General features: G+C 71.7%; 54 protein-coding genes, 1 tRNA gene and 1 riboswitch (2 of these 56 cut by a window edge). Of the genes, 26 read left to right on the top strand and 29 right to left on the bottom strand.

Translation table 11 applies throughout. The annotated features are described in order from the left end of the window. The 3 genes in view from cobA to cobC are tightly spaced (at most 47 nt apart) and all read right to left on the bottom strand, a layout consistent with a single transcriptional unit that may run on beyond the window. Positions 1-1,078: the 5' portion of a uroporphyrinogen-III C-methyltransferase gene (gene cobA, locus AB0M08_RS17045; protein WP_364493560.1), read on the bottom strand. 131 nt of this gene lie to the left of the window's left edge; the window shows 1,078 of its 1,209 coding nt (coding positions 1-1,078); it begins with the start codon at positions 1,076-1,078; its stop codon lies off the left edge, out of view. Positions 1,079-1,118: 40 nt separating this feature from the next. Continuing rightward, a complete protein-coding gene (gene cobT / locus AB0M08_RS17050; RefSeq protein WP_364493732.1) occupies positions 1,119-2,120 on the bottom strand; it encodes a nicotinate-nucleotide--dimethylbenzimidazole phosphoribosyltransferase in 1,002 nt (333 codons plus the stop codon). Between the two features lie 47 nt (positions 2,121-2,167). Next, positions 2,168-3,277, bottom strand: coding sequence for an Rv2231c family pyridoxal phosphate-dependent protein CobC (gene cobC / locus AB0M08_RS17055; RefSeq protein WP_364493562.1), 1,110 nt, complete (start codon positions 3,275-3,277; stop codon positions 2,168-2,170). A gap of 26 nt (positions 3,278-3,303) precedes the next feature. Between cobC and AB0M08_RS17060 the strand changes: the two genes are divergently transcribed. Further along, a complete protein-coding gene (locus AB0M08_RS17060) occupies positions 3,304-5,448 on the top strand; it encodes a transglycosylase domain-containing protein (protein WP_364493564.1) in 2,145 nt (714 codons plus the stop codon). Between the two features lie 67 nt (positions 5,449-5,515). Here the strand turns inward: AB0M08_RS17060 and AB0M08_RS17065 are convergent, their stop codons facing one another. Continuing rightward, on the bottom strand, positions 5,516-7,687 hold the full coding sequence (locus AB0M08_RS17065; protein WP_364493566.1) for a cobyrinate a,c-diamide synthase: 2,172 nt from the start codon (positions 7,685-7,687) through the stop codon (positions 5,516-5,518). A gap of 133 nt (positions 7,688-7,820) precedes the next feature. On the opposite strand from AB0M08_RS17065, the gene AB0M08_RS17070 reads away from it, so the two are divergent. Both AB0M08_RS17070 and AB0M08_RS17075 read left to right on the top strand, forming a co-directional pair. Then, on the top strand, positions 7,821-8,828 hold the full coding sequence (locus AB0M08_RS17070; RefSeq protein ID WP_364493568.1) for an SURF1 family protein: 1,008 nt from the start codon (positions 7,821-7,823) through the stop codon (positions 8,826-8,828). Positions 8,829-8,887: 59 nt separating this feature from the next. After that, positions 8,888-9,313, top strand: a complete 426-nt coding sequence (locus AB0M08_RS17075) for a hypothetical protein (protein ID WP_364493570.1) — start codon at positions 8,888-8,890, stop codon at positions 9,311-9,313. Here AB0M08_RS17075 and AB0M08_RS17080 read toward each other — a convergent pair. From AB0M08_RS17080 to AB0M08_RS17120, 9 genes are all read right to left on the bottom strand, one after another. Further along, the gene (locus AB0M08_RS17080; protein WP_364493572.1) at positions 9,310-10,884 is read right to left on the bottom strand and encodes an ATP-dependent DNA ligase; all 1,575 of its coding nucleotides are present in this window, start codon (positions 10,882-10,884) and stop codon (positions 9,310-9,312) included. The two genes, AB0M08_RS17075 and AB0M08_RS17080, sit on opposite strands and share 4 nt — an antisense overlap. A 147-nt stretch (positions 10,885-11,031) precedes the next feature. After that, on the bottom strand, positions 11,032-11,325 hold the full coding sequence (locus AB0M08_RS17085) for a hypothetical protein (RefSeq protein WP_364493752.1): 294 nt from the start codon (positions 11,323-11,325) through the stop codon (positions 11,032-11,034). A 227-nt stretch (positions 11,326-11,552) separates the two neighbouring features. Then, positions 11,553-13,028, bottom strand: a complete 1,476-nt coding sequence (locus AB0M08_RS17090; protein ID WP_364493574.1) for an FAD-dependent monooxygenase — start codon at positions 13,026-13,028, stop codon at positions 11,553-11,555. A gap of 14 nt (positions 13,029-13,042) precedes the next feature. Beyond that, on the bottom strand, positions 13,043-14,395 hold the full coding sequence (locus AB0M08_RS17095) for a dipeptidase (RefSeq protein WP_364493576.1): 1,353 nt from the start codon (positions 14,393-14,395) through the stop codon (positions 13,043-13,045). 13 nt (positions 14,396-14,408) lie between these two features. Then, positions 14,409-15,473 carry a M48 family metallopeptidase gene (locus AB0M08_RS17100; protein ID WP_364493578.1) on the bottom strand — a complete coding sequence of 355 codons (1,065 nt, stop codon included), beginning with the start codon at positions 15,471-15,473 and terminating at the stop codon, positions 14,409-14,411. A gap of 180 nt (positions 15,474-15,653) precedes the next feature. Beyond that, positions 15,654-17,180, bottom strand: coding sequence for a cobyric acid synthase (locus tag AB0M08_RS17105; protein ID WP_364493580.1), 1,527 nt, complete (start codon positions 17,178-17,180; stop codon positions 15,654-15,656). Beyond that, on the bottom strand, positions 17,177-18,172 hold the full coding sequence (locus tag AB0M08_RS17110; protein ID WP_364493582.1) for a cobalamin biosynthesis protein: 996 nt from the start codon (positions 18,170-18,172) through the stop codon (positions 17,177-17,179). The genes AB0M08_RS17105 and AB0M08_RS17110 overlap by 4 nt, the downstream gene beginning before the upstream one ends. Positions 18,173-18,185: 13 nt before the next feature. Then, positions 18,186-18,647: a hypothetical protein gene (locus tag AB0M08_RS17115; protein ID WP_364493584.1), complete on the bottom strand. Its 462-nt coding sequence runs from the start codon at positions 18,645-18,647 to the stop codon at positions 18,186-18,188. Positions 18,648-18,956: 309 nt separating this feature from the next. Continuing rightward, on the bottom strand, positions 18,957-19,619 hold the full coding sequence (locus tag AB0M08_RS17120; protein ID WP_364493586.1) for a single-stranded DNA-binding protein: 663 nt from the start codon (positions 19,617-19,619) through the stop codon (positions 18,957-18,959). A gap of 184 nt (positions 19,620-19,803) precedes the next feature. Between AB0M08_RS17120 and AB0M08_RS17125 the strand changes: the two genes are divergently transcribed. Then, on the top strand, positions 19,804-20,883 hold the full coding sequence (locus AB0M08_RS17125; protein WP_364493588.1) for an alpha/beta hydrolase: 1,080 nt from the start codon (positions 19,804-19,806) through the stop codon (positions 20,881-20,883). 14 nt (positions 20,884-20,897) lie between these two features. Then, positions 20,898-20,973: transfer RNA gene (locus AB0M08_RS17130), tRNA-Arg, on the top strand. A 691-nt stretch (positions 20,974-21,664) separates the two neighbouring features. Here the strand turns inward: AB0M08_RS17130 and AB0M08_RS17135 are convergent. From AB0M08_RS17135 to AB0M08_RS17155, 5 genes are all read right to left on the bottom strand, one after another. Further along, positions 21,665-22,720: a hypothetical protein gene (locus AB0M08_RS17135; protein WP_364493590.1), complete on the bottom strand. Its 1,056-nt coding sequence runs from the start codon at positions 22,718-22,720 to the stop codon at positions 21,665-21,667. A 95-nt stretch (positions 22,721-22,815) separates the two neighbouring features. Further along, a complete protein-coding gene (locus AB0M08_RS17140; protein ID WP_364493592.1) occupies positions 22,816-24,036 on the bottom strand; it encodes an ABC transporter permease in 1,221 nt (406 codons plus the stop codon). Beyond that, complete coding sequence (locus tag AB0M08_RS17145) at positions 24,037-24,687, bottom strand: ABC transporter ATP-binding protein (protein WP_364493735.1); 651 nt, start codon at positions 24,685-24,687, stop codon at positions 24,037-24,039. It abuts the gene before it with no gap. A gap of 5 nt (positions 24,688-24,692) precedes the next feature. Continuing rightward, a complete protein-coding gene (locus tag AB0M08_RS17150) occupies positions 24,693-25,751 on the bottom strand; it encodes a peptidoglycan-binding protein (protein ID WP_364493594.1) in 1,059 nt (352 codons plus the stop codon). After that, complete coding sequence (locus AB0M08_RS17155) at positions 25,748-26,317, bottom strand: hypothetical protein (protein ID WP_364493596.1); 570 nt, start codon at positions 26,315-26,317, stop codon at positions 25,748-25,750. The genes AB0M08_RS17150 and AB0M08_RS17155 overlap by 4 nt, the downstream gene beginning before the upstream one ends. A 124-nt stretch (positions 26,318-26,441) precedes the next feature. On the opposite strand from AB0M08_RS17155, the gene AB0M08_RS17160 reads away from it, so the two are divergent. The 4 genes from AB0M08_RS17160 (at position 26,442) to serA (ending at position 30,682) form a co-directional block, all read left to right on the top strand. Then, positions 26,442-27,098, top strand: coding sequence for a response regulator transcription factor (locus AB0M08_RS17160; protein ID WP_364493598.1), 657 nt, complete (start codon positions 26,442-26,444; stop codon positions 27,096-27,098). Beyond that, positions 27,095-28,228 carry an ATP-binding protein gene (locus AB0M08_RS17165; RefSeq protein WP_364493600.1) on the top strand — a complete coding sequence of 378 codons (1,134 nt, stop codon included), beginning with the start codon at positions 27,095-27,097 and terminating at the stop codon, positions 28,226-28,228. The genes AB0M08_RS17160 and AB0M08_RS17165 overlap by 4 nt, the downstream gene beginning before the upstream one ends. Before the next feature lie 116 nt (positions 28,229-28,344). Then, entirely contained in the window at positions 28,345-29,280 is a 936-nt protein-coding gene (locus AB0M08_RS17170) for a phosphotransferase (protein WP_364493602.1), read from the top strand. A gap of 172 nt (positions 29,281-29,452) precedes the next feature. Next, entirely contained in the window at positions 29,453-30,682 is a 1,230-nt protein-coding gene (gene serA, locus AB0M08_RS17175) for a phosphoglycerate dehydrogenase (RefSeq protein ID WP_364493738.1), read from the top strand. 51 nt (positions 30,683-30,733) lie between these two features. Here serA and AB0M08_RS17180 read toward each other — a convergent pair whose 3' ends face one another. Beyond that, positions 30,734-31,888, bottom strand: a complete 1,155-nt coding sequence (locus tag AB0M08_RS17180) for a hypothetical protein (RefSeq protein ID WP_364493604.1) — start codon at positions 31,886-31,888, stop codon at positions 30,734-30,736. On the opposite strand from AB0M08_RS17180, the gene AB0M08_RS17185 reads away from it, so the two are divergent. Then, a complete protein-coding gene (locus tag AB0M08_RS17185; protein WP_364493606.1) occupies positions 31,875-32,051 on the top strand; it encodes a hypothetical protein in 177 nt (58 codons plus the stop codon). The two genes, AB0M08_RS17180 and AB0M08_RS17185, sit on opposite strands and share 14 nt — an antisense overlap. A 188-nt stretch (positions 32,052-32,239) precedes the next feature. Here the strand turns inward: AB0M08_RS17185 and AB0M08_RS17190 are convergent, their stop codons facing one another. Next, on the bottom strand, positions 32,240-32,896 hold the full coding sequence (locus AB0M08_RS17190; protein ID WP_364493608.1) for a response regulator transcription factor: 657 nt from the start codon (positions 32,894-32,896) through the stop codon (positions 32,240-32,242). Positions 32,897-33,127: 231 nt separating this feature from the next. Between AB0M08_RS17190 and AB0M08_RS17195 the strand changes: the two genes are divergently transcribed. The 5 genes from AB0M08_RS17195 to AB0M08_RS17215 all read left to right on the top strand — a co-directional run bounded on the left by AB0M08_RS17195 (position 33,128) and on the right by AB0M08_RS17215 (position 37,005). Continuing rightward, entirely contained in the window at positions 33,128-33,619 is a 492-nt protein-coding gene (locus AB0M08_RS17195; protein WP_364493610.1) for a hypothetical protein, read from the top strand. A 26-nt stretch (positions 33,620-33,645) separates the two neighbouring features. Continuing rightward, a complete protein-coding gene (locus AB0M08_RS17200) occupies positions 33,646-34,239 on the top strand; it encodes a 50S ribosomal protein L11 methyltransferase (protein ID WP_364493612.1) in 594 nt (197 codons plus the stop codon). A gap of 146 nt (positions 34,240-34,385) precedes the next feature. Further along, positions 34,386-34,784, top strand: coding sequence for a MarR family transcriptional regulator (locus AB0M08_RS17205; RefSeq protein WP_364493614.1), 399 nt, complete (start codon positions 34,386-34,388; stop codon positions 34,782-34,784). After that, the gene (locus AB0M08_RS17210) at positions 34,781-36,523 is read left to right on the top strand and encodes an MDR family MFS transporter (RefSeq protein WP_364493616.1); all 1,743 of its coding nucleotides are present in this window, start codon (positions 34,781-34,783) and stop codon (positions 36,521-36,523) included. Before AB0M08_RS17205 ends, AB0M08_RS17210 begins: the two co-directional genes overlap by 4 nt. A 173-nt stretch (positions 36,524-36,696) precedes the next feature. Beyond that, the gene (locus tag AB0M08_RS17215) at positions 36,697-37,005 is read left to right on the top strand and encodes an antibiotic biosynthesis monooxygenase (protein WP_364493618.1); all 309 of its coding nucleotides are present in this window, start codon (positions 36,697-36,699) and stop codon (positions 37,003-37,005) included. A gap of 97 nt (positions 37,006-37,102) precedes the next feature. Here AB0M08_RS17215 and AB0M08_RS17220 read toward each other — a convergent pair whose 3' ends face one another. Then, complete coding sequence (locus AB0M08_RS17220) at positions 37,103-37,939, bottom strand: GAF and ANTAR domain-containing protein (RefSeq protein WP_364493620.1); 837 nt, start codon at positions 37,937-37,939, stop codon at positions 37,103-37,105. 359 nt (positions 37,940-38,298) lie between these two features. Continuing rightward, positions 38,299-38,532, bottom strand: coding sequence for a DUF6158 family protein (locus tag AB0M08_RS17225; RefSeq protein ID WP_364493622.1), 234 nt, complete (start codon positions 38,530-38,532; stop codon positions 38,299-38,301). Between the two features lie 88 nt (positions 38,533-38,620). Here AB0M08_RS17225 and AB0M08_RS17230 point away from each other — a divergent pair, with 88 nt between their 5' ends. From AB0M08_RS17230 to AB0M08_RS17240, 3 genes are all read left to right on the top strand, one after another. Continuing rightward, positions 38,621-39,067: a hypothetical protein gene (locus AB0M08_RS17230; RefSeq protein ID WP_364493624.1), complete on the top strand. Its 447-nt coding sequence runs from the start codon at positions 38,621-38,623 to the stop codon at positions 39,065-39,067. Positions 39,068-39,082: 15 nt separating this feature from the next. Continuing rightward, positions 39,083-39,406: a DUF3817 domain-containing protein gene (locus AB0M08_RS17235; RefSeq protein WP_364493626.1), complete on the top strand. Its 324-nt coding sequence runs from the start codon at positions 39,083-39,085 to the stop codon at positions 39,404-39,406. A 178-nt stretch (positions 39,407-39,584) separates the two neighbouring features. After that, a riboswitch (cyclic di-AMP (ydaO/yuaA leader) is annotated at positions 39,585-39,780 on the top strand. 47 nt (positions 39,781-39,827) lie between these two features. Next, positions 39,828-40,757, top strand: coding sequence for an NlpC/P60 family protein (locus tag AB0M08_RS17240; protein ID WP_364493628.1), 930 nt, complete (start codon positions 39,828-39,830; stop codon positions 40,755-40,757). 76 nt (positions 40,758-40,833) lie between these two features. On the opposite strand, the gene AB0M08_RS17245 is transcribed toward AB0M08_RS17240, so the two are convergent. Together AB0M08_RS17245 and AB0M08_RS17250 are read right to left on the bottom strand one after the other, a co-directional pair. Continuing rightward, complete coding sequence (locus AB0M08_RS17245) at positions 40,834-41,835, bottom strand: sigma-70 family RNA polymerase sigma factor (RefSeq protein ID WP_364493630.1); 1,002 nt, start codon at positions 41,833-41,835, stop codon at positions 40,834-40,836. A 546-nt stretch (positions 41,836-42,381) separates the two neighbouring features. Then, positions 42,382-43,122, bottom strand: a complete 741-nt coding sequence (locus tag AB0M08_RS17250; protein WP_364493632.1) for an AAA family ATPase — start codon at positions 43,120-43,122, stop codon at positions 42,382-42,384. A gap of 140 nt (positions 43,123-43,262) precedes the next feature. Between AB0M08_RS17250 and AB0M08_RS17255 the strand changes: the two genes are divergently transcribed. From AB0M08_RS17255 to AB0M08_RS17285, 7 genes are all read left to right on the top strand, one after another. Continuing rightward, positions 43,263-43,853 carry a nucleotidyltransferase gene (locus AB0M08_RS17255; RefSeq protein ID WP_364493634.1) on the top strand — a complete coding sequence of 197 codons (591 nt, stop codon included), beginning with the start codon at positions 43,263-43,265 and terminating at the stop codon, positions 43,851-43,853. Continuing rightward, positions 43,850-44,098, top strand: a complete 249-nt coding sequence (locus AB0M08_RS17260; RefSeq protein WP_364493636.1) for a hypothetical protein — start codon at positions 43,850-43,852, stop codon at positions 44,096-44,098. The genes AB0M08_RS17255 and AB0M08_RS17260 overlap by 4 nt, the downstream gene beginning before the upstream one ends. Next, on the top strand, positions 44,095-44,838 hold the full coding sequence (locus AB0M08_RS17265) for a metallophosphoesterase (RefSeq protein ID WP_364493638.1): 744 nt from the start codon (positions 44,095-44,097) through the stop codon (positions 44,836-44,838). Before AB0M08_RS17260 ends, AB0M08_RS17265 begins: the two co-directional genes overlap by 4 nt. Positions 44,839-44,884: 46 nt before the next feature. Then, positions 44,885-45,028 carry a GPGG-motif small membrane protein gene (locus tag AB0M08_RS17270; protein ID WP_014688232.1) on the top strand — a complete coding sequence of 48 codons (144 nt, stop codon included), beginning with the start codon at positions 44,885-44,887 and terminating at the stop codon, positions 45,026-45,028. A 173-nt stretch (positions 45,029-45,201) separates the two neighbouring features. Further along, complete coding sequence (locus AB0M08_RS17275) at positions 45,202-46,320, top strand: MHYT domain-containing protein (RefSeq protein ID WP_364493640.1); 1,119 nt, start codon at positions 45,202-45,204, stop codon at positions 46,318-46,320. A gap of 42 nt (positions 46,321-46,362) precedes the next feature. Continuing rightward, complete coding sequence (locus AB0M08_RS17280; protein WP_364493642.1) at positions 46,363-47,082, top strand: HD domain-containing protein; 720 nt, start codon at positions 46,363-46,365, stop codon at positions 47,080-47,082. A 27-nt stretch (positions 47,083-47,109) separates the two neighbouring features. Further along, positions 47,110-48,738: a glycoside hydrolase family 13 protein gene (locus AB0M08_RS17285; RefSeq protein ID WP_364493644.1), complete on the top strand. Its 1,629-nt coding sequence runs from the start codon at positions 47,110-47,112 to the stop codon at positions 48,736-48,738. Here AB0M08_RS17285 and AB0M08_RS17290 read toward each other — a convergent pair. Both AB0M08_RS17290 and AB0M08_RS17295 read right to left on the bottom strand, forming a co-directional pair. Next, entirely contained in the window at positions 48,652-50,118 is a 1,467-nt protein-coding gene (locus AB0M08_RS17290) for an MFS transporter (protein WP_364493741.1), read from the bottom strand. The two genes, AB0M08_RS17285 and AB0M08_RS17290, sit on opposite strands and share 87 nt — an antisense overlap. Positions 50,119-50,166: 48 nt before the next feature. After that, on the bottom strand, positions 50,167-50,484 hold the full coding sequence (locus AB0M08_RS17295) for a helix-turn-helix transcriptional regulator (RefSeq protein ID WP_364493744.1): 318 nt from the start codon (positions 50,482-50,484) through the stop codon (positions 50,167-50,169). Between the two features lie 150 nt (positions 50,485-50,634). Between AB0M08_RS17295 and AB0M08_RS17300 the strand changes: the two genes are divergently transcribed. Continuing rightward, on the top strand, positions 50,635-51,756 hold the full coding sequence (locus AB0M08_RS17300) for a glycosyltransferase (protein ID WP_364493646.1): 1,122 nt from the start codon (positions 50,635-50,637) through the stop codon (positions 51,754-51,756). Between the two features lie 67 nt (positions 51,757-51,823). Here the strand turns inward: AB0M08_RS17300 and AB0M08_RS17305 are convergent, their stop codons facing one another. The 3 genes from AB0M08_RS17305 to xylA all read right to left on the bottom strand — a co-directional run. After that, on the bottom strand, positions 51,824-54,205 hold the full coding sequence (locus AB0M08_RS17305; protein WP_364493648.1) for a pectinesterase family protein: 2,382 nt from the start codon (positions 54,203-54,205) through the stop codon (positions 51,824-51,826). Between the two features lie 178 nt (positions 54,206-54,383). Continuing rightward, positions 54,384-55,784, bottom strand: a complete 1,401-nt coding sequence (gene xylB, locus AB0M08_RS17310) for a xylulokinase (protein WP_364493650.1) — start codon at positions 55,782-55,784, stop codon at positions 54,384-54,386. 2 nt (positions 55,785-55,786) lie between these two features. Next, positions 55,787-56,628: the 3' portion of a xylose isomerase gene (gene xylA, locus AB0M08_RS17315; RefSeq protein WP_364493652.1), read on the bottom strand. Its footprint extends 343 nt past the window's final position; only the last 842 of its 1,185 coding nucleotides appear in the window; its start codon lies beyond the right edge, outside the window — the gene reads right to left on this strand; its stop codon occupies positions 55,787-55,789.

Below are 56,628 nucleotides of genomic sequence, written 5' to 3' on the forward strand. Positions count from 1 at the left end.
GGTGTGCGGTGGAGCCCTCCTGGATCACCGCGACCGGGGTCTCCGGCGCGCGGCCCTCGGCGATCAGTCGCTCCGCGATCCGCGGCAGGTTCTTCAGGCCCATCAGCACCACCAGGGTGCCGCGGAGCCGGGCCAGCGACGGCCAGTCCACCAGCGAGTCCGCGTGGTCCGGCGGGATGTGCCCGGAGACCACGGTGAACTCGTGCGCCACCCCGCGGTGGGTGACCGGGATGCCGGCCAGCGCGGGCGCCGCGATCGAGCTGGTCACCCCGGGCACCACCAGCACCGGGACACCGGCCGCGGCACAGGCCAGGGCCTCCTCGCCGCCCCGGCCGAAGACGAAGTTGTCGCCACCCTTGAGCCGGACCACGAACCTCCCCTGGGTGGCCCGGTCCACCAGGATCCGGTTGATCTCCTCCTGGGCGGCCGACGGCCCGTACGGGATCTTGGCGGCGTCGATCAGCTCGACCTCGGGGCGCAGCTCGCCCAGGAGCATGCCGGGTACCAGCCGGTCGGCGACCACCACGTCGGCGGCAGCGAGCAGGCGGCGGCCCTTGACCGTGATCAGCTCCGGGTCGCCGGGGCCCGCGCCGACCAGCGCGACGCCCTTGAACTCCGGGGAGGCCGGCGGGGCGGCCTCCAGCGCATGCGCGACCAGGTCACGGACGGCCATCGCGCGACGGCGATCGCCACCGTCGGTCACCGCGACGGTCACCTGGCCATGGCGGGTGACGGCCGGGGTCCACGCGGTGGCGGCGTCCCGGTCGTCCGCGCGTACGCAGAAGACCCGGGCCTGCTCGGCGGCGAGGGTGACCTGCGCGGCGGCCTCCGGATCGTCGATCGCGACGTGCACCAGCCAGGCGCCCTCGACGTCGCCCGGCTCGAAGCGGCGCGGCGTCCAGGTCGCCCGGCTCGCGTCCACGTGCGCCCGCAGGGCCGGGGTCAGCTCCGGCGCGACGATCTCGACCAGCGCGCCCGCCGCGATCAGCGCGGGCACCCGGCGGGTCGCCACCGTGCCACCGCCGACCACCAGCACGCGGCGGCCCTCCAGGCGCAGGGCCAGGGGATACAGGCTCATTTCTCCGACACTCCCGCGCTCGTCTCCCGGGCTTCCACGCTCATTTCTCCGACACTCCCGCCGCGTCGAACGTCGTGACCTCGTGCAGCACGCGCACCGCGGCCGCCGCGATCGGCAGGGCCAGCACCGCACCGCTGCCCTCGCCCAGCCGCATGCCCAGGTCGAGAAGCGGCGTAAGGCCCAGGTGGGCGAGCGCGACCGCGGCGCCCGGCTCGGCCGAGCGGTGCCCGGCGACCATCGCGGAGACCGCGTCCGGGGCGAACGCGGCGGCGGCGAGCGCGGCCGAGACGGCGATCACCCCGTCCACGATCACCGGCACCCGGTGCGCGGCCGCGCCCAGGATGAACCCGGTCAGCGCGGCGTGCTCCAGGCCGCCGACCGCGGCGAGCACGCCGAGCGGATCGGCCGGGTCCGGGGTGTGCCGGGCCAGCGCCGCGGCGATCACGTCGGTCTTGCGGGCGAGCGTCGCGTCGTCGATGCCGGTGCCGCGCCCGGTCACGGCGTCCGGGGCGGCGCCGGTGAAGACCGCGGTCAGCGCCGCCGCCGGGGTCGTGTTAGCGATCCCCATGTCGCCGGTGAGCAGGCACTTCGCGCCCGCCGCGACGAGCTGGGCGGCGACCGCGGCGCCGAGCTCGACCGCGGCGAGGGCCTCCTCGCGGGTCAGCGCCGGCTCCTGGGTCATGTCCCGGGTGCCGCGCCGGATGTTGGCGTCCAGCAGGTTCGGGCCGCCGTGCAGCGGGATCTTGACCCCGGCGTCGACCACCATCACGTCCGCGCCGGCCTGCCGGGCGAATGCGTTGACCACCGCGCCGCCGGCCACGAAGTTCGCGACCATCTGCGCGGTGACCTCCTGCGGCCACGGCGAGACGCCCTGGGCGTGCACACCGTGGTCACCGGCGAACACGACGACGGTGGCGGGCTCGGGCATCGGTGGCGGGCAGTCGCCGGCCAGCCCGGCCAGGCGTACCGAAAGCTCCTCCAGATGGCCCAGCGAACCGGCCGGCTTGGTCAGCCGCGCCTGCAGCTCGCGGGCGGCGGTCATCGCCTGCTCGTCGGCCGGGCGGATGGCCGCCAGGGTGGTCTCCAGGGTCACAGGCGCTCCTCGATCACGTCACGCAGAGTCTGTACGAATCGGTCCGTGGTGGCAGTGTCGCGCACCGCAATCCGGAGCCAGTCGGGGCCCAGCCCTGGGAAGGTATCGCCGCGGCGCACCGCGTAGCCACGTTTTCGCAGCTCAAGGCGGACCAGAGGGGCTTCGGGGAGGCGGATGGAGACGAACGCGGAGGCCGGATCGCCGGCAACCGTGATGCTTGGCACGTCGAGTAACCGATCCACCAGGTGGGCACGCTCGGCCGCGAGCGCCGCCGCGATCTCCCGCTCGGCGGCCACCGCCCGTGGCGAGGCGCACGCCCGCGCGGCGGCGAGCGCCGGGGTGGAGACCGCCCAGAGCGGCTGCGCGACGGCGAGCCGGCGCAGCAGGGCGGCCGGGCCGAGGGCGTACCCGATCCGCAGTCCGGCCAGCCCCCAGGTCTTGGTCAGGCTGCGGAGCACCACCAGGCCGGGCAGGTCACGGCGCCCGGCCAGCGACTCCGGCTCGTGCGGCACCCCCGGGCGGTACGTGGTGTCCGCGAACGCCTCGTCCACCACCAGCACCCGCCCCGGCCGGGCCAGCTTCGCCACGTCGGCCGCCGGGTGCAGCACCGACGTGGGATTGGTCGGGTTGCCCACGAGGACCAGGTCGGCGTCGTCCGGTACCAGCCCGGGATCGAGCCGGAAGCCGTCCTCCTCACGCAGCAGCACCCGGTCCACCCGGTGACCGGCATTGATCAGCGCAGCCTCGGGCTCGGTGAACTGGGGATGCACCACCACCGGACGGTGCGCCCCGCGCAGCGCCTGGGCCAGCAGCACGAAGGCCTGCGCGGCGCCCGCGGTGAGCAGCACCTCCTCCGGGTCCCGGCCGTGCCGGGCGGCGACCGCGGCGGTGGCTGCGGTCGCGTCCGGGTAGGCGGAGAGCCCCCCGAGCGACGCGGCGATCGGGGCGGCCAGCCACCCGGGCATGGCCTGGTGCCGCACGTTCACCGCGAGATCCACCAGACCCGCCCCCACCTCGGCGTCGCCGTGATGATCGAGGTCGAACGTCATGCGCCCAGCATGCCGCACGATCACCGGTGCCTCACTTCGGCTGTTTAGGGATAACATGAACCGTTTTGTCTTACCGTCATAGAGTGACCGACCGAAGCCCCACCGTAGCCGGAAGAATCGCCCTGCTGATCCGCGCCGGTCTCATCGCGGGACTGGTCATCGCCGGGCTCTCCTACCCGCTGGCCGCCCTCGGTGGGATGGGTGTCAAGGTCGGCACCGACGCGCTGCAGAAGATGCCCGAGCAGCTCGACGAGGTGCCCGCGGCGCAGACCACGTACGTCTACGCCAACGACGGCAAGACGCTGCTGACCATGTTCTACGAGGAGTACCGGCGGCAGGTACCGCTCGCCCGGATGTCGCCGTACATCACCCAGGCCATCGTGGCCAGCGAGGACACCCGGTTCTACGAGCACAACGGGGTGGACGCCAAGGGGGTGGCCCGCGCGTTCGTGGCGAACCAGAAGGCGGGCGGCGTCTCCCAGGGCGCGTCCACGCTGACCATGCAGTACGTCCGGATGGCGCTGCGGGACAGCGCGCGTACGCCGAAGGAGGCCCTGGAGGCGACCGAGCAGACCGCCACCCGCAAGTTGCGGGAGATGCGGCTCGCCATCGAGGTCGAACACCGGCTGACCAAGCAGCAGATCCTGGAGCGCTACCTGAACGCGGCGTACTTCGGCCACCGGGCGTACGGGATCTACGCGGCCAGCACGGTCTTCTTCTCCAAGCAGCCCAAGGACCTCGACCTGAACGAGGCGGCGCTGCTCGCCGGGCTGGTCAAGGCGCCCTCGGCGTACGACCCGGCGACGAGGAACCAGAACGCGGCGCTGCTGCGGCGCAACTACGTGATCGACCAGATGCTGAAGATGGGGTCGATCACCCCGAGCCAGGCCGCCGACGCCAAGAAGGCCAAGATCAAGCTGCACCTGAGCTCGCCGCGCAACGACTGCGTCTCGGTGCCCCGGGCCATCAACGATTTGGGCTTCTTCTGCGACTACTTCAAGAGTTGGTGGCGCGAGCAGCCGGCGTTCGGGGCGAACCCGCAGGAGCGCGAGGAGAACCTGCGCCGCGGCGGGTACCGCGTGGTCACCTCGATCAGCCCGAAGGTCCAGCGGATCGCGATGAAGCAGGTCCTCTCCCGGGAACGGCGGAGCAGCCCGTTCGCGCACGGCGAGGTGGTGATCCAGCCCGGGACCGGGCGGGTGGTCTCGATGGCGGTGAACCGGCGCTACTCGCTCGACCAGGAGCACAACGGCCGGCACAGCGACTGGTCCCAGCGCCGCGACGTCCGGGGCAACTACCCGAACACGGTCAACCCGCTGCTCGGCGGCGGCGACATGGCCGGCTACCAGGCCGGGTCGACCTTCAAGATCTTCACCATGCTCGCCGCGCTGGACGAGGGGATACCGCTCGGCACGTCGTTCTACGCCCCCGAGCGGTACGTATCGAAATACATCACCGCGCCCGGCCCGGCCACCTGCGGTGTCAACTGGTGCCCGAAGAACTCCAGCAAGTCGATGACCGGCACGCAGACCATGTGGAGCGGGTTCGGCAAGTCGGTGAACACGTACTTCGTGCAGCTGGAACAGAAGGTCGGCGCGGAGAAGGCGGTCGCCATGGCCGAGAAGCTGGGCCTGCGCTGGCGCACCGCCGTCGACCGGAAGCTCGCCAAGCCGTCGCACGCCTCCGGGTGGGGCGCGTTCACGCTCGGGGTCAGCGACGCCACCCCCGTGGAGATCGCCAACGTCTTCGCCACGGTCGCCGCGGAGGGCTCGTACTGCGAACCGCTCCCGGTCGTCTCGATCCGCAACCCGGACGGGAGCAACGCGACGTACCAGCACAAACTCGTCGCGTCCCCGCGCTGCCGCCGGGTCTTCAGCCCGAACGTCGCCCGCGCCGCCACCGACGCCGCCTCCTGCGTGACCGGTTACGGCGCCCACCGCGGCAGCTGCGGCGGCTGGGGAACCTCCGAGATGGTCTACGGCATCATGGGCCGCCCGGTCGCCGGCAAGAGCGGCACCACCGACAACAACAAGACGGCGTGGTTCAGCGGGTTCACGCCGCAGCTGGCGGCCTCCGCCTTCGTCGCCGACCCGGACAACCCCGAGCACCTGGTCGGCACGGGCCGCTCCCTGATGTCCAAGTACACCGTCGCCGAGACGCTACGGGACGCGCTGAAGGGCCAGCCCCGCCTGAAGTTCACACCACCGTCCGACAAGCTCGTCTGGTGACACCCGCCCCCGACAGCGACCCCTCAGGGCTGCACAGCGGGATCGGATTCACACGCCGGGCCGAGCGTCAGTTACGCGGGAAGGCCTCGGCGTGCGGGGTGATGTCGGCGGTGGGGCGGTTCTCCGGGGGCACGCTGTTCGGGTGCGGTATGCCCTGATGGGGGTCGTTCGGGTACGGGCCGGCGTGGATCGGCCCGCCCGGAACCTGACCACCGTTCGGATAGGCACCGTTCGGGTGCGCCCCGTTCGGGTGCGCCCCGTTCTGATGCGGGATGTTCATACCGGGCGGCAAACCCTGCGAACCGGGACCCAGCGGCCCACCCGGACCGGAGACACCGCCCGGAACGGACATCCCGCCAGGGCCGAGTGGCCCACCCGGACCGGAGACGCCGCCGGGACCCAGCGGGCCGCCGGGACCGGAGACGCCGCCCGGGCCGAAGGAACCCCCGGGGCCGGCCGATCCGGGGATGGGCTGGGCCAGCGGCATGGCCTGCGCGACCGGGGTGGGGTGGGCGGTCGGCATCGGGTGGGCGGTCGGCGCGGACTGCGCGACCGGCATCGGGTGAGCGGTCGGCATGGAGTGGACGGCCGGCTGGGGCATCGGCGCGAACTGCCCGCCCGACGCCGGCTGCGGGATCAGGATCGGCGAACCGGCCGGTTGCTGAGGCTGCGGCATCTGCTGCGGAATCAACAGCGGCTGAGGCTGATGCTGAGGAACCGGCAACGGCTGAGGAACCTGCTGAGGCTGCACCGGGGACATCGGCGCCGGCTGCGGGACGTGCTGCTCCGGCGAGGGCTGCGGGGCCGGGGGCAGGTGCTGGGCCGGGGGCATGTGCTGTGTGGGCGGCAGGTGCGAGGCGGGCGACATCGGCTGGGTCGGCGGAAGGTGCGGGGACGAGCCCGCCGGACCGGCCACGGCCGCCTGGACCAGGCGGTTGGCGATCTCCGGGGCGGCGGCCCAGTGCAGGCCCAGCTGGGAGGCGTGCACCTGGCGCCAGACGAAGCCCTCCGGGTTGCCGCCGGACCAGGTCCAGGCCGGGGAGGAACCGGCGCGGGGCGTGACGATCGTGCGGTGCTGCTTGTACCCGGTGATCCGGGCGCCGGCCGGGGCCAGCACCGAGGTGCCCGGCGCGGTGGCCTCGCGGTACCCGGCGACGGTCTGGTCGGCGGTGAGCGCCGTGGCGTCCAGCACCCCGCACATCGGGCGTCCGTCCAGCTCGTGGCCGAGCCAGGGCAGCGCGATGCCCTCGGCCACCACCGGCCAGCCCTCACGGGCGAACTGGGCGACGGCCGCGGAGAGGCGGCGGTTGGCGGAGAGCTCCTCGGCGTACCCCTCGGGAAGCCCGGACCCGACGATCAGCGCGCGCGTGCCGGCCGGCAGCGCCTCGTCCCGCAGCGGATCCACGACCACCACGTCGGCACCCGCCGCGGCCAGGAGCTCGGCGGTCTCGACGTACGTGAAGGGCGCACCCGGACCACCCGCGAGGGCGACCACCGGGCGCTGGAGCTGCTCGATCGGCTCGCCGGCGGCCTCGGCCGGCGACCAGAGCGGGCCGGGCAGCGGCTGGGCGGACGCGGCGAGCGCCATCAACCGGTCCAGGTCGAGCAGGCCGGCCACCGCCTCGCCCAGGCGCCGGACCGCGCGGCTGGCCTCGACGGTCCGGTGCGCGACCGGGACCGGGCCGTTCCCGCGGGCGGGCAGCACGTTCGGCAGGTCGCCGCGGCGCAGCGCGCCCAGCACCGGCATGCCGATGTCGTCGAGGGCGCTGCGCAGCATCTGCTCGTGCCGGGACGACGCCACCCGGTTCAGGATCACGCCGCCGAGGTGGACCATCTCGTCGAACATCCGGAAGCCGTGCACCAGCGCGGCGAGCGAGTGACCCATCGCGGCCACGTCCACCACCAGGGCGACCGGCGCGCGCAGCGCCGCGGCGACGGCGGCCGTGCCGTCCAGCTCGGGCTGGCCGGTGAGGCTGTCGAAGAGGCCCATGGCGCCCTCGATGACCGCGAGCTGGGAGCCGGCGGCGCCGTGGCCGAAGAGCGGCGCGATGCGCTGCGCGCCGACCAGGCGCGGATCCAGGTTCCGGCCGGGGCGCCCGGCGGCGAGGCCGAGGTACGCGGCGTCGGTGTGGTCCGGGCCGACCTTGAAGCCCGCGGCCGGAATGCCACGCGCCGTCATGGCGGCGAGCAGACCGACGGCGATCGCGGTCTTGCCGTGGCCCGACGACGGCGCGCTCACGACCAGGCGAGGCTGGGTGATCAATATCTCCCCCGAGTATTCCGCGGACGGCGGTCACGTGCTAATGAAGGCCGGATGTCGCACAGTACCCGGCTCTGACGGAGGCCGCCGCCTGGCCGGGTAGCCTCGGGGCGTGTACCGGTTCCTCCTGACACCCCGCTGGCTGGCCGCCGCCGCCCTCGCCGTGGTCGCTTCGGTGGTCATGGTGATGCTCGGCAACTGGCAGCTGCGCCGGTACCACGAACGCCATGAAATCAATACCCGGATCGACGCGGCGGACTCGGTGTCCGCTGTCAACTTGACGTCCGTCCTCGCCGCGCCGACCACGACCGGTACCGCGGGCGCCGCACCCGGCGAGTCCCTGGCCTGGACGAAGATCACCGTGACCGGGCAGTACGACACCGCCCACGAGATCCAGGCCCGGGGCCGGACGGTCGAGGGCGACGTCGGTTTCGAGATCCTCACCCCGCTGCGGCTCGCCGGCGGTGCGGCCGTCCTGATCGACCGCGGCTGGGTCCCGGCCCCCGAGGCGGGTGCGCTCGCCTCGCCCGTGGTCCCGGCCGCGCCGACCGGCGAGGTGACCGTGATCGGTCAGATCCACCTGTCGGAAAGCCGACCCGCGCCGGTCGAGGAGCGGGACGGCCGGTTGGACACCCGCCGGGTCAACCTGCCCCGGCTCGCGGGTGAGCTGCCCTTCCCGGTCTACGGGGCGTACGTGTTGCTGACCACGTCCACCCCGGCCGACGCCGCCGGGTTCACCCCGGTGCCGATCGAGCACGAGGACGCCTGGCAGAACGGCGGGTACTCGGTCCAGTGGTGGCTCTTCTCCGTCATGCCGTACGTCCTCCTCTTCTACCAGGCCCGTCGCGAGGCCGCGGAGAACACCGCGGCCGCCGAGCAGACGCCGGCGGGCCCGGATCCGCTGCCGGAGGAGCCCGCTCGCGCCCCCGCGCTCGACCGGGTCGCCGAGGCCGACCGGCGTAAGGCCGCGAAGAAGGCCGCGCGCTCGATGGACCGGGTCGAGGAGGCGGACCGCCGCAATGCCGCGCGCTCCATGGACCGGGTCGAGGAGGCCGACCGGAAGGCCGCGGCCGTCGCGGCGCGGAAGGCGAGCACCGACACGGACGGGAGCGCCGGTTAGATCACCCGTGGCGGAGCGCCGGATCGCGATGCGGGACCGGGACGATTAATCTCCCGGGCATGAATCTCCCGCCGGACGACCCCTGGGGCGCTCCCTCACCGGCACCCGCCGAGCCTGCCCACGCGCCAGAGCCCGGCCCGGTGATCGTGGAGATCGCCGAAATTCAGATCACCTCCTCTCTCGTACGCACACCGGTGGGTGACTTCCCGCTCGCCGGTTCACGCTGGCAGGTCAACGAGTTCTGGCTGAGTCAGCGGCGTACCCCGCTGTGGGCCAAGATCGTGGCCGGGGTCGGCGTCTGCTTCACCGCCGGGTTCAGCCTGCTACTCCTGCTCGTCAAGGAGACCGTCCCGCAGGGCACCGTGCAGGTCACCGTGACCAGCGGCACCATGCAGTACGTCGCCCGCGTCCCGGTCAAGCACGAGGAGGACATCGCCCAGATCAACCAGTCGGTCAACTACGTCCGCAGTCTGGCCGCTCTCTAGACCCTCAAGGCCCGGACCGCGTCGATGGTGTCGGCCTCGACGGCGGATTTGTCCTCGCGGTAGCGCAGCACCCGCGCGAACCGCAGCGCCACCCCGCCCGGATAGCGTGGCGACGTCTGCACCCCGTCGAAGGCGATCTCCACCACCTGCTCCGGCCGTACGCGTACCACCCAGCCGTCGTCCTCGACCGCCAGCTCCCGGAAGCGCTCGGTCTGCCAGCGCAGCAGCTCGTCGGTGAGCCCCTTGAACGTCTTCCCCAGCATCACGAACCCGCCGGACTCCGGATCGCGGGCACCCAGGTGCAGGTTGGAGAGCCACCCCTGGCGCCGCCCGTGCCCCCGCTCGACGGCGAGCACCACCAGGTCCAGCGTGTGCCGGGGCTTCACCTTGACCCACGCCGCACCCCGCCGCCCCACGTCGTACGCCGCACCGGGCGCCTTGACCACCACGCCTTCCTGACCGGCCGCGAGCGCCGCGGCGAAGGCGGCCGCCGCCTGTTCCCCGGTCTCCACCTCGGTCCGCCCGACCAGCAGCCCGTCCGGAAGCGCCCCGGCGAGCGCGTCCCACCGCACCCGCCCGGGTTCGTCCAGCAGATCCACACCGTCGAGATGCAGCAGATCGAAGAAGTACGGCACCAGGACGACCGGTTCCGCCCCACCCCCGGCCCGGCTCACTCCGCCCGCGGCCCGGCTCGCCGCTCCTCCGGCCCGGCTCCGGGTCGCCGCCCGGCTCGACGTCTCCTGGAACGGCCGCGGCCGCCCGTCGGGCCCGAGGGCCATCGCCTCGCCGTCCAGCACCACCTCGCGCAGGGGCAGCGCCCGGACCGCGGCCACCACCTCGGGCAGCCGCGCCGTGATGTCGTCCAGGCTGCGGGTGAAGACGGCCACGTCACCGCCGGACCGGTGCACCTGGATCCGGATCCCGTCGAGCTTGGTGTCGACCACGGCGGGCGTCCCGGTGGCGAGCAGCGCCGCGCCGACGTCGGGGGCGCTCTGCGCGAGCATCGGGCTGAGCGGCGTGCCGACCCTCAGCCGGATCCCAGCGAGCGCGGGTGCCCCACCGGTCAGCGCCGCGACCGCCACCTGTTTGAGGTCCCCGTTGAGGAGCAGCGCCCGGCGTACGACGGTGACCGGCACCCCGGCCGCGACCCCGATCGCCTCGGCGAGCAGTCCGGCCTGCGCTCCCTGCCGCAGTTCACCCCCGAAGAGCCCGGCGAGGAGCCGCTGTTCGTCCCCGGTGGCCGCCCCGAAGAGCGCCCCGAGGAGCTCCCGCCGCCGCGCCTGCGACCCCGTCCCCGCCACCGTGGAGATCTCCGCGATCGCCGCGTCCACCCCACCCACGGTCAGCGTCGGCTCCACCGCAGCCGGCGGCAGATCCCGCAGGCTCGCATACCCCACCCCGGTCTGCCGCTGCCGCAACTCCCCGGCGAGGTACGCGGCCCCCGCCGCGATCTCCCCCGGCTCCAGCCGCCGCAGCGCCTCCGCGAGCAGCCCGACCTTCGCCTTCCGGCCCGAGGTGCCCGCGACGGCGGCCGAGGTCGCCGCGATATCGAGAAACCGCACGCCACCCATCCTGGCAGCCGATCACGGAATCCGCGGCCACCCGCCGCCCCCGCCGGCCATGATCGTGAACCCGGACCGCCCGCAGCGCCCCCGCCCGTCGGTGAACCTGGCGCGGGTGACACCCGATTCGTCGAGCCGTGGGGCTGACGAGACCGGTCAGGCGGCTTTCGGCTCCTCGATGCGGAAGCCGCGGGCGCGGACCGCGTCGGCGACGCGGCTCAGCTCGGTGTCGATGCCGACCAGGGCACGGGAGAGGTCGGCCAGGTGTTCGGTGAGGGTGGCGTCGTCCCACCCGGAGACGTCGACGTCACCCATGGCGCGGAGAGCGGACCGCAGGCGCGCGATCGACTCGATCCGGTCGCGGGTCCGGAGGCGGTCGAGGGCGGCGCTCGGACCGGCGGGCAGCGCCCGCATCGCGAGGCTGACCGGAGGCACATCGTTCGAACGCATGTGCTAATCCTAACAGGAATGATCGTCGATCACACCGGGAGGATCGCACCGGAACCACCACGTACGGGTGACGACCGATACCCGCCGGCGACGCGCCGAAACCTCGCCCCGGCGCGTCTCACCCGCCCACGGCGCGGCCTCAGGTCGTCAGGCGCGGCCTCAGGCGGCCTCAAGGTCAGGCGCGGCCTCAGGCGGCCTCAGGCGGTCAGGCATGGACTCGGGCGGCCTCAGATCGTCAGGGCGCGGCGGAACCTCTCCTCGGCGACGGCGGGCGCGGCCACGGCGGCGACGAAGCCGTCCGGGCGGATCAGGTAGAAGACGCCGGGGCGGAGTCCGGTCTGCGGCGCCGCGGGGAACAGGTGCACCGGGAGGCCCAGGTCGGGAGCGGTCTCCGTGGTCACGCCGCCGTATCCGTGGATCTGCCAGCAGGCCGCCTGGAGCACGCCGAAGTTCACGCCGGTCCAGCGCAGGCGACGGCCGACGACCGGGTCGCGGCGGCCGTCCGGGGTACGCGCGTCCGGGCCGATCGGATAGTGCACCCGGGTCTGACTGACGTACTGGAACAGGCGGCCTCCACCGCGCGTACGCGGAAGGCCTCGAACGGCGAGCGGAGCGATCAGCGGAACCAGCAGACGGCGCAGCAGGCGCCGGGCGGGACGGTCGGAGGTGATCAGGCCGAAGAGGCGGTCGGTGGTGGCGACCAGGGTGCGGGCGACCGGGCGGCGCTCGGCCTCGTAACGGTCGAGCCAGCCGTCCCGGCGACGGCCCTGGAGGACGTCCGCGAGCTTGAAGGCGAGGTTGTGGGCGTCCTGGAGGCCGGTGTTCATGCCCTGGCCGCCGAGCGGCGAGTGCACGTGCCCCGCGTCGCCGGCCAACAGGAACGGGCCGTCCCGGAAGGCCGCGGCGACCCGGTGGTGCACCCGGTACGTGGCGAACCACCGGATCTCGCCGTAGGTGACCGCGTACGAGTCCCGCATCCACGCGCGGGCGTCGTCCTCCTCCAGCGACCCGTCCCCGTCCGCGTCCCGGATCAGGCCGATCAGCCGCCAGGCGCCGCCGGTCATCGGGAAGCCGAGCAGGAAGTCCGAGCGGCCGGGCCGTACGTTGATCGCGCCGTCGACCATCCCGGTCACCGCCGCCGCGTCCAGCACGAAGAACCGGTGCTCGTTGGTGACCCCCTCGAACGCGATCCGCCGCGACTTGCGGACCACCGACCCGGCGCCGTCGCAGCCGACGCAGTACCGGGCCCGGACGGTGTCGTTGCCGACCTTGGCCTCGCAGCCCTCGTCGGTCTGGGCCAGTGCGGTCACCGGGGTCTCCCAGCGCACCTCCCCGCCGAGTTTGCGCAGGTTGTCGTAGAGGATCTCCTCGTTCCGGCTCTGCTCCAGCACCTCGATGAACGGGTACGGCGTGACCCCGCGCCCGATCGCGCCGAGCGGGATCCGGCCGAACACCCGGGCGCCGAACCCGGGTGCCAGCGACTCCGCCCGGTACGCCGCGTCGAGCACCTGGTCGCCGATGCCGAGCTGGTCGTAGATCTCCAGGCTGCGCGCCTGCACCACCAGCGCGCGTGACTCCCGGGTCGGCCCGTCCTTGCCGTCCACGATCAGGACGTCCACCCCGAGCCGGGTCAGCCAGTTGGCGAGCATCAGGCCGGTCGGCCCGGCACCCACCACGAGGACGTCACACGACAGCTCGGCCATCAGCCACTCCGTTCCTACTCGGTCACGGCCTCCGCCACGTTCTTGAGCAGTAGCGCCTCGGCGACGCAGACACGCTCGAACTCGCCGAGGTGCAGGCTCTCGTTCGGCCCGTGCGCGGCGGAGTGCGGATCCTCCACACCGGTCACCAGGATCGTCGCACCGGGGAACAGTTCCTGGAAGGTGGCGATGAAGGGGATCGATCCCCCGACGCCCATGTCGACCGGTTCCACGCCGTCCCAGGCGCTGCGGAAGGCGGCCCGGGCGGCCTCGAAGCCGGGGCCGGTCGCGTCGATCACGCAGGGGTCGCCGTCGCTCTCCAGGGTCACCTCGACCTGCGCACCCCAGGGCGCGTGCTTCTCCAGGTGGCTCTTCACCGCCGCGTAGACCGACTTCGGGTCGTCGCCGGGCGCGACCCGGACGCCGATCTTCGCCTTGGCCGTCGCCTGCAGCGCGTTCGCCGCCTCGAGCGTGCGCGGCGCGTCGATGCCGAGCACCGAGACGGACGGCTTGGTCCAGATCCGGTCGGTGATGGTGCCGCGGCCGATCAGCTCGACCCCGTCGAGCAGCCCGGCCTCGTGCCGGAACCGGTCGGCCGGGTAGTCCACACTGGCGCCCTCGCGCCCGATCAGGCCGTCGATCGCGACCTCGCCGTCCTCGTCGTGCAGCGTGGTGAGCAGCCGGGACAGGGCCATCAGCGCGTCCGGCACGGCGCCGCCGAACATGCCGCTGTGCACGGCACTCTTCAGCACCCGGACCTCGACGAAGAGGTTGACCAGGCCGCGCAGCGAGGTGGTCAGCGCGGGCCGGCCGATGTCCCAGTTGCCGGAATCCGCAATGACGATCACATCGGACCTCAGATCCTCCAGGTTCGCCTGGATGATCGCGTCCAGTGAGTCGGAGCCGTACTCCTCCTCGCCCTCGACGAAGACCACCACGCCGACCGGGAGCTGGTCGCCGAACGCCCGCAGCGCGGCCACGTGCGCCATCACGCCGGCCTTGTCGTCGGCGGCGCCCCGCGCGTACAGCCGCCCGTCCCGCTCGACCGGCTCGAACGGGTCGCTCGCCCAGAGCGCCGGGTCACCGGCCGGCTGCACGTCGTGATGCGCGTAGAGCAGCACGGTGGGCGCGCCGGGCGGCGCCGGCTTACGGCCGATCACCGCGGGCTGCCCGCCGTGGCGCTCGATCCGGGTCTCCAGCCCGCACCCGCGCAGCAGCTCCGCGACGGCCTCGGCGGACCGCTCGACGTGCGAGTGGTCGAAGCCCTCGAAGGCGACGCCGGGAATCCGCACCAGCCTCTCCAGGTCGGCACGGACACCGGGCATCTCACGCCGGATCGCGGCGGTCAGATCGGATTCACTCAAGCTCATCCGCCGATCGTAGTTACTCCGGGTCGTCGTCGCGGCGGCCACGGCGGGCCGCGTCGTTCGCCCAGTTCATCGCGCGGCCCGCGGCGGAGCCGGCCAGGTCGGCCGCGCCGTCGCCCAACTTGCGCAGCAGCCCGACCAGCGGGTCCTGCGAGGTCGCGAAGTCCTCCCGGTACGCGTTCGCCGCCGCCTTCACGTCCTCGGTCACCGAGGCGTCCCCGTCCGAGTCGCGGCGGGGGTAGTCCCCCTCCAGGACCCGGGCATACGCCCCCGAGTCGACCCATTTCCGCAGCTCGGCGGCGCGCGCGACCGGGACCGGGTGGGTGCTCCACGCGGTCAGGCCGATCTTGTGGAGGCTGTCCCGGAGGTCGCCGCCGCCCTCGTACTCCGCGGCCTGTTCCAGGAACGCGGCGGTGTCGATCTGCGACAGGTCGCCGCCGCCGGCCAGCTTCATCAGCAGTCGCAGCGAGGCGGCCGGGTCCTGCCCGGCGAGCAGCCCGGCGCGGTCGGCGGAGAGCTCGGCCTTGCGCCACCACTCCAGCATCGCCGCGATGATCGCGCGCAGTGCCATCACGCCGACCGGCAGCCAGCTGACCGCCGCGGCCCAGCCGGTGAGGATCATCAGGATCGTCTTGTAGACCGCGTGCCCGCTGCGCACATGCCCCAGCTCGTGCCCGAGCATGGCGCGCAACTCGTCGTCGTCGAGCTTCTCCACCGCGGCGGTGGTGATCACGATGAACGGCCGGTCCAGCCCGATCGCCTGACCGTTGATGATCGGCGACTGGTTCACGTAGAGCTCGGGCAGCTCCTCGACGTCGAGCGTCTGGGCCGCCTCGGTGTAGCGCTGATAGACGCGCGGGTACTGCCGGTGGTCGACCCGGATCGCGCCGGCCAGGAACTGCAGGCGGAAGCCCCGCTCGTTCCACATCCCGAAGAACGCCTTCACCACGTCGTCGAAGCCGCGCAGCTCGCGCAGGGCGGAGAGCGCGCCGCGGTCGGCCGGGTGCTCCCAGGCCCGCGAGCTGATCCCGGTCAGCGTGACCCTGCGGCGAACCGGCTTGCCGGATTCCTCGGTAGTCATCGATCAACCCCGTCCTTCGCGATCCGGGTGCCGCGCCTTCTCCCCGGCGGCGCGTCCCGCTTGCGGCTTTTCGTGCGGTACGCCCGGTGACGCGCCGCCGAGGCCAAACGTACGCCCGCGGCGCAACGCTGTCGTCGGGGTTGGCCCCCTGATTTCCGCCGGGTCATCCCCCAGTCGGGATCAGGGTGCACCCGGGGGTACGAAGGGAAGACCCCCGGGAGCGCCCTTCTCGATCAGCCGCCACAGCGCGTCCGTGTCCAGGTGCTCCGCCACGAGATCGCCGAGCACGTCGAGCGCCCGCTCCCGGACCGCCGCGAACCGGGTGTCCGCCGCCACCGTGAACCCGTGCCGCCCCGCCTGCGCCGCCGCCGCGGTCAGGAACCGCCGCCGGAACTCGTCCGACTCGAACGCGCCGTGCCAGTGCGTACCGTAGACGTTTCCGCAGGCCGCACCCTCTGGCCGGCCGTCGGCGTAGCGCAGCAGCGGCTCCGGGTCACCGGACGAGACGAAGCCGTGGTGGATCTCGTAACCGCGTACCTCGGCGCCCAGACCGGACCCGGACGGCCGGGCCAGCGTCTTGCGCGGCGCGAAGGTGATCCCGACCGGCAGCAGCCCCAGCCCCGGGGTGGCGCCGCGGCCGCTCTCCACCTCGTCGTGGATGCTCCCGGCCAGCATCTGGAACCCGCCGCAGATGCCGAGCAGCGGCTTCCCCGCGGCCGCGTGCGCCGCGACGGCGCCGGCCAGCCCGGTCTCGCGCAGCCAGGCCAGGTCGCTCACGGTCGCCTTGGAACCGGGGATGACGACCAGGTCGGCGTCGGCCAGATCACCCGGCTCGACCGTCAGGAGCACGCGGACACCCGGCTCCGCCGCGAGCGCCTCGGCATCGGTCGCGTTGGAGATCCGGGGCAACCGGACCACCGCCACCCGCAGCCACTCCCGCCCGCGCGGCGGTCCCGGCCGGCCCAGGGTGGTCCCGTACGCCAGCGAGTCCTCGGCGTCCAGCCAGACGTCCCGGTGAAACGGCAGCACCCCGTGCACCGGCCGCCCGGTCACCGCCGTGATCATGTCGAGCCCGGGGGCGAGCAGTCCGGGGTCGCCCCGGAACTTGTTGACCAAGAAGCCGGCGACCAGGGCCTGATCCTCGGGCGAGAGCAGGGCGAGCGTGCCGAAGAACGCCGCGAAGACGCCGCCCCGGTCGATGTCGCCGACCACCAGCGTGGGCAGCCCGAACCGGCGGGCCAGCCCCATGTTGACGAAGTCGCCGGCGCGCAGGTTGATCTCGGCGGGGCTGCCGGCACCCTCGCAGATCACCGCGTCGTACTCCGCGCGGAGTTCGGTCAGGGCGGCGTACGCGACCTCGGAGAGCCTGGGCCGCAGCAACCGGTAGTTTCCCGCCGTGACGGTGTCGACCGCCTCGCCGAGGAGGACCACCTGGCTGGAACGGTCGCTCCCCGGTTTGAGCAGCACCGGGTTGAACCGCAGGTCGGGCGCGATCCCGCAGGCCGCGGCCTGCATCGCCTGCGCGCGGCCGATCTCCCCGCCCCGCCCGTCGGCGCCGACCACGACCGCCGAGTTGTTCGACATGTTCTGCGCCTTGAACGGGGCGACGCGCACCCCCGTGCGGTGCAGCCAGCGGCAGATCCCGGCGGTGAGGACGCTCTTCCCGGCGTCCGACGTGGTCCCGGCGACCAGCAGTCCCCCGGTCACGACGCACTCCGGCGGCGCGCCGCGGCGCCCAGCGCACCCCGCGCCAGCGCGCCGCCCACGGCCAGTACCAGCGCCGCCGCGCCGACCGCGCCGGACAGCCGCGCCGCCCGTCGCAGGTGCGCCGCGGACGGCTTCGGCCCGTCGCCGAGGAACGGCCTGGTCTCGCTGCGTCCGAAATAGACGTTGCGCCCGCCGAGGCGTACGCCCAGGGCTCCCGCCATCGCCGCCTCGCACTGCCCCGCGTTCGGCGACGGGTGATCGTCGCGGTCGCGGCGCCACACCCGCGCGGTCTCGGCGGGCCGGCCACCCGCGAGCGGCGAGACCGCGATCGTCAGCAGGCCGGTGAGCCGGGAGGGCACCAGGTTCAGCACGTCGTCCAGCCGCGCCGACGCCTTCCCGAACAGCTCGTACCGGGGCGAACGATGCCCCACCATGGCGTCCAGCGTGTTCGCCGCCCGGTAGCCGAGCAGCCCCGCCGGACCCGCCACCGCGCCCCAGAACAGCGGCGCCACCACGGCGTCGGAGGTATTCTCCGCGACCGACTCCACCGTCGCCCGGGCCAGCTCCGGTTCGTCCAGTGCGGACGGATCCCGCCCGCAGAGATGCCCGAGCCGTCCGCGCGCCGCCGCCAGATCGCCGGCCTCCAGGTGCCGCGCCATCACCCGCGACTCACGCCGCAGCGTCCGCCCGCCGAGCACGGTCCAGGTCGCCGCGGCGGTCAGCGCGATCCTCGCGGCGGGCCACCGCCGGGTGGCGCGCGTCGCCGCCAGCGCGGACAGTGCGGGTACGCCCACCGCGACCCCCGTGAACAGGAGGCCGGCGGCACGACCGGGCCGGTACAGCCGGCGCTCCAGTGCTCCGGCGGCCGTGCCGTACCCGGCCACCGGGTGGAACCGCCGGGGATCCCCGAACGCGGCGTCGAGCAGGTAGCCCGTGATCAGGCCGGCCGCGTCCGCGGTCCACCGTCGTGACACTGGTGAGCTCTCTATCATGCGGCCGCCGGGATCAACGGCCGAACGGGGTCAGGTCGAAGGCCCAGACCGCCATCGCGGCGGGCTCTGCCTCCGAGTACGGGATGGGTTCCAGTGCACCCCATTGGATCGAGCCGGGTGCGCGATCCTCCAAAAACTCCACCACGATCGCCCGCAGGTCCTCGGTCACCTGGTACGGCGCGGAGAGCGAGAGGTCGCTGGGTTTCCGGGAGCCGGCCGAACATCGGAGCTGCCCGGCCTCGGCGTCGTGCCAGACGTAGAAGGTCGCGGTGCCCCGGTGGCCGGACGTGGCCACCTGGTCCCGCAACACGACCGCGGTCTCCTCGATCGCGGTCACCACCTCGTCCGCCGACATGCCCATACGCTCGTGCGGCGGAGCGCCGAACCAGCAGGTGTTGACCTGCTCGGCGTCCTGGTCCTCCGGTGAGAGCACCATCGTCTCGTTTCCGATGGCGCGGATGTCCTTCAGCAGCACCGCTTAAGTCTGCCGGGTCGAGGTGCCCCACGGCCAACCGGCCCGCTCGGCCTGGCGGCCTTTTCGGTACGGCACGATCGGCCCATCCCCATCGAGGGAACCGGATGCATCGCCGGGAACGAGCGGTGGTACCCGGGACCTCACGGCTTCGAACGCGCCTCTTCCTCCCCTCTGTGGCCGGGTTTCTCCTCGTCGGAGCGCCCCGGCACCGGTGGCCCTGCCGCGGACCCCCCTTTCGGGCCGGGCCACCGGGCGCCACTCACCCCGGATCGGACAGGGCGACGATCACCGGGTGGCGGCCGGGGAAGGTCACGCGGGCACCGGCTCCCGCTTGCCGCCGCGACGGGCGCGGCGGTCCTCGGGCACCGGCCTGGGCTCGGGCCCGGACCCGGCGGCCTGATCCAGGGCCTCCTCCACCGCCTCCTCCAGCTCGGGCATGGCCTCCATCGGATCCCGGGCCGTCACGTCGGCGAACTCGGGCTCCCTCCCCTCGGGCAGGCCGTCGCCGTAGCGCACCGGAACGTCCCGGGCGGCGAGCGGCGCGGTCTCCTCGCCGCGCACCGCGGTGTCGCTCTCCGGCTCCTCGGCCGAGGTGCTGACCGAGGACGGGCGGCCCCGGAAGAACCGGGCACGCCCGCGGGACAGGTCGTGCCCGATCGAGAACGCCTCCAGCTCGTACGAGACGCGGTTGCGCTTCTCCTCGTCCACCCAGTCACGGGTGTACAGGCGGCCGTAAATGATCACCGGATCGCCGACCTCGAGCGACGACGCCACCCCCTCGGCGAGCTTGCGCCAGGCGGTGACGCGCAGCCGGAGACTGCTGCCGTCGACCCAGCGGCCGTTCTCCCGGTCGTACCGGCGTGCTGTGGAGGCCACCCGGAAATTCGCCACCAGCTGGTTGGAACCGCTGGTCCGGCGCCACTCGGGCGCGTTCAGTACGTTGCCGACCACGGCGATGTTGGTTTCGTACAACTCTCTCGCTCTCCTCATGTCGGTTGCTGCGGACGTGAGGAAGCCTGGCCCGATCCGCCGCGAGCCGCCGCCGGCCCGGTGGACAACCCGGCGCTGTGGACAACCACCTCCGACCGGGATCGATCTGCTAAGACCCGAGTTCGATCTCTATGGCGGAACGGGTACCGATGGGTAACCTGACCGGGTGGAGACCGACGTCCTGGGCTGGCCGTACGAGCGGCACACCATCGAGCTGGGCACCGACGACGAGGGCCCGGTGGTCGCCACCCTGGTCCGCCGGCGCGCCGAGCAGCCGTCCCGCCGGGCGGTGCTGCACGTCCACGGCTTCGTGGACTACTTCTTCCAGACCCACATGGCGGACTTCTTCGCCGAGCAGGGCTGGGACTTCTACGCGCTCGACCTGCGCAAGTACGGCCGTAGCCTGCTGCCGCACCAGACGCCGAACTTCGCCCGCAGCATGACCGACTACTACCCCGAGCTCGACGAGGCCGCCCGGATCATCCGCGAGGTGGACGGCCACGACCAGCTGCTGGTCACCGGCCACTCCACCGGCGGCCTGATCACCTCGCTCTGGGCACACGCCCGACGGGGCCGGGGCGTGGTCGACGGACTGTTCCTGAACAGCCCCTTCTTCGACTTCAACATGCCGTGGGTGATGCGCCGTCCGCTGCTCACCATGGTCCTGGCGGCCAGCAGCCGGTCGCCGTACGCGACGATGCCCGCCTCCTCGCTGGGCCTGTACGGCCAGAGCCTGCACCGCGACCACCGGGGCGAATGGGACTACGACCTGGACTGGAAGCCCATCCTCGGCTTCCCGGTCCGGATGGGATGGCTGCAGGCCATCCGGCACGGCCAGCGCCGGCTACAGGCCGGCCTGCAGATCAACGTCCCGGTGCTGGTCGCCTGCTCGGACCGCACCTTCCGCGGCCGCGAATGGCACGACGACGTCCACGTGACCGATTCCGTCCTGGACGTCGAGCACATCGTCCGCTGGTCCCCCGGCCTCGGCCCCCAGGTGACCATCACCCGCTTCCCCGGCGCCAAGCACGACCTCACCCTCTCCGGCAAGGAGGTCCGCACCGAGGTCTTCCGCGAGCTGGGCCGATGGACCGCCGCATTCCTGCCACCACCCGGAACACCCGAGGTCGCGGTGCCTCCGGCCCCCGAGGACGAGCCCACCCGCGCCACGATCCTCGCGGCCGCCGAGGCCGTCGTCGAGAAGGCCGCCGACGAGGCGGACGACAAGTCCGGCACGACCGCCTAGTATGTGCCTGGCCAGCGCTCGTAGCTCAGCGGATAGAGCAACAGACTTCTAATCTGAAGGTCGCAGGTTCGAATCCTGCCGGGCGCGCCATGACGTCCTGTCCTTCCCCTGGAGAGGACAGCGACGCGCTGATGTGTCCGCCCTCGACGGGCGGCGGCTCACCGCGGATCTCGCTTGGTTCGACCTGCCGCCGGAACCACCCGGGCCGGCGGCCGACTTGCGGCTCCGGGAGCAGACGCGGAAGCGCCCAGCAACCCCTCGCGGATGTCTCCTCCCACCACCGGCCCCGGTTTCCGGAAGGGCGGATCGACGCGACGGCCGGATCCCGGTGCCGTGCGAATTCCAGATATACGATCCAGACCTGTGCCACCGTGATTCCTCCGCTCCTGGAGGACGTTCGGCGCCCGGGCCGAGTCAGGGCGAGGCGGGCCGACATCGCCTACCGCACGAGCTATCCGGCACTTCCAGCGACAGCGGCGGCGCCGGGTCGGCCGTTTCGGCGCGACGCCCCTGGCGCCCATCGGATCGCGGCTCTCCGTCTGGCGTCCCGCGGATGTCCTGCTCGTGGTGGAGGTCTCCGGCGAGACCGTCATCCCCGTCGAGTCCCTGCTTCCGCAGGACTGAGCCCGGAGCGGCGTTCCGCCGCGGAGGAAAACCGGCACAGCCCGGCATGAGCTGTACGGGATTTCCTCCGTGCGGGAGACCGAGGCCGAAGGCCGGGCCTACAGCGGTGGCCTGCCCGCCCTTTTCCGAGATCGGGCAGGCCACCTGCTCAAGGGGTCTAGCGGACCCGGATGCGCACCGCGTCGATGGCGGGCGTCTGGTTGGCGCGTTCCATCATCGGCGTACGGTGCGAGCCGTCACCGGCCCACGAGGCGCACTGGGCGATGCCACGCTGCGGCAGGCCCGGGACCTGGATGGTGACCGTGTCCGGGGTGGCGCCGCCCTTGCTGTCCTCGGTCGCCACGAAGAACGCGGGCACCGGGTCCGGCGCGGGAGCCTCCTTCGTGCTGGAGAGCATCCGGCACGCGGTGTGGAAGTGGCCGCGGACCAGGCCGTTCTGCAGGACGCTGGACTCCACGTAGTAGCCGCCCTGGCCGGCCGCGAGGAAGCGGTCGCGGATCAGGTTGCGGGTGCTGATCTTCAGGGTGAAGGGCTGGTTGGCCCGGACCTGGTTCGGCGCCGAGGTGATCAGCAGCGACGGGTTGTTGGCCGCCGCGCCGACCTCACCGAACTCGGTGGAGACGCAGCGGTTGCCCTCCTGGAAGCCGGTGTGCGGCGCCAGGTTGCTGTCGTCGCAGCTGTTGGCCAGGATGCCGAGGTTGGCGCCGGGCACGGCCGCGGCCGCGGTGGTCGTGGCGACCGGCGCGGCGGTGTTGTCGTTACCGCCGTTGTCGCCGTTGTCGTTGCCGTTGTTGTTGTCACCGGAGGACGCGTCGTTGAGCGTGCAGGCCGACAGGCCCTCCGCGTTCAGGTCCGGCTTGGCCGCGTTGCGCGAGATGGCCGTCTCGATGCGGTTGATCGTCGCGAAGCGCTTGTCCTTCAGCGGACCGAGGATCGCGTTCTGGATGAAGTTCGCGCCGCCCTGGCCCTGGGTGCTGACGATCCGCGCGTTGGCCTCGTCGATCTGGGTCTGGAGCAGCTTCAGGTTGCTGGCGACCTCGGCCTGAGCCTGGGACGGGATCGCAACGTTGATCTTGACTTCGGGACAGTTGACGGTGGGCGTCGACGTGGCAGCCGAAGCGACGCCGAGGCCGACGCCCACCAGGGTGACGACTACTCCCGCGACCGCCGCGATCTGCCAGCGACGGGGCTTGTTGACCCGGGACCTGTACATTGACCTGCGCCTTCCCCAATGGCGAGACATGATGCTTCGACCATCGATACGGGAACGCTCCCAGGGCGGATCAAAAACCTGTGGGGAAATTTTTCTCAGGCGGCAGCGAGCGCCTCCGTCGGCGACAACCGCGCTGCCCGTACGGCCGGGTAGAGGCCGGCGATCGCGCCCACCACCAGCGTCGCGAGCAGGCCGCCGCCGATCGCCCAGGCCGGCACCACCGTGGGCCAGTTCTGCGTGGTCGCGTACGAGCCGGTGACCACGAAGCCGCCCAGCACCCCGCCGATCCCGCCGACGAGTGACAGCAGCAGCGACTCGGCCACGAACTGGGTGCGGATCTGGCCCCGGGTCGCGCCCAGCGAGCGCCGCAACCCGATCTCGGCCCGCCGCTCCAGCACCGAGATGACCATCGTGTTGGCCACCCCGATGCCGCCGACCAGCAGCGCCACCGCGCCCAGACCGAGCAGCAGCGAGTTGAAGGCCGCGGTGGCGGCCCGCTTCGGGGCGAGCGCGTCGGACGGCTTGGAGACCTCGACCTCGTCCGGGCCGGCCGGGTTCGCGGTCGCCGCGAGCACCGCCCGGACCGCCTCGACCCGGGACTCCGTCGATCGCGTGTAGACGGTCGTGGCGTGCCCGTCGAAGCCGAGATAGCTCTTCGCCGCGTCCCAGCCGATCAGCACCGCGGTGTCCAGCTCCGGCGCGAGCGGCACCGGGTTCAGCACGCCGACCACCGTGTACCAGCGCCCGCCGATGTAGACCGAGGGCACCGCGCCGAGACGCTGGGCGGCCGTCGCGCCGAGCACCACCGCCGGGTACCTCTCGGTGGCCTTGTTCAGCCAGGTCCCGCTCGCCATCGAGCCACCCACCGTGCTCAGCAGGTCGAGCTGGGCGGCCTGCAGCGCGAGCCCGCCGGACTCGCCCTTGGGGATCCGGTCGGTCCGGTACACCGCGGTGTCGGTCACCGTACCGACCGCGGTCGCCGCGTAGACCGGGCCGATCCGCTTGATCATCGAGAGCGCCTCGTCGGGCAGCGTCGCCGCCTCACCGAACATGGTGTTGCCCGGCGAGACGGTGAGCAGGTTGGTGCCGAGCGCGGCGAGGTAGCGGTCCAGGTTGGCCTGGCTGGAGGTGGAGATGCCGACCACCGCGACCATCGCGGCGATGCCGATCGCGATGCCGAGAGCCGAGAGCACCGCGCGCAGCGGGCGGGTCCGCAAGCCCATACCGCCGAGCCGGAGCAGGTCCATCAGCCCGAGCCGGGCCGGGACGAGCCGGACCGGGTTGCCGCGCGGCGGTGAGGCGGTGACGACGACCATCTAGACCACCTGCCCGTCGCGCATCGGCACCTGGCGCGGCAGCGCGTCGGCGATCTCGTGATCGTGGGTGATCACCAGGACCGTGGTGCCGGCCGCGTTCAGCTCGCGCAGCAGATCCATCACGCCGGCGCCGGAGGCCGAGTCGAGGTTGCCGGTGGGCTCGTCGGCGAGCAGCACGGCCGGGTCCCCCGCGACCGCCCGGGCCACCGCGACCCGCTGCCGTTCGCCACCGGAGAGCTGGTGCGGCCGGTGACCCAGCCGGTCACCGAGACCGACCCTGATCAGCGCGGCCTCGGCACGCCTCTCCCGCTCCTTCTTGGGTACGCCCGAGTAGAGCAGTCCATCGGCCACGTTGGCGACCGCGCTCCGCCCCGGCGCCAGGTGGAACTGCTGGAAGACGAAGCCGATCCGGCCGGCCCGCAGCGCGGAGAGCTGCCGGTCGGAGAGGGCGGCGACGTCGTACCCGTCGATCCGGACGTCGCCCGAGGTGGGCCGGTCCAGCGTGCCGATCATGTGCAGCATGGTCGACTTGCCGGAGCCGGAGGGCCCGACGATCGCGATGAGCTCGCCCTGCTCCACGTCCAGGTCCACCTCGCGCAGCGCGGTCACCCCGCCCGGGTAGGTCTTGGTGACCCGGCTGAGTTCGATCACGGGGCTCATTCCGGGACACCGACCTTCATGCCCTCGGCCACGCCGCCGCCGGAGACCTCGACCCGGCCGTCGGCGAAGAGCCCGGTCTCGACCGCGATGGTCCGCGTCGAGGTCCCGTCCACGACCTGCAGGCCGTACCCGCCCTCGGCGAGCGCGAGCAGCGCGTTGACCGGCACGGTGAGGACGTCCTTGCGCTGCGAGGCGACGAACTCGACGCTGACCGCGGCCTCGTCCAGGCCCTGCGGCGCCTTGCTGAAGGCGATCGTCACGTCGATCTTGGTGGTGTCGTCCCCGTCCGGGCTGTCCGACTCCTCGACCACGGTCTCGATCTCGGTGATCTTTCCCTTCACCGTGGAGCCGTCCGGCAGCGTGACGTCGACCGAGGTGCCCTTCTTGGCCAGCCGCTGGTCGTCGACGTCGAGCTCGACCGTGGCCACCCGGCCCATCCCGCTGGTGGTGAGGATCGCGGTGCCGGGCTGCGCGGTGCTGCCCAGCTCGGCGGAGAGCGAGGTGACCCGGACCGCGCCGGAGCCGTAGACGACCCGGCCCAGCTCGACCGTGCCGGTCTCGTCCAGGCCCCTGTCCTCCTGCCACTCCTCGACCGCGTCGGCCGTGGCGCCGGTGTACTCGTCGTCGACGGTGAAGCCGCGGTAGCCGAGCGCCCAGAGGTTCTTCTCGAACTGTTTGACGTCGGCCCCCTCCACGCCGGGGGCGAGAGCGCGATACGCCGGCAGTGACCCGTACAGGAGAAGCACGGGTCTGTTATCGATCTTGAAAAGGGCCTGTCCCCGCTTGACCGTGGAGCCGGCCGCGGCCAGCCCGGTGACCGTGCCGCTCAGCCTGGTGCCGATCGAGGAGGTGTCGGCGTAGGCGAGCGAACCGTCGTGGCTCTCCTGGTCGATCAGTGTCTCCTTGGTCACGTCCGCGGTCGCGGCCGGCAGGGTGCTGCTCGCCTGCGCCGCGCCGTTCTCGTTCCCGCCCAGGCCGGTGGCGAAGACGTAGCCGCCCGCGCCGACCGCGATCACCGCCGCGGCGATGCCGGCCGTGGTCCACCTCCGGCTCATGAGCCACCCCCCTGCACCCCGCTGTCGCCGGCCGTCTGCTTCTTGGAGCCCTCCGGCATGTACTTCTTGCAGGCCTCCTCGGCTGCCTTGAACGCCGCGCTGTCCGGCTTGACGCTCAGCTTGTCGGCGTCGAGCATCATCGATCCATCGGCGGACGGGTCCGGGAAGTCCGGCACCCCGTTCTCCCGCATGCACTTGGCCATCTGCCGGATCTTCTCCAGGTCGGCGGCGGGCGGCCCGGAGCCCTTGTCCCGGGTCGGCGCCCACTCCCGGCACGCCTCCTCGGCCTTCTGCAGGTCGGCCCTCTCGACGGTGTCCGGTACGTTGACCGTCTGCGGCTGACCGGGCGCGGGCGGGTCCGGGAACCAGGTCATCCCGTTCTCCCGCATGCACTTGGCGTACTTCAGCGGCGCGTCCGGATCCTCGCTGGCGCTCGCGGACGGATTCGCCGTCGTGCCGCCGCTCTGCGCGGTCGCCACACTCGGCTCGCCGTCGTCGTTCTTCGCGCAACCGGTCAGTCCGACGGCGAGCACGAGGCCCGCTACCAGGATCATCCTGGTCCTCATCGTCGTCTCCTTCGCCGGCGGCCGGACGGCCGCCACGCACCGAAGTAGAGCGACGGCGGCGTATCCCCGGCGTCACGGAAAACGGTGACGCCGAGTTGACACCGGACAGGGCCACTATGGAGTCATGCGGATCCTGGTGGTGGAGGACGAGCCGCTGCTCGCCGACGCGGTGGCGCAGGGCCTACGACAGGAGGCCCATGCGGTGGACGTCGTCTACGACGGCGGATCCGCCCTGGAACGGATCGACGTGAACGACTACGACGTGGTCGTGCTGGACCGGGACGTCCCGGTGGTGCACGGTGACAAGGTGTGCCGGACGCTGGCCGAGCGCAAGGCCGACATCCGGGTGCTGATGCTGACCGCGGCGGCCGGCATCGACGACCGGGTCACCGGGCTCTCCCTCGGCGCCGACGACTACCTGCCGAAGCCGTTCGCCTTCCGAGAGCTCTCCGCCCGGGTGGCGGCGCTGGGGCGGCGCGCCCGCCCGGCCGCTCCCCCGGTGCTGCGCCGGGCCGGGATCAGCCTGGACCCGTACCGGCGCGAGGTGCACCGCGACGGCCGGTACGTCCCGCTCTCCCGCAAGGAGTTCGCCGTGCTCGCCGAGCTGCTGCGCGCCGACGGCACCGCGGTCTCCGCCGAGACCCTGCTGGAGAAGGCGTGGGACGAGAACGCGGACCCGTTCACCCACGCCGTACGGATGACCATCCTCAAGCTCCGCCGCAAGCTCGGCGATCCGGCGGTGGTGCTGACCGAGCCGGGAGTGGGGTACCGGATCCGATGAAGCTGACCGTGCGGGGCCGCCTCACCGCCGTCTACGGCGGGCTCTTCGTGCTGGCCGGGCTGGTCCTGCTCGGCGCGCTCTACGTCCTGGTCGGCCAGGACGAGCCGGGGAGTGGTGCCCTGATCTCCGGCGAGGCGCAGCAGCCGGAGATCAGGGCGCAGGGCTCGGTGGGCGGCGGCGACGCCCTGATCAAGACCGTGGTGAAGAGCACCCAGGCGGACACCCTGCACACCCTGCTCACCCAGGGCGGGATCGCGCTCGTCGTGGTCAGCGCGGCGGCCATCGCCCTCGGCTGGCTGATCGCGGGGCGGATGCTGGAGCCGCTGCACCGGATCACCGCCACCGCCCGGCGCATCGCCGAGGCGCCGGCCGCCGACCGCGGGCTGCACGAGCGGATCGCCCTGGACGGGCCGAACGACGAGGTCAAGCAGCTGGCGGACACGTTCGACCTGATGCTGGCCCGGCTGGACCACTCGTTCGACGGCCAGCGCCGGTTCATCGCCAGCGCCTCGCACGAGCTGCGCACCCCGCTCACCCTGAACCGGACACTGCTCGAGGTCGCGCTCACCCCGGAGGACACCTCCCCCGAGGTACGTCAGCTCGGCACCACCCTGCTCGCCATCAACGACCGGCACGGCCGGCTGATCGACGGACTGCTCCTGCTGGCCCGCTCGGACCGGGAGGTGACCGAGCACTCGTACGTCGACCTCGCCGACATCGTCGACCACGTGGCGGTCGCGGACGCCGTGAAGGTGATCACCGAGCCCTCCGAGGCGGCGGTGCTCGGCGACCCGGTGCTGCTGGAGCGCCTCGTGCAGAACCTGGTGGAGAACGGCGTACGGCACAACGTCGCGGAGAACGGCTGGGTCCGCGTGCTCACCCGGACCCGCCTGGACGGCTGGGTGGAGCTGCAGGTCAGCAACTCCGGCCCGGTCGTGCCGCGGTACGAGGTCCCCGGCCTGTTCGAACCGTTCCACCGGTACCGCACCGAACGCCTGGTCTCCCCCGGGGCCGGGCTGGGGCTCTCCATCGTCCGCGCGGTCGCCCGGGCGCACGGCGGCGAGGCCCGCGCCGACGCCCGCGACGAGGGCGGCCTGGACGTCACGGTGCTCCTGCCGAAGGCCCCGTGAGCACCAGCAAGGAAAGCCGAAAGCCCCGTGAGCACCGGTGCGAAAGCCGAAAGCCCCAGGAGCACCGGCGGGAAATACGCTTCCGCTGACCGGTACGGCACTGCCAGGATCCGGAGATGGCAGTGAGCGGTGTGCGGATGCGGTGGTCCGAGCTCCCCGCGCCGGTCCGCGCCCGGATCGAGGAGATCATCGGGGACGGGCCGGTCGTCGCGGCGCAGTCGCAGGCCGGCGGCTTCTCCCCGGGCTCCGCCGACCGGGTGCGCACCGCGTCCGGGCGCCGTGCGTTCGTCAAGGCGGTCAGCGCGGCGGTGAACGAGAACGCCGCCCGCGCCGCCCGCCGGGAGCACCGGAACACCGCCGCGATGCCGGTGGGCGTGCCCGTCCCGCGCCTGATCGGCGGCTTCGACGACGGCGGGTGGGTCGCCCTGGTCCTCGAGGACGTGGCCGGTGCCACCCCACGTACGCCATGGCGGGAGACGGAGATCGACGCGGCCGTGACCGCCCTCCGTGAGCTGGAGTCGGCACTCACGCCGGCGCCGTTGCCCGGGCTGCCGACCGCCGGGGAGTTCGTCGCGCCGCTCTTCACCGGCTGGGACCGGATCGCCGCCGACCCGCCCGCCGGCCTCGGCCCCTGGATCACCGGCCGCCTCGCCGACCTGCGCGCCGCCGCCGCGGCGGGGCTGGCGGCGGTCGCGGCGGGCGGCGAGACGATGCTGCACGCCGACATCCGGAAAGACAATCTCCTGGTACGCCCGGACGGCCGCGTCGTGGTCGTCGACTGGCCGTGGAGCTGTGTCGGACCGGCCTGGCTCGACACCGTCCTGCTCGCCGCCGACGTGATCATCCACGGCGGCGACGTCGAACGGGTGCTGGCCGGCCTCGACCGGCGCACCGCGGTGCGGGTGATCACCGCGGTGACGGGCATGTACGAGGACGAGTGCCGCAAGCCGGCGCCGCCCGGCGTGCCCACCCTCCGCGCCGAGCAGCGGATCTGGGCCACCGCCCTGCTCGGTTGGCTGCGAAACGAGCTTCCGGGTGACGCCCGGGGATGAACCGGCCCGCGCGCCGCGTTCGTATTCCACGGCAACACGAACGAAACCTGTCGCGCGTTGACCGGTTGTTGGGACCTCACCCACACCGCACCGGCCCTCACCACCGAGGGGACTACGCTTGACCGCCTGTGATCTGGGCTTCGGCGTGGCGGCCCGGGCGGGCTACCGAAACATGAAACGGAAGATGATGATCGACCAGGCCAAGGTGCGAGTCCTGCTGTTGGAGAGCATTCACCCGGACGCGGTGATCCGGCTCGAGGAGGACGGCTTCGAGGTGGAGTCCGTGTCCACCGCGCTGGACGAGCCCGAGCTGATCGAGCGCATCTCCGGCGTCCACCTGCTCGGCATCCGCTCCAAGACGAAGGTCACCGCGAAGGTCCTGGAGACCGCGGACAGCCTGCTGGCGGTCGGTGCGTTCTGCATCGGCACCGACCAGATCGACCTGACCGCGGCCACCGCCGCCGGCGTCGCGGTCTTCAACGCGCCGTTCTCGAACACCCGGTCGGTGGTGGAGCTGGCGATCGCCGAGATCATCGCGATGACCCGCCGCCTCACCGAGAAGAACGCCCTGATGCACGAGGGCGTCTGGGACAAGTCGGCGGACGGCGCCCACGAGATCCGCGGCCGCCGCCTCGGCATCGTCGGGTACGGCAACATCGGCACCCAGCTCTCGGTCCTCGCCGAGAACCTGGGCATGTCCGTCTCGTTCTACGACACCGCGGACAAGCTGGCGCTGAGCAACGCGCACCGCTGCGCCACCATGGACGAGCTGCTGGAGACGAGCGACATCGTCACCCTGCACGTCGACGGGCGGCCCGGCAACGCCGGTTTCTTCGGCGCCGAGCAGTTCGCGAAGATGAAGCCGGGCAGCCTCTTCCTCAACCTGTCCCGCGGCATCGTGATCGACCACCTGGCGCTGCGCGACGCGCTGAAGAGCGGCCACCTGGCCGGCGCCGGCGTCGACGTCTTCCCGAGCGAGCCGAAGGGCCGCGGCGACGAGTTCCTCTCCGAGCTGCGCGGCCTGCCGAACGTGATCCTCACCCCGCACATCGGCGGCTCGACCGAGGAGGCGCAGTCGGACATCGGCGGCTTCGTCGCCACCAAGCTGGCGAAGTTCGTCGTCGACGGGAACACCACGCTCAGCGTCAACCTGCCCGGCGTGGCCCTGCCCGAGCAGCCCGGCCAGCACCGGATCATCCACGTCCACCGGAACACCCCGGGCGTGCTGGCACAGGTCAACCGGATCCTGGCCGAGCACGACGTGAACGTCGAGGGCCAGCTCCTGAGCACCCGCGGCGAGTACGGCTACCTGATCACCGACATCGGCGGCGGGTACCACGAGCAGATCGTGGACCAGCTGCGCTCGATGCCGCAGACCGTCCGCCTGCGGGTCCTCTCGTAAGGTCTCCAGGAGAAGAAGGGCGGCCGTGCGGCCGCCCTTTCTCCTCTCCTGTCAGCTGCTCTCCACCGTCAGCAGGGTGATCGGGGTGGAGGCCGTGACGTCGTACCGGCCGCCGGTGTCCCAGTCCTTCGGCGTCAGCGTGGAGCCGGGCGCCACGTCGCGCAGCGTCCGCGTCCCGGCCGTCACCGTGGTCGCCCCGCCGCCGAGCTGCACCCGGATCGGGTTGCCCTCCGGCGCGCGCAGCGTCAGGTCCTCGACCCCGCCGAGGATCTTCACGGGCACGGTCGCGGTCGCCGCCGAGAGGGCGATCTCCGCGCGGCGGGTGCCGCCGACCATCTCGATGCCCTCCACCCGGGCGTCACCCAGGTTGATCACCCGCTCCGCGGCGTATCCGGAGAACCGCAGCTTCCACCGTACGTCCAGGGAGAGCACCACCTGGATCTCGTTGTCGCCGGTGCCCTCGCCGTCCTCGGTGATCTGGAGCCGTACGCCGTCGTCGGTGAGCTCCGGGCTCGGCCGCAGGCCCGAGCCGTCCGGGGTGCTGATCCGGAACAGGTCCTCGCCGAGGTCGGCCACCGAGAGCGTGACCCGGTCGGTCGCCGCGAGCAGCTCGAACGTCGCGGCGGAGCGGTCGTTGAGCGGCGCGGTCACGGTCCGCGTGGTGCTCTCGTCGGTGCCGTCGCCCAGCTGCAGCATCTGATTGATCCGGGAGTCCGGGCCGGAGTAGAAGACCACCCCGGTCAGCGCGAGGATCACCACGCAGACCACGCCCAGCGCGACCATCCCGCCGGTGACCAGCCGGGACTGCCCGCCGTCGGGGCGCGGCATCCGGGGCTCCCGGCCGTTGCTCAGCACCGCCGGCTCCTCGCGGGGGCCACCGGCGGCGGGCGGCAGGTACTCCTCCCACGCGTGCGGCGGGGCGGGCTGTTGGACCGGCGGTGCCGGCGGGGCCACCTGGGCCGGCTGGTAGTCCGGATAGTCCTGGTAGGACGACGCGGCCGGAGAGACCGGCGTGACCTCACCGGAGGGCGACTTCCGGACGATCGGCAGGGCGCCCGAGTCCGGTTCGCTCTCGATCTCGCCGTCGCCCTCCCCACGGCCGGGCAGCGGCCGGTTACCGCTGATCGGCCCGTCGCTGAAGCCGAACGACGCCCGGCCCGGACCGGCGGGCGAGGCCGGGCCGAACTCCGGGGTGACCGGCGTCATCGATATCCGCGACGAGGAGGAGGTGACCGGCGAACCGGTCGCGCCGCCGTCGGGCGTACCCCCGAACCACGAGGCCCCGTCGCTCTCCTGGGACGCCGTCGGCCCGGAGAGTGACGATGAGGATGACGAAGTGGTCGCCGGCGACGAGGCCGGCCTACGGTAGATGCGGTCGCGGTCTCCCCGGCGCGGTTCCGGCCCCTGTGTCAGGTCCGGTTCCGATCCTGCGCCGTCGAGAACGGTTCGGTCCACGGCGGATGTCCTCTCCCCTGCAGCGCCGTCACGTGGCGCCCGCAAGGCAATACGGAAAGCATCGCTCCGCGGATGAGTCGAACCGCATGGTTGATCGCTGATTTACCGCCGGTCAGGCCGGACCAGTCCGCGGCGTGTCGCGATCGCCACCGCCTCGAGCTGGCTGTGCGCGCCGAGCTTCGCCAGGACCGCCTTCTGGTACCCCCGGCAGGTGTGCACGCTGATGCCCAGCCGGCGCGCCACCGCGCGAGCGTCCAAACCGGCCGCCATCAGCTGTAACACCTCGTCCTCGCGGGCCGTCAGCCCCCCGTTGCGGGCCACCGTCGCGGGGCTCGTGCTGCGCAGCAGACGGGCCATGATGTCGGTCGAGACGGTCATGCCGCCGCCGTGCGCGGTCCGCAGCGCGTTGAAGACCTCGGTGAGGGCGCCGTTCTTGGAGATGAAGCCGGCCGCACCGAACGCGGTCGCCCGGCTCACCAGCGCCTGATCCTCGCTCGCAGTGAGGATCACCACACGGGTGTCCGGACGGCGTACCCGGATCAGCTCGGCGATCGCGATGCCGTCACCATCGGACAGTTCCGGATCGAGCAGAATGACGTCGGGTGACAACTCGGACGCGAGGCGCAGCGCCTCCATCCCGTTCGGCGCGTGCCCGACACAGTGCAGGTCCGGTTGCCCGGCGAGCGCGTGTCCGAGCAGCTCCGCGAAGGTCTGGTGGCCGTCGACGACGAGCACACGGATCGCCCCGTCAATCCCCATGAGTCACCATCCCTCTCCGTATCGCGGCCCCGGGGGCCCCGCGCAGTCTAAGGACTACCCGACGAGGACCCCGCCCTACCAACGGGCATCGTTATGCCACGGTGCCCGAGCACCCCGGTACTCGTGACCTCCGGTTGCCAACCGAGCGGCCGCGATAACCAGTCTTTCGGCCAGCGGCACCCCCCGCATTGGGGCTTGATGGTGCCGCCGCCCGAAAGCACTGTTGAGATCATGTACGACATCCAGCTCTTCGGCCGCATCGAGGTCCGCACCCGTGGCATCAGCCTGTCGGGTGACGACTTCGGCGGCACCCGGCCGCGTCACCTGCTCGCCCTGCTGGCGCTGCACGGCGAGCAGTCGCTTGTGGAGCTGGAGGATACGCTCGGTGTTCCGGCCGCTACGGTCAAGGCCGATCTCAAGATTCTCCGGGAACACCTCGACCCCGGCACGCGGGGCCGCGACTCGGTGATCGTCGGGCATCGCGGGTCCTACCACCTGGACCCCGATCGGGTACGCGTCGACGTGGCCACCTTCGACCAGCTGATCGCCGCGGCCCAGGGGCGTACGGCCGCCCGGGCCGCCCGCCCGCTGACCGCCGCCGCCTTCCTCGCCTCGCGCCCGCTGCTCGACGGCGAGGACGCCCCGTGGATCGCCGAGCTGCGCGCCCAGTACCGTGCCAAGCTGCTGATGGCTCACCCGTCCGGCGTTAATCAGCTGATCTGACGGCTCCCGGGGCCGACAATCTCCGGGTGCTCCCTACTCGCCTGCTGCCGGTCCCGTTCGCCCCGGAGATCTCCCTCCACCTCGTCGACGCCCCGGTCGGCCTCTTCGACCTGACCGGCGGCGAGTTCCGCAGCGACGAACCGCCCCCGTTCTGGGCGTTCGTCTGGGCCGGTGGCCAGGCCCTCGCCCGCTACCTGCTCGACCACCCGGCAGAGGTGGCGGGCCGCCGGGTGCTCGACGTCGCCACCGGCTCCGGGGTCGCCGCGATCGCCGCGGCCCGCGCCGGCGCCGCCGAGGTCGCCGCCACCGACGTCGACCCGGCCGCGGTGGCCGCCGCCGGTCGCAACGCCACCGCGAACGGCGTCACCCTGCTGAACGGGATCGACGCGCCGGACGTCGTACTCGCCGGTGACGTCTTCTACAGCCCGAAGGTCGCGCCCGCGATGACCGCGATGATGCGCGCCGCCCGCCGGGAGGGCGCCACGATCCTGGTTGGCGACCCCGGTCGTGGGTACTTCCCGGAACGGCTCTTCGAGCTGATCACCGAGTACGTGGTCCCGGTTCCGCCAACACTGGAGGAGACCGAGGAGCTGCGTACCGGAGTCTGGCGGATGCGCTGACCTCAAGTGTGTTCACCACGCAACCACTTGTACGCTACATGCATCGCCCAGAGCTCCCACGAGGACGGCATGACGTGCACGAACAGGCCGAAGTGCTCTCCGACGAGATCATCCGATTCATCCGGATGGGCCCTCGGCTTCGGGGCATGCTCAGGACCGGGGACCTCGGCGCCGAGTTCTCCGCCCTGATGCTGCTGTTGCCGTTGCAGGCGGGTGGCCCGATGCGGGTCACCGACCTGGCCGATCTCAAACAGGCCGATCCCTCGACGATCAGCCGCCAGGCCGCCCAGCTGGTGAAGGCGGGACTGGCCCGCCGGGAAGCCGACCCGGCCGACGGACGGGCCTCCCGCCTGGCCGTCACCGAGGCCGGCGAGCACGCCTGCGAGCAATTGCGCGCCGCCCGCACCGCGCTTCTGGAACGCGCGCTGAGCACCTGGCCCGCCGACCGCATCGCGGTGTTCACCCGGCTCTTCGAAGAATTCAACGACTCCGTCGAGGCGCTGCTGCGCACGGACCTCGGCACACCACCACGGGAGAACGCGTGAGCCACCCAGCCCCGCAAGCCGAGCAACCGGCAGCGGAATTCACCCACCGGCAGATCCTCACGATCCTCGCCGGCCTGATGATGGGCATGTTCCTGGCCGCCCTCGATCAGACGATCATGGCCACGGCCACCCGGACCATCGCCGACGACCTGAACGGCTTCAACCTGCAGGCCTGGGCCACCACGGCGTTCCTGATCACGTCGACCATCTCGACGCCGCTCTACGGCAAGCTCTCCGACCTGTACGGCCGGCGGCCGTTCTTCCTCTTCGCCATCGGCATCTTCATCGTCGGCTCGTTCCTCTGCGGCCTCTCCGGCAACATGTACCAGCTCGCCGCGTTCCGGGCGATCCAGGGCATCGGCGCCGGCGGTCTCATGTCGCTCGCCCTGGCGATCATCGGTGACATCGTGCCGCCCCGCGAGCGCGCCAAGTACCAGGGCTTCTTCCTCGCCGTCTTCGGCACCGCGAGCGTGCTCGGCCCGATCCTGGGCGGCTTCTTCGCCGGCGCCGACAAGCTCCTCTGGATCGACGGCTGGCGCTGGGTCTTCTACCTGAACGTCCCGATCGGCATCGCCGCGATGGCCGTCGTCGCCCGGGTACTGCACCTGCCGCACCACCGGGTCGACCACCGGATCGACTGGCCCGGCGCGCTCGCCCTGGTCGTCGGCCTGGTGCCGCTGCTGACCGTCGCCGAGCAGGGCCGCGAGTGGGGCTGGGACTCCGGCCGGTCGATCGCCTGTTTCGTGGTCGGCACGCTCGGCCTGATCTCGTTCTGGATCGCCGAGTACCTCTACAAGGAAGAGGCGCTGCTGCCGCTCTCGCTGCTGCGCAACCGGACGGTCACCATCGGCTCCGCCTCCAGCACCATCCTCGGCATGGCGATGTTCGGCGGCCTGATGACCGTCCCGCTCTACCTGCAGATCGTCAAGGGCTCCTCGGCCACCATGGCCGGCCTGCAGATGATCCCGTTCGTGGCCGGCATCATGAGCGGCTCGATCGTCTCCGGCCAGCTGATCTCGAAGACCGGCCGCTACAAGATCTTCCCGGTGATCGGCAGCGTCTGCATGGTCATCGCGCTCTTCCTCTTCTCCCTGATCGGCGCGGACACCCCGCTCTGGCGAACCATGCTGATCATGGTGCTGATGGGCTACGGCCTGGGCAGCAACATGCAGCCGACGATCACCGCCGTGCAGAACGCGGTCTCGCCCCGGGAGATCGGCGTCGCCACCGGCGCGGTCACCTTCTTCCGCTCGATGGGCGGCACGCTCGGCACCGCGGTCTTCCTCTCGGTCCTCTTCAACGTGCTGCCCGGCAAGATCAGCGACGCCTACGCCACGGCCAGCAAGACGCCCGAGTTCATCGCGTCGATCCAGGCCGACCCGAGCCAGCAGCAGGTGGTCGAGGCGGCCGGCGGCAGCAGCGGCCTGAGCGACACCTCGTTCATCAACAAGCTCTCCGACGTGGTCGCCCACCCGTTCAAGGTCGGCTTCTCGGACAGCGTCCACGTGGTCTACCTGATGGCCTTCGCCATCATGATCGTCGGCCTGATCGTCGTCCTCTTCCTCCCCGAGCTCCCCCTCCAGCAGCGCTCCGCCCAGCAACAACGCGCCGCCGACGCCCTCCAGTCCCAAGACAGCGCCGGCGCCCCCGGCTCCGCTCCTCTCCCCACCCCCACCCCCACCCCCACCCCCACCGCTCCCACCACCCCCACCGGCCCCGAAGAAGAGATCAAAGCCTGACACCTTCTCGGGTACGTCCAACGCACGGCAACCCGCGCATTTCGTCCGTCGATGCCGAGAGCGCCGAAAACGACAAGCGCAGCGGAGTCGTTTTCGGTGCTCTCGACATCGACACCCAGGGACGAAATGCCCGCCGAGCGAAGCGAGGCCATCAGACTCAGTAGCGTGATGGCATGGCTGTAGTGAAGATCAACGCAATCGAGGTTCCCGAGGGCGCCGGCCCCGAGCTGGAGAAGCGCTTCGCCGCCCGGCACGGCGCGGTCGAGAACGAGCCCGGCTTCCTCGCCTTCGAGCTGCTCCGCCCGGTCGCCGGCGACAACCGCTACTTCGTCTACACCAAGTGGGAGTCCGAGGAGGCCTTCCAGGCGTGGTCCCAGGGCAGCGCCAAGGCGGCCCATTCCGGCGAACGCGCCAAGCCGGTCGCCACGGGCGCCAGCCTCCTGGAGTTCGAGGTCATCCAGCAGGCCTACAAGACCGCCTGACTTCCCGTTCCCGTCCGCTCCCCACACGAGCCCAGTTCTCGCGTGGGGAGCCCGCCCCATCGCACGCCCCTCGCGGGCCGCCCAGGCGCTCGCCGGGCTACGTGCTGCTCTCGCGATCACGGGCCGCGGCGGCCACCAGACGCTCCGCGACCGTACGCCGATCGAGTCCCAGCCTCTGCGCGCTCTCCTGAAGGATCCCGTACGCCTGCTGCACCCCGCATCCCCGCTGGGCGATGATCACGCCGACCGCCCGGTCCACCGCGGAGCCCTCGGTCAGCGCCTCGCGACGCCGGAGCTCGCCGAGCAGCACCTCCGCCTGCCCGGCGATCGCCATCGCGGTGAGCATCAGGTCGGGGGCGATCTCGCCGGAGTGGTCGAGGCAGACGGTGACGGCGCCGACCGCGGTACGGCGTACGTCCAGCGGAACGGCGAGCACCGCCCGGATCCCGTCCGCGCTCGCGTACTCGCCGAGTTCGGGCCATCGCTCGTCGGAGCGCAGGTCCTCCGACGTGACCAGGATGCGGGTGCGGGCCGCCTCGAGGCCGGGTCCGAGGCTGTTCGCGTACGCGAAATCGTCGCAGCTCGTCCCGGCGGCGCCGACGCCCGTGACGGTGAGCGGGCCGCCCTCGCCGATCAGGACGACCGAGCAGCGGATCGCGCCCGGCAGGGTGCCCGCGGTGACGGCGGCGAGGCGGTCGAGTGCCTGCGGCAACGTGTCGGCGCTCAGCAGCCGGACGCTGACCTCGTGCAGGAGGCCGGCCAGCTCGACCGGGTGAGGGCCGGATCCGGGGAAGACCGACGGCTTGACGGACCGGGAGCGGGAGCCGGCCACCAGTCTCCGGGGGCGGCCGGGGAGGGGCGTGGCACTGGCGGCGCGCCGGCGGGACCGGGTGGCGCGGGGCGCGGCCGGAACGCGACGTTGCGGGACAGACACCCGAGGGATACTGCCATGTCGATCCGGATCAGGCTCGGTGCGATGCCCCGATCGGGGGGTGTTGTCCGATTAAACCCTCTAGGCCCGATCCGTCGAAATTCGGCGCGGGGTTCACGAACGGGTGACAAAACGCAGCTCAGCCCCCGGCGGACCGGAGGGCTGAGCTGAAGTTAGATGCCGGTGTGCAGGTCGCCTCGCGGCGAGTGGCTCAACACGGCTCCAGCCGAACTGGTATTCCGTGCAGGCGATGGGTGAGGCCCGGGGACACTGGGCACACCGGCATCCGTTCACAACCTTCGGCACCCGCGCGTGATTCCGGCAACGATTGTGAGCTGGGTCACCTCGCTGTCCGATCCCGCTCAGCCGACAACCCGCCAGAAGGCGTGGGTCAGCCGCTCCGGTGTGACCTCCCGGCCGGGAAACCGGGCCATGTACTCGGTCTCCAGCACCGCGGTCCGCCGGAAGTGGTTCTCCAGTGCCGCGTCCGGCCCGTGCCGGAGCGCGTCCAGCCGGGCCCGGTACAGGCTGGCGAGCTCGCGGAACAGGTCGTCGTCGGGCAGCCCCACCGGGTCGACGCCGGTATCGAAGTCCATCGTGCACCTCCGTTCGCCGTACGGGCTTCGCTCGTCAGGACGGTTGCCCGGGCAAGGGCTCGCCAAACCCGCCGGTACGCTCGTGGTCATGAAAGGGCTGTGGTCTCCGGTCTGGATCGGCAAGCACCTCCTGGCGCTGGTGCTGACCGCGGGCTGCCTCGGCCTCGGCTGGTGGCAGTACAGCCGGGCCACCGGGGGAAACTCGCTCAGCTGGGGCTACATGTTCGAGTGGCCGGTCTTCGCCGGTTTCGTCGTCTTCATCTGGGTCCGCGAGATCCAGGTCTTCCGCCGGAGTTCCGAGCCCACCGCCACCGCCGAGGAGGCGCCGGCCCCGGTCACCGAGCGCGATCCGGACGCACCGATCACGCTGGGCCGCCCGGTCCGGGTCGCCGGCCGGGCCGGCGGCCGCGGCGAGTCCGACCCCGAGCTGGACGCCTACAACGACTACCTGGCCTGGCTGACCGAGCACCCGGGCGCCCGGCCGGCCGACTACCCCGGACGCGTGCCGCAGCGCGACATCGTCGAGAACCGCTAGAAGGAGACCTCCACCGTGCAGGGCGCTCTCACCCGTTACCGGATCATCGCCTGGATCGTCGGCGTGTTCCTCATCGTCCTGACCCTGATCGGCATGCCGCTGAAGTACCTGGCGGACAACGCGACGGTGGTCGCGCTCGTCGGCCCGCTGCACGGTTTCCTCTACATGGTCTATCTGGTGCTCGCGTTCGACCTGTCGCGACGGGCGAAGTGGCCGTTCTCGCGAATGGTGATCGTGATGCTGGCCGGCACCATCCCCTTCTTCTCGTTCTGGGCCGAGCGTAAGGTCACTCAGAGCTGGGTTCCGAATACTGCTTACGAACCGGCTCTCAACGATTAACGGGTCGACCCGCGCCTGAATGACGCTCAGCGCGGGACATATAACAGCCCGTTATCAGGATTATTCTCGCAACTGCGACTAATCGCATAAAGCGCGTGTCAAGGTCTTGATTTTGTTTCGGACCCCGATAAGTTGGTGCGGTTGGTTCGGTCCGCAGCCACAAACCCTCCGGTGGCGCCGACCAACGCCGCCGAATCTTCGAACGGCGTCCGGCGACCCACCCCCGGGTTTCCGGCAGCCGCACCAGAACCGGGGAAGCACCTTCCCGGGGTGAATCCGCACGGCAGACGCGGTAGGGCTTCATCTTCCGAGCCCACTGATCCGTAGCTAACACCGCCGTCAGCTAACCCGGTAGGCGGCCAGGAAGCGGAAGAAGGGCCCCTGACCAGTGCCACACCCCCGTACCCGACTGAGGGCGCTCGTGGTCGCGCTGACAGCGCTGGCGATCACCACGTCGGGAGCGACGGCCGCGCACGCGGCACCGTCCGAGAGCGAGCTGAAGAAGAAGATCGACAAGGCTTCTGATCAGGTCGAGGACATCACCGAGTCGTACAACAAGATGAAGATCGAGCTGAAGGAGACCAAGGCTCAATCGACCAAGCTGGCCGCGTCGATCAAGCCCGCTCAGCAGGCTCTCGCCACGGCCACGGGCAAGGTGCAGACGATCGCGTCCACCTCCTACATCCAGGGCCGGGTCGGCCCGATGACCGTCCTGCTCGGTGGGGACACCGACAGCCTGCTCGACCGGATGACGTACCTCGAGCAGATCACTCTGGACAACCAGGCGGACATCGACAGCTACACCGACACCACCGCGACCTACAACGAGCGGCAGGCCGCCCTCAAGGTCACGCAGGACAAGCAGTCCGCGCAGGTCACCGAGCTGGCCGCCCGTAAGAAGAAGATCGAGGGCGACCTCGAGGACCTGTACGACATGCGCGAGGACCTCTACGGCAGCGCCACCGAGGACTCCGGCTCGTACACCGGCACGATCCCCAGCATCGCGGGCTCGGCCGGCACCGCGGTCACCTACGCGTTCAACGCGATCGGCAAGCCGTACGGCTACGGTGACGCCGGTCCGGACTCGTACGACTGCTCGGGTCTCACCATGGCGGCGTGGGCCGCGGCGGGCAAGTCGCTGCCGCACAACGCCGCCGCCCAGTACAGCGCCACCGCCCGGATCAGCCGGTCCGACCTCAAGGCCGGCGACCTGGTGTTCTACCGATCCCTCGGGCACGTCGCCCTCTACGTCGGCGACGGCAAGATCATCGACGCGCCGTCGGCGGGCCGGGACGTCCTGTACCGGTCGATCGACATCATGACCCCGTACGGCTACGGCCGGGTCAAGTAACGCCACCGCAACGACGAAGGCCGGTGCTCCCCGCGGGGAGCACCGGCCTTTCGCTTGTCGTGGCTCAGCGTGGATGTCAGGCGGCCTGCAGACCCTCGGCCCGGGCCAGCTCGCGCAGCCGTCCCAGCGCCTGGATCTCCAGCTGGCGGATGCGCTCGCGGCTGAGCGAGAAGCGCGAGGCCACCTCGGTCAGCGAGTGCTCCCGGCCGTCCTCCAGGCCGTACCGGGCGCGCATGATGCCGGCGGACCGGTCGTCCAGGTGGTTGAGCAGGCCCTCGATGCGCTGGCGCTCCAGCGCGCTCAGCACGATCTCCTCAGGGGACGGTGCGTCGCTGTCGGCGACCAGGTCACCGAGGTTGGTGTCGCCGTCGTCGCCGACCGGGGTGTCCAGGGAGACGGTGTCCTGCGCCCAGCGGGTGAGCTCGTTGACCCGCTCCACGGTGACGCCCAGCGCCGCCGCGATCTGCTCGGGCTCGGGGTCGCCGCCCAGCTCACGGACGAGCTGGCGGGTGACGTTGCGCATCCGGTTGACGTCCTCGACCAGGTGCACGGGGAGGCGCACGGTCCGCTCCTGCTGCGCGATGGCCCGGCTGATCGCCTGCCGCACCCACCAGGTCGCGTAAGTCGAGAACTTGTAGCCGCGCTCGTAGTCGAACTTCTCGACCGCGCGCACCAGACCGGTGTTGCCCTCCTGGATCAGGTCGAGCATCGGCATGCCGGAACGCACGTAGCGGCGTGCGATGGAGACGACCAACCGCAGGTTGGCCCGGATGAACAGGTCCTTGCTGCGCTGGCCCTCGGTGACGAGGCGCTCCAGCTCCTCCCGGCTCACGCCGCGGTGCTCCTCGCCCTGGTCGAGCAGGAACTCGGCGTAGAGGCCCGCCTCGATCGCCTTGGAGAGTTCGACCTCCCGCGCGGCGTCCAACAGCGGCGTCCGGGAGATCTCGTGCAGGTAGACTCCGACGAGGTCGCGCTCCTCGGCAACCTGGTCGGTACGCATCACGGTGTTCTTCTCCACGTTGCCCACGGTCCCCTCATTGCCGTCACTAACCCTGTTACGGGCATTACCTGCGTCCATCAGCCCTCTCCCGTAACGTCCGCAGCTCGTGCATTGCGGTTGCTGACATCTACACAACAAATGGCTGCCTGCACTGATTCCGGCTGGTGGATCGAAAGTGTCACGAATGCCTGGGTCTTACCTGAGAGCCCAGTGCGCGGATCCTGAGTGCGATCATCCGGCGGCAGCCCTGTTGACAGAACCGGATACCCGTCGCGTGCCTCATAACACCATCGGCCTCTCAGTCGTCACAGCGACGGGCATCACCTGGGCTCCGCGATGCTCGTCACCCCGGAGTACGGGTTTTCCGCTCGCTGGGTTCACGTGCAGCATCGACCGGCCGCCGACGGGCCTGAAACAAACGCGTACGCAAAAAGATCCGGTCCTTCACCACAGACCACGAGCCGAACGGGACCATCGGTCACAATGCGCCACGCCGCGCCACACTTCACTCGCCCACACGAGTGACGTCCTTCGGCCCAGGGATGTTCCCAGGTAAAGGCCGGGGCGCACGGATGAGTGAGGAAGAGCACACCCCCGACCGTGTGAAGATCTCCGCGGGCCCGGTCAGAACGTCTCGGCGAGCTGCCAGCCCAGCGCCGCCACCCCGGCCACCAGCGGCGCGCCGGCCAGCACCACCGTGCGGGCCTGGAGACGGCGGCGACGCGGGGCCGGCTGCCGTACCGGGCGGGTCAGGGCGGCGAGCTGGGCACGGATCGCGGCGGCGACCTCGTCGGGCGAGCCGTTGCCGTCGATCACGACGAAGCCCGGGTACTCGGGCAGCCCGCGGTACGCCGCCGTCACCGACGTCAGGTACTCCATCGTCTCGTGGTCGTAGCCCCGCCGGTCGATGCGCACCTGGGCCGCCGCCGGATCGGTGGTGAGCAGGAACGTCACGTCGGGGCGGGGCAGCAGCCGGTACGCCAGCCTGGCGAAGCGCTCGGCGGCCGGGCGGGCGCCCCGGGCCCGCAGGCTCGCGAACTGGCAGACGGCGTACCGGTCCATCACCGCGATCTCCCGGCGGGCCGCCCGGCGCAGCAGCGTCCGGGCGATCGCCAGCCAGCGCAGCAGCGACTCGGCGAAGAGCATGGCCCGGCGGCCGATCAGGTCCTCGGCGTCACGGCGGCCGAACCTCTCGGCGAGCCGGCCGAACCAGCGGCGGCCACCGGCGTTCTGCCGGTACACCGCGGGCAGCCCGGCGGCGGCGAGATCGGCCGCCAGGCGACGGGCCTGGGTCGTCTTGCCCGAGCCGTCGATGCCGACCAGGGCGATGGTGCGGACGTTCGCGGGGATCACGGGGAGAGCCATACCAACCGACGGTAGCTCCGCCCAGCACGTTCCGTTCCACCTCGCGAGCGGGGTACGCCGGGCCAGAATGGCCGGAGGGGTTCAAAGGTGTGGCCATTCGGGTAGTCGTTCATGAATCGGACAGGGGACAGGAGGTCACCATGCCGCACCGCGTCGACGAGGGGCTGGCCGGGACGCTGAAACGCGTCGCCGCGACCCTGAAGGCGGCGGAGATCCCCTTCGCACTGGGCGGCAGTTTCGCCGTGTACGCCCACGGAGGCCACTCCAGCGACCACGACGTCGACTTCCTGATACGCGAGCAGGACAAGGACCACGCGCTGCGCGAGCTGGCCGCGATCGGCTTCGAGACCGAGCAACCGCCCGAGGACTGGCTGGTCAAGGTCTACGAACAGGGCCGGATGGTGGATCTGATCTACCGGCCGGTGGAGACGCCGGTCACCGACGAGACGCTGCGCGACACCGAGCAGATCGCGGTCGAGGCGATCAGCATGCCGGTGATCTCGGCCACCCAGCTCATGATCCACAAGCTGCTCAGCTACAGCCAGCACTACTGCGACTTCGCCACCGGACTCCCGGTCGCCCGGTCACTGCGGGAGCAGATCGACTGGGAACGGGTCCGGCGGGACACGGGCGATTCGCCGTACGCGGAAGCGTTCTTGATGTTGCTCGATCGGCTGGACGTCGTGTCGCTCCCGGGCGGCCGGGAGGTGAGGGTAGGGGGAATGAGATGACCAAGCAGATCGATCTGGAGGCCGAGATCCAGCGGTTGCTGGCCGAGGACGACCGGATCGCCGAGCAGGGGATCACCGTGCACCACCGGGAGAACACCCTGGTGCTCGGCGGGGAGGTGGAGAGCGCCGGCCGGCGGGACGAGATCTGCCGGCAGATCACCGCGCACTTCCCGGAGCTTGCGATCACCTGCGACATCGGCATCACCCGGGCCCAGGCGCCCGCCGAGGTGGAGGAGATTTCATGATCCGGATCGCCGCCGTGGGCGACGTCCACGTGGACAAGGACGTGGTGGGCCGCTACCGGCCCGCCTTGGAGGAGCTTCCGGACCGGGCCGACGCGCTGCTGGTCGCCGGTGACCTGACCCGGCACGGCACCCCGGAGGAGGCCGCCTGCTTCGCGAGGGAGTTCGGCGGGCTCGCGGTGCCGGTGGTGGTCGTGCTCGGCAATCACGACCACCAGAGCGACCGGCAGGACGAGGTCGCCCGGGTGCTGACCGACGCCGGGATCACCGTGCTGGAGGGCACGTCGACCGTGCTCGAGATCAACGGGCACCGGCTCGGCGTCGCCGGCACCAAGGGCTTCGGCGGCGGCTTCTCCGGCGCCTGCGCGAGCAACTTCGGCGAGCGCGAGATGAAGGACTTCGTCGGCACCACCGAGCGGTACGCGGCCGCCCTGCGCACCGCGCTGCAGTCGGCCGAGTGCGACGCGCTGGTGGCGCTGACCCACTACGCACCGGTCCCGGAGACCCTGGTCGGCGAGCCGCTGGAGATCTACGCGTTCCTCGGCTGCTACCAGCTCGGCCAGGCGATCGACGACGCGCCGACCGCGCTGGCCCTGCACGGGCACGCGCACCACGGCTCGGAGCGCGGCCGTACGCCCGGCGGCGTCCCTGTCCGCAACGTCGCGCACCCGGTGATCAAACAGGCGTACAACGTGTACCAACTGCTCTCCGACACAGTGGACGCACAGCTCGTGGGAGCGTGATCAGAACCAGGTTTCCGGGATCCGGGGGTCGGGTATCCGAGGTGACATGGACCTACTGCTCTGGATTCTCGCCGTTATCCTCGTGGTCGCCGGTATCCTCGCGCTCTTCCGGCGGCAGATCCTCTGGGGCGTCGTGCTGATCATCGTCGGCCTCCTCGTGGGCCCCGGTGGCGTCAGCATCTTCACCTGATCACCCGCACACCCTCGCCGACCCGCACCCGGGGCCGCCACCGTCCTCCTCGGAGACGGCGACGGCCCCGATCTCTTTGGTGCGCCGACGCACAGGCGGTGCGCTGTCCGAGCGCTGAAATCTGACTCAATCCCCCGCGGACGATCGCCCGGATCCTCGCGAGGAGAGCGCCAGTGGCAGCGCACGTACACCATTTCACCTACGGGGCCTTCAATCCGATCGCCGCCGCGATGCTGGCGTTCCTCGGATCGTTCCTCGGGCTGCTCTGCGCGGGGCGGGCGCGCACCGCGCACAGCCTCGGACGGCGCAACCGGTGGCTGGTGATCGCGGCGTTCGCGATCGGTGGTGGCGGCGTCTGGCTGATGCACTTCTCCGCGATGCTCGGGTTCGACGTGCCGGACAGCCCGGTCCGCTACGACCTGCCGCTCACCCTGCTGAGCCTGGTCTTCTCAGTGGTCACCGTCGGCGTCGGGCTGATGGTGGTCGGGCACGGGCCGCAGGGGTGGGCCAAGACGATCGCGGCCGGGCTCCTCACCGGCGGCGGCGTGGTGGGCATGCACTACACCGGGATGGAGGGGATGCGGATCTCCGCGGTCGTGCGCTACGACCTGCCGCTGGTGATCGCCTCCGGGCTGATCGCGGTGATCGCGTGCACGGTGTCGCTCCGGTTCGCCGTGACGGTCCGCGGGCTGGCCCGGACCGGTGGCGCGGCCGCGGTGATGGCGGTCGCGGTCTGCGGCATGCACTACACCGCGATGGCGGCCCTCTCGATCGAGCTGGACCCGGCGATCGTGCCCTCGTCCGCGGGCATCCGGCCGCTCACCATGCTGGTGCCGATCACCGTGATCACCGCGGCCACCATCGTCGGAGTGGCGCTCAGCGCGCTGCAGGCGATGACCGAGGAGGAGTTCACCGACGGGGCCGGCACGCCCAGGCGCGGGGTGCACGCCGAGGTGCCGCAGCCGTGGACGCTGCGGCAGAGCTCGATCGGGTCGCTGCGGATGTCCCCGGCCGCGCGGGCGGTCGCGGGACGGGCGAACAGCGGCACCCGGCCCTCCCCGACCCCGAATCCGGCCCCGACCCCGAATCCCGCCCCTAATCCGGCCCCGGCCTCGATCCCGACCCCAGCCCCGGCTTCCGCATCCCGGCCCGCGCCACGCCCGGACGCCGGGACGGCCACGGTTCCCCCCGCCTCGAGCGCGTTCGTGGTCGGTGACTTCGTGCCGCAGGCGCCGGAATCCACCCCGGAGGTGACACCTGAACCGGTGCCGCCCGCCACACCGGCAAGCTGATCGATCCCCGTCCGGGCCGAAGATCCGGTATATCTGATCCGCATGGCGCCACGGATGCTGCTCTCCATGCCGTTGCACGCGATCACCGAGGTGTACGGCGAGGCCGGTCTCCGGCAGCGCTTCGGCCTGGAACTGGAGTCCTTTCCCGAGCCCGAACGCGAACAGCTCACCGAGGCTCTCGACCTGGCCGCCGCCCTGCACGCCGGCGACCGCCGGGTACGGGAGCCGTACCTGAACCACCTGCTCCGGGTGGCGATCCGGATCATCCGGTACTACGAGATCCGCGACGTCGACGTGCTGACCGCGGCGCTGCTTCACGACGCGGTCGAGGACCATCCCGCCGAGCTGGCCGGGGTGACGGGTGATCTGCCGTACCCGGAACTCACCGAGGCCGCGCTGGCCGAGCTGGCCCGGAGGTTCAACCCCCGGGTGTCCGAGCTGGTCGCCTCGGTCACCAACCCGGAGTACGACCCCCGGCGCGACCGCCACGAGCAGTACCGAGAGCACGTCGCGGAGAGCCTGGAGCGCGACCCGTGGGCCCGGATCATCAAGATCTCCGACTTCACCGACAACGGGGTCGGCGTCATCCACACCACGCTGGAGAAGGCGACCCGCTCGGCGGCGAAGTACCGTCCGCTGGTCCCGAAGCTGCGCGAGCTGATCGGCCGGCCGGACACCCCGCTCGGCACCGCCGCGAAGGAGCACATCCTGGACCAGCTCGACCTGGCCGAAGAGCGTTTCGCGGCCATCCTGGACGACTGACCGCGGGCTCGGCCTAATCTGGGGCGCATGCCCTCCACTGACGCATGGTGGCGCGACGCCGTCATCTACCAGATCTACCCACGATCGTTCGCCGACTCGGACGGCGACGGCATGGGTGACCTGCCCGGCATCACCGCGCGCCTGCCCCGTCTCCGCGAGCTCGGCATCGGCGCCGTGTGGCTCTCCCCCTTCTACGTCAGCCCGCAGCACGACGCGGGCTACGACGTCGCGGACTACCGTGACGTCGACCCGCGATTCGGCACTCTCGGCGACGCCGACAAGCTGATCGCGACCGCGCACGACCTCGGCCTCAAGATCATCGTCGACCTGGTGCCGAACCACACCTCCAGCGAGCACGCCTGGTTCCGGGCGGCCCTCGCGGCGGCGCCCGGCAGCCCGGAGCGGGAGCGCTACATCTTCCGCGACGGCCTCGGCGCGAACGGCGACCAGCCGCCCAACTCCTGGCAAAGCGTCTTCGGCGGGCCCGCCTGGGAACGCGTGCCGGACGGCCAGTGGTACCTGCACCTCTTCGACGTCTCCCAGCCCGACCTGAACTGGGCGCTCCCCGAGGTGCGCGCCGAGTTCGAGGACGTCCTGCGGTTCTGGCTGGACCGCGGGGTGGACGGGTTCCGGGTGGACGTGGCGCACGGCCTGATCAAGGACCCCGAGCTGACCGACTGGACCGCGCCGTCCGTGGTGCTCGGCGGGCTGGAGCCGGTCGGGCCGCCGCCCCCGATGTGGGACCAGGAGGGCGTGCACGAGATCTACCGTCGATGGCGCGCGGTGCTGGACACCTACGAGGGCGGCCGGATCCTGGTCGCCGAGGCGTGGGTGCAGCCCGAGGAGCGCCTGGCCCGGTACGTCCGCCCGGACGAGATGCACCAGGCGTTCAACTTCCCGTACCTGGAGGCGCCCTGGCTGCCCGGCCCGCTGCGCGAGGTGATCACGTCCTCGCTGGCGGCCAACGACGCGGTCGGCGCGACCACCACCTGGGTGCTCTCCAACCACGACGTGGTCCGGCACGCGTCCCGGCTCGGTTTCCCGGCGGGCACCGGCCGCAAGCCCGGCATCGGCGCGGACGACGCCCAGCCGGACACCGGTCTCGGCCTGCGCCGGGCCCGGGCGGCGACGCTGCTGATGCTCGGCCTGCCCGGGTCGGCCTACCTCTACCAGGGTGAGGAGCTGGGGCTGCCGGAGCACACCACGATGCCGGACGAGCATCGGGAGGACCCCGCCTGGGAACGCTCCGGGCACACCGAGCGGGGCCGGGACGGCTGCCGGGTGCCGATCCCGTGGGAGGCCGACGCGCCGTCCTACGGTTTCGGGCCGACCGACGCGAGCTGGCTGCCGCAGCCCGCGGTCTGGTCCGAGTACGCCCTGGACCGCCAGATCGACGTACCCGGCTCGACGTGGGAGCTGTACCGGTCGGCGCTGGCCACCCGTCGCGCGGAGAACCTCGGCGGCGGCTCGCTGACCTGGGAGTCCGAGCCTGAGAGCCGGGTCCTGGCGTTCCGCAACGGCGGGATCCTGGTGCTGACCAACTTCGGCTGCGCGCCGGCCGGGCTCCCGTCAGGCGCCCGGGTCCTGCTGAGCAGCGAGCCGCTCGGCGACGACGGGCGGGTGCCCACCGACGTCACCGTCTGGGCCGCGGTCTGACCCCTCGGCCGACGCCTTGGCCAGCAGGGCGGCGTGGGTGGCGGCCATGTCCTCCGCCACCGTCCTGCTGGCCAGCCAGTACATGATCCCGGTCGGCACGAAGAAGAGCTGGAACGCGGCGAGCCCGGCCGCGTAGTTCAGCGGCGGCGGGAAGACCCCGGCCAGCCCGCGGAAGGCGACCGCGACCAGCGCGTTGCCGCCGGCCCGGCCGGCGCCGTTGACCAGGTTGCCGAGGCTGTAGACGGTGCCGCGGTGCTCCGGCGGGTTCACGTCGGCGATCATGGCGAACCAGTTCGGCGAGTTCGCCGAGGTCAGCATCAGCGCGAAGACCGCGGTGGCCAGGCAGGCGGCGACGGTCGGCTCGGTCACCACGTTGACCAGCACCCCGCGGATCACCGTCCCGGTACCGCCGCCGTCCGGCACGGTGATCCGCATCGGCACGAAGAACAGGACCACGTAGAAGGGCACGGCCGCGAGGATGCCCACCGCCGCGACCAGGGCACGACCCCTCGGCGTACGCCGTTGGAGCCGATCGCCGGCCAGCCCGCCGAGGATCGAGAGCGCCGCCCCGAGCTGGAAGATCGTGGCGAACACGCTGCCGATCAGCACCGCCGTGTCGTACGAGTAGCCCTGGTCCACGGCCCTCGCCCGGAACAGCACCGGCAGCCAGACCAGCGAGCCGAACGCGATCTGCGCGGTGCCGCCCTGCAGGATCAGCCAGACGTTGGTCCGCCGCCCCAGGATGACCGGCAGGTGGTCGTGGTGGATCCGCTCGTCGTACTCCACCCCGGCGAGCTCCGGCTGGCTCTCCCCGCGCGGCACATCGTAGGTGAACAGGTAGGCCACCGCCGCCACGAACCCGGCGACCGCGGTGACCAGGAACGGCCGCCGCCAGTCCGCGTGCCCGAGGATCCCGCCGCCCAGCGTCCCGGCCAGCGTCCCGACGCCCTGGGAGAGCCCCCAGAAGCTCATCACCAGCCCGCGCCGCTTCGGCGAGATCAGGTCGCTGACCACCGAGAAGCTGACCGAGGCGACCGCACCCAGCCCGAACGCCGCCACCACCTGCGCGGTCAGGAACGCCCCGTAGCTCCCGGCCAGCCCCGACCACGCCGTCCCGGCGATCCAGATCGCGGTCCCGGCGATCAGCACCGGCTTGCGGTCCGTGCGATCTCCCGCGTACGCCCACCCGATCGCGGCGACCGCGCTGATCAGGAACATCACGGTGGTGGCGAACGCGATGTGCCCCTCACCGACCCCGAGCGACTCCCCGATGCTCCCGTAGAGCGGCGGCACGATCCCGATCGCCACATTGTCCAGCGACGCCAGAACCACGAACACCACGACGCTGTACACGCGGTGCGCCGTCCCGCCCCTGGCCATCACCCGATAGAGGTTATCCGCCCATCGTCCCGCCGAGCCCGTCTGTGGTCAGGCGATCGCGGAGATGTTGCCGTCGTCGAAGTAGATCGCCTGATGCAGCCGCCCGCCGAGAGCCGCCGCATAGCGCGCCAGCACATCCTGCCCGGAGATCTTCCCCTGCTCGATCTGCGAGATCCGCCCCTTGGTGACACCCATCTGATCCGCAACCTGCTGCTGCGTCATCCCTCGTGACTTCCGCACCTCGGCAAGGCGGTATCCCACCACCGTGGCAAGCATCGCCCGCTTCCCCGCTTCGAAGGCCTCCTCGCCACCTGCCCGCACCACGTGCTCGGCACGGATGTCCTTCCAGCGCACGTAACCACTCATGCCTGCCGCCATGGTCCGAGGCTAGACATTCATGAATCCGGCCTGCCACACCCGGAAGCGGGAACGCATCTCCAGGTTGTCGTTGATCGTTCGGCGTGGCGTCGATGAGGTGTTGCCGGGCCGACCGGGGCTGCGGTTGATCTGGTGGGCATGCTTATCGTGCGGGTCGCCAACTTCGTGCATGCGACCTCAGGGGGACTCCGGACGGCGTTGCGGGAGCTCGGGCGGGGGTATCTCGCGGCGGGGCATCAACCGGTGCTGATCGTGCCGGGGGCGCGGGCCGGTGACGAGGAGACGCCGTACGGCCGGGTGATCACGCTGCCCGGGCCGGTGGTGCCCGGGATGGGTGGGTATCGCGTGCTGCTGAACCGCGGGGCGGTCGGCGCTCTGCTGGAGCGGCTCGGGCCGGACCGGATCGAGGTGCACGACCGGTCGACGCTGCGCTGGCTGGGGAACTGGGCGCGGCGGGCCGGGGTGCCGTCGCTGACGGTGTCGCACGAGAGCCTGGACGGGCTGCTGCGGATCTTCGGGCCGGGGCGGTCGCTCGGGCTGCGGGCCGCCGACCGGCTGAACGCCCGGACGGTGGCCGCCTTCGACGCGGTGGTCTGCACGACCGGCTGGGCCGCGCGGGAGTTCACCCGGCTCGGCGCGGCGCCGGTCCGGGTCCCGCTCGGCGTCGACCTGGACCGCTTCTCGCCCGCCAACCACGACCCGGAGGTCCGCGCCTGGCACGCCGCGCCGGGGCAGGTGATCCTGCTGCACTGCGGGCGGCTCTCCGCGGAGAAGGAGCCGCGGCTCTCCTTGGCCGCGCTGGCCGAACTGCGCGACGCCGGGGTGGACGCCGTCCTGGTCGTCGCCGGCGACGGCCCGCTGCGGCCGACGTTGGAGAGCGAGGCGATCGAGCGGCGGCTGCCGGCCGTCTTCCTCGGCCACGTCGCCGACCCGAACATGCTGGCGACGCTGCTGGCCACCGCCGACGTCGCGCTGGCGCCCGGCCCGATCGAGACGTTCGGGCTGGCCGCGCTGGAGGCCCTGGCCAGCGGCACCCCGGTGGTGGCCCGGGTGAGCAGCGCGCTCCCCGAGGTGATCGGCGACGCCGGGACGGCCGCCGAGGGCACCGGCACGGCGTACGCGACGGCGATCCGCACCCTGCTGGCCCGGTCCGGCGCCGAGCGGCGCGCCGCGGCCCGCGCCCAGGCGGAGCGTTTCCCCTGGTCCGGCTCGGTGGCGGGCTTCCTCGCGGTGCACGACGCGGTCCCGGTCACCCGGTGAGAGGCGAACGGCCGGACCCCACCCCAGTGGATCCGGCCGTTCGCGGAGAAAAGCAGTGGGAAGAGGGTCAGTTGCCGATGTTCGCCTGCGGGCCCGCGTACTGGGTGAGCAGGGCCGGGACGTCCGCGGCGGCGTCCAGCGTGTACGCGTAGTAGTCGCTCGGGTCGAACGCAGAGCCGTTCGTCTGCTGCTTGCCGGACGAGTTCACCACCACGCTGCCGGACTGCTTCAGCTCGGCCGCCGACGTGTCGTTGTAGTACGGGTTCACCACGGAGTCGAAGTAGCTGTTCTCCAGCACCATCTTCGTGCTTCCCCGGGAGAGGTTCCCGTACGAGGTGATGTTCTGCATCCAGTTGTCGTAGAGGTGCGCCAGCGCCACGTTGTCCACGCTGGGGTTGCGCTGGTTGGTGTCGTGGATCCAGTTGTGGTGCAGGGTCATCCGGGCCGTCACGTTGTCGGTCCAGCCGATCCCGAACGCCTTGTTCTCGTTGGAGAGCTCGTTCCAGGACACCGTCAGGTAGCTGGTGTCCTTCCGGGAGTCGATCAGGCCGTCGTTCATGTTGGTGATCCGGTTGTGGTCGATCCAGATGTGGTCCGCGGTGTCCATCTGGATGCCGTCGTAGTCGTACGTCTTGTCGTCCGGGTCGTCCTCGGTCATCGCCGCGTCCCGGATGGTCAGGTTCCGGATGATCACGTTGGACACCCCGGAGCCGAGGAAGAGACCGCCCTCGACCAGCTCACCGCTGGTGCCGACGCCGATGATGGTCTTGTTCGACGCCACCTTCAGCTCGGTGCCCTTCGGCGTGATCGTGATGGCGGCGGCCACCTTGATCACGTACGGCTCGGTCGCGGTCACGTACTTCGTCAGATCCGCCAGGGTGGTGACGGTGACCGTGGTACCCGCCGCGCCACCGGTCGTCCCGCCGTTCGTGGAGGCGAAGCCGTCCGCCGTGTCCGGCCAGGTCCGGGTGGTCGCCGCGGTGGTGGTCACCGGGTTCCAGGAGTCGGTGCCCGCGAGGTACTTCTGCGGGGTGTGGTTCGCCGCCTCCGCCGCGGTCATCTGCGGCCGGTTGCTGTTCGTGGTCGCGCCGGCACCCGTGTTCGCGTACTCGAAGAAGCGCGCGTTCTCCCAGGTGTTCGAGGACATGTCGGTCCACGGCTCGGCGGTCTTGATCGTCGCGCTCAGGCTCGATTCGCGGTAGAGGACCTGCGCGTCGGCGCCCCACGGCCGCCCCAGCTGGGTCACGTTGTTCGCCGCGCCGGTCACCGTGCACCGGTAGAAGAGGAAGCCGTAGCCGTTCGCCGCGTCGGTCTTGGCCGCGGTGATCGGCCCGCCGCTGGTCCGCTTCTGATAGACCTGCGTCGCGTCGAAGACCGCCGTCCCACCACCGAAGATGAAGTCGACAGTTCCTTCGACATAAGAGCTTTTGATGTACGTACGACCGGTGTTGATCAGCAGAGTGTCCTGCGCGCCCAGGAACCGCACGTCGTCGAAGGTGAGCCTGTCCGCGTTGAGGTTCGCCGCGACCGCCTGGCTCCCCTCGCCGTAGTCGTTGGCGAGCGTCAGGTTGGTGGCGCCGAACTCCTTGCCGCTCACGGTGATCGTCGCGCTGCCCGCCGTCCCGTAGCCCCCGGCCGAGCTGCGGTTGTTCACGATCACCACGTCGTCCGCCGAGTCACCGCCGCCCTGCAGCGTGATGTACGGCTTGGTGCTCGGCACGGTCACGATCTCCCGGTAGGTCCCCGGCTTGATGGTGATCGTCTTCCGGCTCGCGTTCCCGGTCCCGACCGCGTCGATCGCCGCCTGGACAGTGGTGTAGCTCCCGGTCCCGTCCGCCGCCACCGTGAAGGTCCCGCTGGTCGCCGTGGCCGTGGCCGTCGCCGTCGCCGTGGCCGTGGCCGTGGTCACGGCGGTGAAGGCCCACTGCTTGTTGGAGTTGGCCGTGCAGGTCTCCTGGATGATCGCCGCGCCGGAGGCGGTCGAGGCGCCCTGGTCCGAGAGGCAGAGCCCGCTGTTCACGTTGATGATCTGGTAGGTCCCGGTGCCCGAGGCCGCCAGTGTGAACTGCTGGTTGGTCTGCCCGCTCGCGCAGCCCCACTGCTGGACCTGCACGCCCGAGGTGGTCGACCCGCCCGGCACGTCGACGCACTGCCCACTGTTGACGTTCTTGATCAGGTAGTTCGTGCCGGCCGCGACCAGCGTGAACTGCTGCCAGGTCGCCCCGGCGGTGCAGCCCCACTGCTGGAGCAGCGTGCCGTTGGCGGTCGAGGCGGACGGCACGTCGACGCACATGCCGCTCTTCTTCACCGCGAGCTGGTAGGTGGTGCCGGTGGCCGGTGCGGTCGCCGCCTCCGAGGGCAGCATCGACCAGCCGACCAGACCGGCCGGCACCACCAGGGCGGCGGCCAGGCCGATCAGCGTCCGCTTGCGAGAGCTTCTCTGCGCCACTGCGGGTCCTTCCTCCATCGGGGATCGGCCGAGGGGGATTCGGCCGGGCGACGGAGAACGAGGACTGCTCACCGCCGCCGGATACGTAGATGGCGCGGGCGGCGACGGACAACAGGTTTCCGGCAGAAAGTTCCGGCCGGCTCCCCTGGGAGGAGGAGCCGGCCGGAGAGATGCGAGATCAGCGGGGGCGGTCCAGCACGGCGTGCTGGGCGGCCGCGTACTGCTCGCGGATCAGCGGGACGGGGGTGGCCTCGTACACCGTGGGCGGCTCGGCGGACCACGCGGGTGGGGTGTCCTCGCCGAGCGCGACCCAGGCCGCCTGACGGGCCGCGCCGTCGGCGACGTACTCGCCGGGCGGCGGGACCAGGACCGGCTTGCCGAAGAGCGCGGGTGCGATGCGGCGGACCGCCTCGCTGCGCGCTCCCCCGCCGACCAGCACGATCCGGTTCGCCTCGGCTCCCTGGCCGACCAGCGCGTCCAGGCCGTCGGCGAGGGCGCAGAGCATGCCCTCCACGGCGGCCCGGGCCAGGTGCGCCGGGTCGGCGGTCTTCAGCGTCAGCCCGTGGATCGCGCCGGTGGCGTCCGGCCGGTTCGGGGTCCGCTCGCCCTCCAGGTACGGCACCAGGACCAGCCCGTCCGCGCCCGCCGGAGCCGAGAGCGCGAGCCGGGACAGCTCGTCGTGCGAGACCCCGAGCAGCGTGGCGGCCGCGTCGAGGACCCGGGCCGCGTTCAGCGTGACCACGATCGGCAGGTACCGGCCGGTGGTGTCGGCGAACCCGGCCACCGTGCCGGTCGGGTCGACCGGTGCGGCGTCCGACGAGACGAAGACCGTCCCGGAGGTGCCGATCGAGACGATCACGTCGCCGGGGAGCGCGCCGGTGCCGAGGGCGGCCGCCGCGTTGTCCCCGGCGCCGGGACCGAGCGGGGCGCCGTTCGGCAGGCGGCCCGCGATCCCGGTCGGGCCGAGCACCTCCGGCACCCCGATCCGCCGGCCGAAGCCGAGCTCCAGCAGGTCGTGGCGGTACTCGCCGGTCTTCGCGGACCAGTAGAGCGTCCCGCTGGCGTCGCTGCGGTCGGTCCGGATGTCCGCGATGTTCCTCGACCCGGAGAGCTTCCAGGTCAGCCAGTCGTGCGGCAGGCAGACCGCGGCCACCCGGGCCGCGTTCTCCGGCTCGTTCCGGGCCAGCCAGCGCAGCTTGGTCAGGGTGAAGCTGGCGACCGGCACGATGCCGACCGCCTCGGCCCACTTCTCGCCGCCGCCGAGCTCGGCGATCAGGTCGGCGGCCGCCCCCGCGCTGCGCGTGTCGTTCCAGAGCAGCGCCGGGCGGACCACCTCGCCCGCCTCGTCGAGCACGACCATGCCGTGCTGCTGTCCGGCGACCGAGGCGGCGGCCACGTCGTCCAGGCCGCCGGCCTCCGCGATCGCCTCCTGCAACGCCGTCCACCAGGCGTCCGGATGCACCTCGGTGCCGTCCGGGTGCGCCGCCCGGCCCTGCCGGACCAGCGCACCGGTCTCGGCGTCCCGGATGACGACCTTGCACGACTGCGTCGAGCTGTCGATCCCCGCGACGAGCGCCACGGTTAGCGGGCCCCGAGCAGGTGCTCGACGGCGAGCTGGTTCAGCCGGACGAAGCCGTAGCCCTGGGCACCGGCGGCGTCCGCGTCGAAGTCCTCGAACGCGGAGCGGTCGGCCAGCAGGTCGGCGTAGGTCTCGCCGGGGTTCAGGGTCGGCGTGCTCAGCTCGGCGACCTTGGACGCCGCGAGCGCCTCCTGCACCTCGGGGTCGGCGCGGAACGCCTTCGCCCGCTCCTTGAGCAGCAGGTACATCCGGATGTTCGCCTTCGCCGACTCCCAGACGCCGGTGAAGTCCTCGGTCCGCGACGGCTTGTAGTCGAAGTGGCGGGGGCCGTCGTACGCCGGGCCGCCGTCCGCGCCGTTCTCCAGGAGGTCGACCAGGGAGAACGCGTTGAGCAGGTCACCGTGGCCGAAGACCAGGTCCTGGTCGTACTTCGGGCCGTGCTGGCCGTTCAGGTCGATGTGGAAGAGCTTCTCGTGCCAGAGCGCCTGGGCGATGCCCTGGGTGAAGTTGAGGTTCGACATCTGCTCGTGGCCGACCTCGGGGTTGATGCCGAAGAGCTCGGAGCGCTCCAGCTCCTGCACGAACGCGATGGCGTGGCCGGCGGTCGGGAGCAGGATGTCGCCGCGGGGCTCGTTCGGCTTCGGCTCGATGGCGAAGCGGAAGCCGTAGCCCCGGTCCTCGGAGTACTGCGCGAGCAGGTTGAGCGCCTCGCGGTAGCGGTCCAGCGCGGCCTTGACGTCCTTCGCCGAGTCGTACTCCGCGCCCTCGCGACCGCCCCAGAGCACCAGGGTCTTGGCGCCCAGCTCGGCGCCGAGGTCCATCTGGCGCAGCACCTTGCGGAGCG

Source organism: Actinoplanes sp. NPDC051851, assembly GCF_040681165.1.
Taxonomy (GTDB): domain Bacteria; phylum Actinomycetota; class Actinomycetes; order Mycobacteriales; family Micromonosporaceae; genus Actinoplanes.

Coding starts and splice junctions, on each gene's coding strand:
- AB0M08_RS17110 (WP_364493582.1), bottom strand. CDS start 18,172: ATGATAGAGAGCTCACCAGTGTCACGACGGTGGACCGCGGACGCGGCC.
- AB0M08_RS17265 (WP_364493638.1), top strand. CDS start 44,095: ATGATCCGGATCGCCGCCGTGGGCGACGTCCACGTGGACAAGGACGTG.
- AB0M08_RS17075 (WP_364493570.1), top strand. CDS start 8,888: ATGAATCTCCCGCCGGACGACCCCTGGGGCGCTCCCTCACCGGCACCC.
- AB0M08_RS17140 (WP_364493592.1), bottom strand. CDS start 24,036: ATGGTCGTCGTCACCGCCTCACCGCCGCGCGGCAACCCGGTCCGGCTC.
- AB0M08_RS17255 (WP_364493634.1), top strand. CDS start 43,263: ATGCCGCACCGCGTCGACGAGGGGCTGGCCGGGACGCTGAAACGCGTC.
- AB0M08_RS17080 (WP_364493572.1), bottom strand. CDS start 10,884: ATGGGTGGCGTGCGGTTTCTCGATATCGCGGCGACCTCGGCCGCCGTC.
- AB0M08_RS17245 (WP_364493630.1), bottom strand. CDS start 41,835: ATGGACGCAGGTAATGCCCGTAACAGGGTTAGTGACGGCAATGAGGGG.
- AB0M08_RS17280 (WP_364493642.1), top strand. CDS start 46,363: ATGGCGCCACGGATGCTGCTCTCCATGCCGTTGCACGCGATCACCGAG.
- AB0M08_RS17135 (WP_364493590.1), bottom strand. CDS start 22,720: ATGTACAGGTCCCGGGTCAACAAGCCCCGTCGCTGGCAGATCGCGGCG.
- AB0M08_RS17260 (WP_364493636.1), top strand. CDS start 43,850: ATGACCAAGCAGATCGATCTGGAGGCCGAGATCCAGCGGTTGCTGGCC.
- AB0M08_RS17205 (WP_364493614.1), top strand. CDS start 34,386: ATGCTCAGGACCGGGGACCTCGGCGCCGAGTTCTCCGCCCTGATGCTG.
- AB0M08_RS17300 (WP_364493646.1), top strand. CDS start 50,635: ATGCTTATCGTGCGGGTCGCCAACTTCGTGCATGCGACCTCAGGGGGA.
- AB0M08_RS17155 (WP_364493596.1), bottom strand. CDS start 26,317: ATGAGGACCAGGATGATCCTGGTAGCGGGCCTCGTGCTCGCCGTCGGA.
- AB0M08_RS17090 (WP_364493574.1), bottom strand. CDS start 13,028: ATGGCCGAGCTGTCGTGTGACGTCCTCGTGGTGGGTGCCGGGCCGACC.
- AB0M08_RS17160 (WP_364493598.1), top strand. CDS start 26,442: ATGCGGATCCTGGTGGTGGAGGACGAGCCGCTGCTCGCCGACGCGGTG.
- AB0M08_RS17230 (WP_364493624.1), top strand. CDS start 38,621: ATGAAAGGGCTGTGGTCTCCGGTCTGGATCGGCAAGCACCTCCTGGCG.
- cobC (WP_364493562.1), bottom strand. CDS start 3,277: ATGTTATCCCTAAACAGCCGAAGTGAGGCACCGGTGATCGTGCGGCAT.
- AB0M08_RS17250 (WP_364493632.1), bottom strand. CDS start 43,122: ATGGCTCTCCCCGTGATCCCCGCGAACGTCCGCACCATCGCCCTGGTC.
- cobT (WP_364493732.1), bottom strand. CDS start 2,120: ATGACCGCCGCCCGCGAGCTGCAGGCGCGGCTGACCAAGCCGGCCGGT.
- AB0M08_RS17215 (WP_364493618.1), top strand. CDS start 36,697: ATGGCTGTAGTGAAGATCAACGCAATCGAGGTTCCCGAGGGCGCCGGC.
- AB0M08_RS17190 (WP_364493608.1), bottom strand. CDS start 32,896: ATGGGGATTGACGGGGCGATCCGTGTGCTCGTCGTCGACGGCCACCAG.
- AB0M08_RS17270 (WP_014688232.1), top strand. CDS start 44,885: ATGGACCTACTGCTCTGGATTCTCGCCGTTATCCTCGTGGTCGCCGGT.
- AB0M08_RS17295 (WP_364493744.1), bottom strand. CDS start 50,484: ATGAGTGGTTACGTGCGCTGGAAGGACATCCGTGCCGAGCACGTGGTG.
- AB0M08_RS17100 (WP_364493578.1), bottom strand. CDS start 15,473: ATGACTACCGAGGAATCCGGCAAGCCGGTTCGCCGCAGGGTCACGCTG.
- AB0M08_RS17225 (WP_364493622.1), bottom strand. CDS start 38,532: ATGGACTTCGATACCGGCGTCGACCCGGTGGGGCTGCCCGACGACGAC.
- AB0M08_RS17170 (WP_364493602.1), top strand. CDS start 28,345: ATGGCAGTGAGCGGTGTGCGGATGCGGTGGTCCGAGCTCCCCGCGCCG.
- AB0M08_RS17085 (WP_364493752.1), bottom strand. CDS start 11,325: ATGCGTTCGAACGATGTGCCTCCGGTCAGCCTCGCGATGCGGGCGCTG.
- AB0M08_RS17095 (WP_364493576.1), bottom strand. CDS start 14,395: ATGAGCTTGAGTGAATCCGATCTGACCGCCGCGATCCGGCGTGAGATG.
- AB0M08_RS17150 (WP_364493594.1), bottom strand. CDS start 25,751: ATGAGCCGGAGGTGGACCACGGCCGGCATCGCCGCGGCGGTGATCGCG.
- AB0M08_RS17290 (WP_364493741.1), bottom strand. CDS start 50,118: ATGGCCAGGGGCGGGACGGCGCACCGCGTGTACAGCGTCGTGGTGTTC.
- AB0M08_RS17165 (WP_364493600.1), top strand. CDS start 27,095: ATGAAGCTGACCGTGCGGGGCCGCCTCACCGCCGTCTACGGCGGGCTC.
- serA (WP_364493738.1), top strand. CDS start 29,453: ATGAAACGGAAGATGATGATCGACCAGGCCAAGGTGCGAGTCCTGCTG.
- AB0M08_RS17180 (WP_364493604.1), bottom strand. CDS start 31,888: ATGACGCCGGTCACCCCGGAGTTCGGCCCGGCCTCGCCCGCCGGTCCG.
- AB0M08_RS17195 (WP_364493610.1), top strand. CDS start 33,128: ATGTACGACATCCAGCTCTTCGGCCGCATCGAGGTCCGCACCCGTGGC.
- AB0M08_RS17285 (WP_364493644.1), top strand. CDS start 47,110: ATGCCCTCCACTGACGCATGGTGGCGCGACGCCGTCATCTACCAGATC.